Annotated in this window: 36 protein-coding genes and 1 pseudogene; 19 read left to right on the plus strand and 18 right to left on the minus strand. The window is 72.6% G+C overall.

Annotated features, from left to right (window positions below):
• Positions 1-26 precede the first annotated feature (26 nt).
• The 3 genes from RBH18_RS21190 to RBH18_RS21200 all read left to right on the plus strand — a co-directional run bounded on the left by RBH18_RS21190 (position 27) and on the right by RBH18_RS21200 (position 5,892).
• Complete coding sequence (locus tag RBH18_RS21190) at positions 27-5,003, plus strand: HEAT repeat domain-containing protein (protein WP_306210414.1); 4,977 nt, start codon at positions 27-29, stop codon at positions 5,001-5,003.
• Between the two features lie 344 nt (positions 5,004-5,347).
• Entirely contained in the window at positions 5,348-5,716 is a 369-nt protein-coding gene (locus RBH18_RS21195) for a hypothetical protein (protein WP_306210416.1), read from the plus strand.
• Complete coding sequence (locus RBH18_RS21200) at positions 5,680-5,892, plus strand: hypothetical protein (RefSeq protein WP_306210419.1); 213 nt, start codon at positions 5,680-5,682, stop codon at positions 5,890-5,892. Before RBH18_RS21195 ends, RBH18_RS21200 begins: the two co-directional genes overlap by 37 nt.
• Here RBH18_RS21200 and ligD read toward each other — a convergent pair whose 3' ends face one another.
• The 6 genes from ligD to yiaA form a co-directional block, all read right to left on the minus strand.
• Positions 5,893-7,092, minus strand: coding sequence for a non-homologous end-joining DNA ligase (ligD, locus tag RBH18_RS21205; protein ID WP_306210421.1), 1,200 nt, complete (start codon positions 7,090-7,092; stop codon positions 5,893-5,895).
• A gap of 59 nt (positions 7,093-7,151) precedes the next feature.
• Positions 7,152-8,351 (minus strand): GAF domain-containing sensor histidine kinase, encoded by a 1,200-nt coding sequence (locus RBH18_RS21210; protein WP_306210424.1) that lies wholly within the window; start codon positions 8,349-8,351, stop codon positions 7,152-7,154.
• A 122-nt stretch (positions 8,352-8,473) separates the two neighbouring features.
• Complete coding sequence (locus tag RBH18_RS21215; protein WP_306210426.1) at positions 8,474-9,079, minus strand: thymidine kinase; 606 nt, start codon at positions 9,077-9,079, stop codon at positions 8,474-8,476.
• Positions 9,080-9,118: 39 nt separating this feature from the next.
• Positions 9,119-9,775, minus strand: coding sequence for a COG1361 family protein (locus RBH18_RS21220; protein WP_306210428.1), 657 nt, complete (start codon positions 9,773-9,775; stop codon positions 9,119-9,121).
• On the minus strand, positions 9,772-10,272 hold the full coding sequence (locus tag RBH18_RS21225) for a SigE family RNA polymerase sigma factor (protein ID WP_306210429.1): 501 nt from the start codon (positions 10,270-10,272) through the stop codon (positions 9,772-9,774). Before RBH18_RS21225 ends, RBH18_RS21220 begins: the two co-directional genes overlap by 4 nt.
• A 120-nt stretch (positions 10,273-10,392) precedes the next feature.
• On the minus strand, positions 10,393-10,848 hold the full coding sequence (gene yiaA / locus RBH18_RS21230) for an inner membrane protein YiaA (RefSeq protein WP_306210432.1): 456 nt from the start codon (positions 10,846-10,848) through the stop codon (positions 10,393-10,395).
• A 121-nt stretch (positions 10,849-10,969) separates the two neighbouring features.
• Here yiaA and RBH18_RS21235 point away from each other — a divergent pair, with 121 nt between their 5' ends.
• Positions 10,970-11,968 (plus strand): nitronate monooxygenase, encoded by a 999-nt coding sequence (locus RBH18_RS21235; protein ID WP_306210434.1) that lies wholly within the window; start codon positions 10,970-10,972, stop codon positions 11,966-11,968.
• Positions 11,969-12,093: 125 nt separating this feature from the next.
• Here the strand turns inward: RBH18_RS21235 and RBH18_RS21240 are convergent, their stop codons facing one another.
• Entirely contained in the window at positions 12,094-12,786 is a 693-nt protein-coding gene (locus RBH18_RS21240; protein WP_306210436.1) for a DUF6193 family natural product biosynthesis protein, read from the minus strand.
• Positions 12,787-13,133: 347 nt separating this feature from the next.
• On the opposite strand from RBH18_RS21240, the gene RBH18_RS21245 reads away from it, so the two are divergent.
• Together RBH18_RS21245 and RBH18_RS21250 are read left to right on the plus strand one after the other, a co-directional pair.
• Positions 13,134-14,615, plus strand: coding sequence for a hypothetical protein (locus RBH18_RS21245; RefSeq protein ID WP_306210438.1), 1,482 nt, complete (start codon positions 13,134-13,136; stop codon positions 14,613-14,615).
• A 46-nt stretch (positions 14,616-14,661) separates the two neighbouring features.
• Positions 14,662-14,958, plus strand: a complete 297-nt coding sequence (locus RBH18_RS21250) for a hypothetical protein (protein ID WP_306210440.1) — start codon at positions 14,662-14,664, stop codon at positions 14,956-14,958.
• 5 nt (positions 14,959-14,963) lie between these two features.
• Here the strand turns inward: RBH18_RS21250 and RBH18_RS21255 are convergent, their stop codons facing one another.
• From RBH18_RS21255 to RBH18_RS21265, 3 genes are all read right to left on the minus strand, one after another.
• Positions 14,964-16,553, minus strand: coding sequence for a methyl-accepting chemotaxis protein (locus RBH18_RS21255; RefSeq protein WP_306210442.1), 1,590 nt, complete (start codon positions 16,551-16,553; stop codon positions 14,964-14,966).
• A gap of 71 nt (positions 16,554-16,624) precedes the next feature.
• Positions 16,625-16,804, minus strand: a complete 180-nt coding sequence (locus tag RBH18_RS21260; RefSeq protein WP_306210445.1) for a hypothetical protein — start codon at positions 16,802-16,804, stop codon at positions 16,625-16,627.
• A 77-nt stretch (positions 16,805-16,881) separates the two neighbouring features.
• The gene (locus RBH18_RS21265; protein ID WP_306210447.1) at positions 16,882-17,328 is read right to left on the minus strand and encodes a DUF4396 domain-containing protein; all 447 of its coding nucleotides are present in this window, start codon (positions 17,326-17,328) and stop codon (positions 16,882-16,884) included.
• A gap of 105 nt (positions 17,329-17,433) precedes the next feature.
• Here RBH18_RS21265 and RBH18_RS21270 point away from each other — a divergent pair.
• Positions 17,434-17,541: pseudogene (locus RBH18_RS21270) on the plus strand (VOC family protein); the annotation flags it as partial.
• Positions 17,542-17,545: 4 nt separating this feature from the next.
• Here RBH18_RS21270 and RBH18_RS21275 read toward each other — a convergent pair.
• The 4 genes from RBH18_RS21275 to RBH18_RS21290 form a co-directional block, all read right to left on the minus strand.
• Positions 17,546-18,400: an NAD(P)-dependent oxidoreductase gene (locus RBH18_RS21275; protein WP_306210449.1), complete on the minus strand. Its 855-nt coding sequence runs from the start codon at positions 18,398-18,400 to the stop codon at positions 17,546-17,548.
• Positions 18,401-18,405: 5 nt separating this feature from the next.
• The gene (locus RBH18_RS21280) at positions 18,406-24,129 is read right to left on the minus strand and encodes an Ig-like domain-containing protein (protein WP_306210451.1); all 5,724 of its coding nucleotides are present in this window, start codon (positions 24,127-24,129) and stop codon (positions 18,406-18,408) included.
• A gap of 267 nt (positions 24,130-24,396) precedes the next feature.
• Entirely contained in the window at positions 24,397-24,858 is a 462-nt protein-coding gene (locus tag RBH18_RS21285) for an Asp23/Gls24 family envelope stress response protein (protein ID WP_306210452.1), read from the minus strand.
• Positions 24,859-24,960: 102 nt separating this feature from the next.
• Positions 24,961-26,451, minus strand: a complete 1,491-nt coding sequence (locus tag RBH18_RS21290) for an MFS transporter (RefSeq protein ID WP_306210455.1) — start codon at positions 26,449-26,451, stop codon at positions 24,961-24,963.
• 101 nt (positions 26,452-26,552) lie between these two features.
• Here RBH18_RS21290 and RBH18_RS21295 point away from each other — a divergent pair, with 101 nt between their 5' ends.
• The 4 genes from RBH18_RS21295 (at position 26,553) to RBH18_RS21310 (ending at position 30,534) form a co-directional block, all read left to right on the plus strand.
• Positions 26,553-27,236: a TetR/AcrR family transcriptional regulator gene (locus RBH18_RS21295; protein WP_306210456.1), complete on the plus strand. Its 684-nt coding sequence runs from the start codon at positions 26,553-26,555 to the stop codon at positions 27,234-27,236.
• A 19-nt stretch (positions 27,237-27,255) separates the two neighbouring features.
• Complete coding sequence (locus RBH18_RS21300; RefSeq protein WP_306210458.1) at positions 27,256-27,435, plus strand: hypothetical protein; 180 nt, start codon at positions 27,256-27,258, stop codon at positions 27,433-27,435.
• A gap of 94 nt (positions 27,436-27,529) precedes the next feature.
• Complete coding sequence (locus RBH18_RS21305) at positions 27,530-29,848, plus strand: glycoside hydrolase family 95 protein (protein WP_306210460.1); 2,319 nt, start codon at positions 27,530-27,532, stop codon at positions 29,846-29,848.
• On the plus strand, positions 29,845-30,534 hold the full coding sequence (locus tag RBH18_RS21310; protein WP_306210462.1) for a GH12 family glycosyl hydrolase domain-containing protein: 690 nt from the start codon (positions 29,845-29,847) through the stop codon (positions 30,532-30,534). The genes RBH18_RS21305 and RBH18_RS21310 overlap by 4 nt, the downstream gene beginning before the upstream one ends.
• Before the next feature lie 131 nt (positions 30,535-30,665).
• On the opposite strand, the gene RBH18_RS21315 is transcribed toward RBH18_RS21310, so the two are convergent.
• A complete protein-coding gene (locus RBH18_RS21315; protein ID WP_306210464.1) occupies positions 30,666-31,031 on the minus strand; it encodes an STAS domain-containing protein in 366 nt (121 codons plus the stop codon).
• Positions 31,028-32,257 (minus strand): PP2C family protein-serine/threonine phosphatase, encoded by a 1,230-nt coding sequence (locus tag RBH18_RS21320; RefSeq protein ID WP_306210466.1) that lies wholly within the window; start codon positions 32,255-32,257, stop codon positions 31,028-31,030. Before RBH18_RS21320 ends, RBH18_RS21315 begins: the two co-directional genes overlap by 4 nt.
• Positions 32,258-32,407: 150 nt before the next feature.
• On the opposite strand from RBH18_RS21320, the gene RBH18_RS21325 reads away from it, so the two are divergent.
• The 5 genes from RBH18_RS21325 to gap all read left to right on the plus strand — a co-directional run bounded on the left by RBH18_RS21325 (position 32,408) and on the right by gap (position 38,920).
• On the plus strand, positions 32,408-33,715 hold the full coding sequence (locus RBH18_RS21325; protein WP_306210468.1) for a pectate lyase family protein: 1,308 nt from the start codon (positions 32,408-32,410) through the stop codon (positions 33,713-33,715).
• Between the two features lie 73 nt (positions 33,716-33,788).
• Positions 33,789-35,099, plus strand: a complete 1,311-nt coding sequence (locus RBH18_RS21330; RefSeq protein WP_306210470.1) for a neutral zinc metallopeptidase — start codon at positions 33,789-33,791, stop codon at positions 35,097-35,099.
• Positions 35,100-35,214: 115 nt separating this feature from the next.
• Positions 35,215-36,732 carry a subtype B tannase gene (locus RBH18_RS21335; protein WP_306210472.1) on the plus strand — a complete coding sequence of 506 codons (1,518 nt, stop codon included), beginning with the start codon at positions 35,215-35,217 and terminating at the stop codon, positions 36,730-36,732.
• A gap of 175 nt (positions 36,733-36,907) precedes the next feature.
• Positions 36,908-37,861, plus strand: a complete 954-nt coding sequence (locus tag RBH18_RS21340; RefSeq protein WP_306210474.1) for a GlxA family transcriptional regulator — start codon at positions 36,908-36,910, stop codon at positions 37,859-37,861.
• Positions 37,862-37,924: 63 nt separating this feature from the next.
• Positions 37,925-38,920, plus strand: coding sequence for a type I glyceraldehyde-3-phosphate dehydrogenase (gene gap, locus RBH18_RS21345; RefSeq protein WP_306210476.1), 996 nt, complete (start codon positions 37,925-37,927; stop codon positions 38,918-38,920).
• Between the two features lie 85 nt (positions 38,921-39,005).
• On the opposite strand, the gene RBH18_RS21350 is transcribed toward gap, so the two are convergent.
• Positions 39,006-39,926, minus strand: a complete 921-nt coding sequence (locus RBH18_RS21350; RefSeq protein ID WP_306210478.1) for an SDR family oxidoreductase — start codon at positions 39,924-39,926, stop codon at positions 39,006-39,008.
• Between the two features lie 78 nt (positions 39,927-40,004).
• On the opposite strand from RBH18_RS21350, the gene RBH18_RS21355 reads away from it, so the two are divergent.
• Both RBH18_RS21355 and RBH18_RS21360 read left to right on the plus strand, forming a co-directional pair.
• Positions 40,005-40,571, plus strand: coding sequence for a TetR/AcrR family transcriptional regulator (locus RBH18_RS21355; RefSeq protein WP_306210480.1), 567 nt, complete (start codon positions 40,005-40,007; stop codon positions 40,569-40,571).
• A 63-nt stretch (positions 40,572-40,634) separates the two neighbouring features.
• On the plus strand, positions 40,635-40,787 hold the full coding sequence (locus RBH18_RS21360; protein WP_306210482.1) for a hypothetical protein: 153 nt from the start codon (positions 40,635-40,637) through the stop codon (positions 40,785-40,787).
• Between the two features lie 33 nt (positions 40,788-40,820).
• Here RBH18_RS21360 and RBH18_RS21365 read toward each other — a convergent pair whose 3' ends face one another.
• The gene (locus RBH18_RS21365; RefSeq protein ID WP_306210484.1) at positions 40,821-43,913 is read right to left on the minus strand and encodes a S8 family serine peptidase; all 3,093 of its coding nucleotides are present in this window, start codon (positions 43,911-43,913) and stop codon (positions 40,821-40,823) included.
• 202 nt (positions 43,914-44,115) lie between these two features.
• Here RBH18_RS21365 and RBH18_RS21370 point away from each other — a divergent pair.
• Positions 44,116-44,710: hypothetical protein (locus RBH18_RS21370; RefSeq protein ID WP_306210486.1), on the plus strand; the 595-nt coding region annotated here is incomplete at its 3' end.

The following is a 44,710-nucleotide window of genomic DNA, read 5'->3' on the forward strand; positions in this document are numbered from 1 at the left end:
TTGAGCACCGGTGGGCACACCGGCTGGTGCACGCGACCCGCCGCTATGCCGGCGTCCGGGTGTTCGGCATCGAAATGGACCAAGAGGTCTACCTCGAGCCACTGACACTCGACGCCGAGATCGCTGCCTATTGGCTCGATCCCGGACGAGCCGTCCGGGAATTGCTCGCAGCGCTCGCCCGGCACTATCCGCTCGACCCCTCGGTGCAGCCGGTGGACGAGTCCGTGGTCCGCGCCGAGGCCGCATACCGCAATCTGTTGCTGAACGCGTGCAACATCATTCCTCTGACCAGCCTGCCCCCGGATCGGCGGCTCGCCACTCGCCAGCTGACGCTGCGGACGCTGTACGCACCGCTCAAGGTCAGCGTGGAGCGGGAGGCCGGAGATGCCGCCGATACGGACCTGCTGGATTCCATCGAGCGACGAAGATTCCACTCAAGCGGCGCCCTGCCGCGAGGCGAGACCGGCGAGCACGTCCTATCCAAGTCCGCACCTGTGGGCGACCATCATCGACGGACTGTCACCGTCGAGCCCGGTGTGCGCTTGCAGACGTCCCGGAGAATGGTCATCCTCGGCGATCCTGGGGCGGGCAAGTCCACGTTGCTGCGCTGGATGGCCACCGCATACCTTCTGCGGCTGCGGGGGGATCCGGACTGGTCACAGCTGCCGGCGGTGGACACGTTGCCCGAGGAGGACCTCCTTCCGGTTCTCCTTCGCTGCCGGGATCTCGGTGGCGAGCAACTCAGCGGGTCATTGGTGGACATGCTGGCCCACGTCTTGCGCCGGGCGGAGCTGCCCGACGACCAGGTCGAAGCATTGCAGTCCAGCCTGCAGCGGCGTTTGACGGAGGGCACAGCGCTATTGCTCGTCGACGGCCTCGACGAGATCGCCGACGCTCCCACCCGCGCTCGCGTCTGTGAACAGTTCGAACGTGTTCATCTCGCGTATCCGGCAGCGCCGATAATCGTGACCAGCAGAATCGTCGGGTACCGCGAGATGGGCTATCGGATCGGTCACGGCTTCGAGCACGTCACGCTCGCCGAACTCGACCGGACGGACAAGGACGATTTCATCCGCCGCTGGTGCGCCGTGACCGTGCCGCCGAGCCAGCAGCTCGAGGTGGCAGACGAGATCATCAAAGACATCCACGGCACCGAACGCATCGAACGCCTTACCGGAAATCCCATGCTGCTGACCACGATGGCGTTGGTCAAGCGCACTGTGGGAAAGCTGCCCGAGCACCGTGCCGACCTCTACCGCGCGGCGATCGGAGTGCTGCTGAACTGGCGACCCGAAGTGAACAGCCCGGTGGAGTACCGGGAGGCGGTCCCCCAACTCGGGTACATGGCCTGCGACATGTCGCTCCGCGGGGTCCAGCAGATCGGGGACGACGATCTGATCACCCTGCTGAAGAGCATGCGTGTCGAATACGGTGGCCGCCTCCATGCGATCATGCGCCACACACCGGAGGAATTCGTCCGGCTCATGGAGAACCGCACGGGTCTGCTCAACGAGGCCGGCCGGGTCGACGACGTTCCCGTCTACGAATTTCGCCACCTCACGTTCCAGGAGTACCTGACCGCGCTGGCTCTCGTCGAACGCCGATTTCCCGGGCGGCATCCCCACCGCGCGCTGGCCGACGACATCGCCCGCCTTGCGGCCCGGTTGGACACTCCTGTGGCCACCGACACGTCCGCCGACAGATCCTGGCAGGAGGCGGTCCGGCTCGTCGTGACCATGTGTGGTGATGACGATGTGGACCCCGTCTTGCAGGCAATACTCGGTCCGGGCGATCGAGACCCGCAGGTGGCGACCCCACGCACAGTACTCGCCGCCCGGTGCCTCCAGGACGAGCCGCACGCGGGACCGACCCTGGTGCGGACCCTTCTTCAGCGTCTTGTTCAGGCTCTCCCCGCAGAGGGTCTCGACTTGGACATCCACGACGCAGTACGGTCGCTCGCCGAATCCAGGTGGTCGAGCGCCCTCATCTCCCAGCTGCTGGCCGAGCTCGAAGCTCGGGGCGCGAACGCCTCTCCCGACCTCGTCGCGCTCCTCGGCGATGTCATCAGCCGCTCCGCCCCCACGAAAGCCGCCGAACGGGAGCCGTGGGAGAAGGCACGTGTCGACGATCTGGCAGCCGAAGACCGGGGAACCGTACTTAAAGCAGTGCTGGTGGTCGGGCACGGCGGGTTCGGAGACGATCGAGCCGCAAAGCGACTGCTCCGCCTGCTGAGACACCCCGACGACATGGTCGCCGGCGCGGCCGCGTGGGCTCTGGGCAGGTTGGGAGAAGAGGACGAGACTTGCGCCTGGCGGCTCACCGACGATCAGGCCGATGCCGTTCGCCGGACGGTGGACCCGGCGGTCGCGCCTCCGCCGAGGCTGGTGCAGCTCGCTCAGGTTCTCCCTCCGCAGCGCTGGCCCGAGGCAATCGAGCCTCTCACGCGGGCCACACGCGACTCCAGCCCATCGGTACGCGGGGCTGCCGTTCGTCATCTGGGCACCACTCGACGGCTTTCGGTGATCCCCGCCGTCGCGGCCCGGCTCCAGGACGAAGTCCCCTCGGTCCGCGTTGCTGCGGCGCATGCCCTCGGAACACTGCGCTTCGACGGCGCAGTGCCACTGCTGCTGAGCAGCCTGAGCGACGAGTCACCAGACATGCGGCGTGCAGCGGCCGCAGCTCTCGGTCGCATCGGTGACTCGCGGGCTGTGCCCGCTTTGATCACGGCCCTTCGTGACGACGCCGGAAAGACTGGCGATCATTACGCCGTAGCGCTGGGCAATCTCGGCGACGAGCGAGCAACCGTTCCCGTCCTCGACCGGTTGAAGGCACCTGCCCAGGACCCGACGTGGCAATCGCTCATCGCCCTGGGCCGTCTTGGAGCAGCCGACGCCCTGAGCTATCTGGTCGACCGTCTGGTCAATGACCCACAAAAGCTCGACTTCTGGCTGGGCTGGGCGCTGCGCGAGATCGGCGACACACGCTTCTACGAGCAGATCTCCACCTCGGGCTCCACCAAGATACTGCCCACGCTCGGTCGGCTCGGTGGGAGTCTACCGTGGGACCAAGTTCAGACTGCGCTCCGCGACAGTGACCCCGAGCGCCGCGAGGACGCGCTCCTCGCGCTCGAACAGATCGGCGGTGACCCGGCCGCCCAGGCCATCGCTGATGCAGCCTCGGACGAGGTCGCGTCCGTCCGGCGCGTTGCCGCCAAGGCGCTTGACGGTATTGATGACCGCCGACTGCTTACGCCGTTGCTCGCGCTGCTCGAAGACCCCGACGTATCTGTCCGGCTCGCCGCGATCGCAGCGCTCGGAGCGTTTCCGGACCATACCGTCTTCGCGTTCCTCGCCCCTCTTGCACAGGAGCAGGATGCGCGCTTACGAATCGCGGTCGCTCGAGCCTTCAACAGCCACTTCGACCCCCGCCCCGTGAAGCTGCTGGTGGAGGCGCTGTCCGATCCGGTCGCCGAAGTACGTGAGCAAGCGGCTCGTTCTCTCGGAAGCCAGGGGAATCGAGGGCCGATCAAGCGGCTCCATGCCTCGCTCGACGATCCCGACCCCGACGTCCGGTCGACGGCTGCGGGAGCACTCGGCCAGCTCGGTGCCCGCTCATCGGCTCACCGCATCGTCGGCATGTTGTCATCGGACCACGCCGGGGAGCGGGTGTGGGCCGCGTACTCTCTCGGCGAACTGAGCGCCGCGGCAGCAGCTCCAGCCCTCATTGCAGCCCTCACGGATCCTTTCGCCCGGGTACGCGAGTGGGCCGCATCCGCACTCGGCTACATCGGCGGTGAATCGGTGATCGATGCGCTGCTCGGCCGGCTCGACGACACCAACACAGACGCCCGCATCGCCGTCTATTCAGCACTGGCCCGGCTGAATGATCCGCGGGCCGGCGAGCCAGTCCTGGCAGGCCTGACCGATCCTCATCCTCGGGTGCGCGAAGCCGCCGCCGACGCGATCGGGCGGCTCGGCCTGACGGCGAATGCTGTCGACATTCAGCCCTACCTGGAGGATCGGCACTGGCGGGTACGCAGCGCGGTCTGCTGGTCGCTGGGCATGCTGGACGCCGCTGACGCGTTTCCTTCCTTACTGACCGGCATCACGGATCCGCATCCGTCCGTGCAGAGGGCCGCAATCTGGGCCTTGGGCCTGCTGGGCAACAGCGTCGCTCTCGACCCGCTCGAACCTCTGGCCTCCCATCCGATCGCCCAAGTCCGCGCCAACGCCCTGGCGGCCCTGGCCCGGATAGCACCGGACTCCACCCGAACGCTGGTGCTGGCTGGGCTCCGCAATGATCCTCATCCGTCAGTCCGACGGGCGGCCGCGTGGGCACTTCGACTTCACCCGGACGCCGACTATGTCTCCACCCTGATCGAGCGGCTGGATGACGTGCACCAAGACGTACGTGGCGCTGCGGCTCTCGCCCTCGGCGGCTCGGGCGACGCCACAGCGGCCGCCAAGCTTCGTCAGAGTCTTGACGACCCTTCGTTGTGGGTCCGTGGCCGCGTTGTCAACGCCCTCGCACAACTGCATGACCGCTCGGCCGCGGAACCGATCGGTCAACTAGCGACGCACCTCGATCCATGGCTGTCCGCTCGTGCCTGCTGGGCGCTGGGCAAATTAGGGAACCCTCGACCACTCCTGGCACTACGCACGCGCATGACCACTGTTGCGGGCAGTGATCGCCGCGACGTCGTGGCCGTGCTGGGACACTACGGCGACGCCTATGCTCGCCGGCTGATCCGCGAAGGTCTTCGTCACTCGGCCGCCGTGCGCCGTCGCTCGTGGCTCGACTCAGTCGCATGGACGTGCTCTGATCTCGTGGACAGGGCTCTGCTTACCCGAGATGGTGACGGTGACCTGCCGTTCATCGATCCCGCCGTACCCATCGATGAGCGACGTGTTGCTCTGCTGGCCCGACGGTTGCACCGGTCCGTGGAGGAAGTCAGCAGCAGGTACGGCGTGCTCGCCCGCGAGATCCCCCTGCGTCTGTCGTGACCCGCGGGGCGACAGCATCGTGTCGTCCACAGGCTGCGCCGAGGCGCGCTTCGGCACCACGCTGTGCGGCTGGTCAGGCAGCGCCGGGGCGGCGGGCGGGCGATGGCTCGGCGAGGACGACCATGTCAATCCCGGCGTATTTCCGAAGGCGCTCGACCCCGGCGACGGCCAGACCGTCCATGGCGTTGTCGGCGCGGCTGTCCGCCCGGACGTTGCTCGGGCCGTAGCCGTTCGGCCGCCGGCACTTCTTACGAAACCGTAAGATAGAACGTTCTGTATTGACCGCCGGGTGCGGGCCCTTCGACGATGGTCGGGCACGGATGATCACTCCACGAAGGGCCACCATGACGCTGCAACGCCTCTACTTCATCCGCTTCGGCTTCGCGCTCGGCTGGGCGGCCCTGATCACCACGGTCGGCTCGGAGGACATCGACGCCCTCACCGTCGCGCTGCTGGTGATCTATCCGGCGTTCGACGTGGCCGCGGCGATCGTCGACGCGCGGACCGCCCGGAGCACCACCCGGGCCGGCCTCGTCACCAACATCGCCGTGAGTACGCTGGCCGCCGCCGGGCTGGCCGTCGCGAGCGCGCGTCCGGCGTTCCCGCGGTCCTGCGGGTCTGGGGAGTCTGGGGAGTCTGGGCCATCGTCGCCGGTCTCATCCAGCTCGCCGTCGCCGTGCTCCGCTACAAGCTGGGCGGGCAGTGGCCGCTGATCCTCAGCGGCGGACTCTCCGTCTTCGTCGGCTCACGGTTCATCATGCAGGCCGCGGACTCACCCCTGAACCGGCCCGCCGGCTACGCCCTGGCCGGCGGCGTCTTCTTCCTCGTCTCCGCCGTGCGCCTCACCCTCAGGAGGCGCAAGGCCGCGGAAGCCGCCGCCGGCCGCTGATCAGGCGGCGCCGTGGCGCAGGGAGGAGGGCTCGGCGAGGTCGGCCATGTCGATGCCGGCCTGGTGCAGGAGGCGCTCGACCGTGGCGATGGCCAGGCCGTCGATGGTGTTGTCGCCGTGGATCAGCCGGTAGAAGCGGTCGCGCCCGCGCCGGACGGCTTCGACGCGCCAGCGGCCGTCCGGGGTTTCCAGGGCGCCCTCGACGGTGCCCTGGGACGGCGGCGGGACGGGGGCGGGGGTGCGGCTGGCGGCGCGGGCGGGCTGGTCGGTGCGCAGGCCGCGCCAGACGGGGTGGCGCAGGCGGCCTTCGGGGGTCCAGGTGCGGAAGGCGACCTCGCCGATGAGGACCGGTTCGACCCAGTGGGCGCGGCGGGCGTGCTCGCGCGGGACGCCGGGGATCGGCGGGGTGGTGCGGGCCAGGGGTTCCAGGCGGTTGTGCAGGGCGCGCAGGTCGGCGTCGCTGAAGCCGGTGCCGACGTGGCCGGCGAAGGCTAGCCGGTCGGTCTCGTCGAAGACGCCGAGGAGCAGGGAGCCGATGGTCCCGGCGCGTCGCCCGGCGCCGGCTTTCCAGCCCACGACCAGCACTTCCTGGGTACGCACGAGCGGCGTCTTGGTCCAGTCCGCCGACCGCTTCCCGGGCCGGTAGGGGGCGTCGCGCCGCTTGGCGACGACGCCCTCCATGCCCGCCAGTTCCGCCACTTCGAGCACCCGGTCACCGGTCAGCGGCCGGGTGGTCCGCACGGCCGTCCCGTACAGGCCCAGCCCCTCGAGGATCGCCCGCCGCTCGGACCACGGCGACGCGAGGACCGGGGAGCCGTCGAGGTGCAGCACGTCGAACACGTAGTAGACGACCGGGACCGACTCCACCAGCGCCGGCGCGGGCAGGGCGACGTGCATGCGCTGCTGCAGACGGGAGAAGCTGGGCCGCTCGCCGGGCTCGAGCGCGACGATCTCCCCGTCGAGCACGGCGGGCCGGCCGCCGAGCAGCGTGGCGAGCTCGGCCAGCTCGGGGTACGTACCCGTGACGGTGTTGTTGTTGCGCGACAGCACCCGCACGCCGGCGCCGCCCAGGTAGCTGATCGCGCGGACGCCGTCGTACTTGAACTCGTACGCCCAGCCGTCCCCGGCGGGCACCGGGCCGCCGGCGGCGAGCATCGGCGGGATCAGCTCGGGCACCTCCACCCTCCCAGTGACCCTCACCGAGGGCACCGGGTCAACCGGAACGACGAAGATCACCAAACCACACCGGTGTGATTCGATCAGGCGGCCGGCAGGGTCACCGTCACCGTGGTGCCCTCGCCCGGGGCGCTGCGCACGGCCACGGTGCCGCCGTGCTGCTCGACGATCTCGCGGACGATGCTCAGGCCGAGGCCGGCGCCCTGGATCTCCGTACGCTCGGCCTCGCTGCCCCGGCGGAACGGCTGGAACATGCGCGCCGCCTCGCCGGGCGCGAGGCCGATGCCGGTGTCGGCCACCTCGACGACCGTGTCCGCGCCCGCCGCCCGGACCCGTACCGTGATGGTGCCCTGCGGGGTGAACTTGACGGCGTTGAGCATCAGCCGGTCCAGGGCCTGGCGCAGGCGGCGGCCGTCGGCGTACGCGTAGAGCGGCGCGCCCGCGTCCACGACGACGCGCAGGCCCTGGGCCTCCGCCAGCACCCGGTTGCCGGCCGCCACCTCGCGGGCCAGCGTGCCCAGGTCCGTGGCGCAGCGGTCCAGGCGGACCGAGCGGGCGCCCAGCTCGGCGGCGAGCAGCATGTCGTCGACCAGGCTGGTGAGCCGGTCGGAGTTGCGCCGGATCCGGTCCAGGAACGTCGCCGCGGTGGCCGGCGGCAGCCCGTCCTCCAGCGCCTCCAGGTAGCCGTTGATCGAGGTCAGGGGCGTGCGCAGCTCGTGGTTGACCCGGGCGATGAACTCGTCCTTGACCCGGTCGGCGGCGCGCAGCCGGTCGTTGGCCGCGTCGACGCCGCGGGCGTACTGGCGCAGCTCGAGCTGGCCCACGACGTGCCGGGCGAGGGTGCGCAGGCCCTGGCTCTGCGCGGGGGTGAGCAGGCGCGGCTGCCGGTCGATCACGCACAGGCTGCCCAGCGGCTGCCCACCGGGCGACACCAGCGGCGCCCCGGCGTAGAACCGGACATGCGGCGCGCCGAGCACCAGCGGGCTCGTGGCGAAGCGCGGGTCGGCGAGCGCGTCGGGGACCTGCATGACGTCGTCGCCGCGCATCGCGTACGTGCAGAAGGAGCCCTCGCGGGAGGTCTCGCACACGTCGAGCCCGACCCGGGCCTTGAACCACTGCCGGTCGCTGTCGACCAGGCTCACCAGCGCGATCGGGGCGTCGCACAGTTGCGCCGCGAGCTCGGCGATGTCGTCGAAGTCCGCCTCGCGGGGCGTGTCGAGCACGTCGTACGCGTGCAGGGCCGCGAGGCGCTCGGGCTCCCGGCGTTCCAAGACTTCCAGCATCAGCGGCGATCCTTCGCAGGCTTGCGGCGCAATCCGTTGCACCTGGCTTCCCGATCAGCACCCTCTTCGGCGCCGCCGCCCGGGCGCTGAACGCCAATCAGGTGCGAAGGAGGTGCAGCCGATCAGGCCGCCACGGCCACTCGCGGGGCGTACGGCTGGCCCGCGCGGTGGTGGCGGCGGCACAGCACGACGTAGCCGACGTCCGCGTCCGTGTCGCCCACGACGACCGTGTCGCCGTCGCGGACCATCTCGCCGCCGCTGACCCGGGCGTTCATCCGGGCCTGCTGGCCGCACCAGCACATGGGGTAGACCTGCAGCGACTCCACCACGTCCGCGAGCACCACCAGGCGGGCGGAGCCGTCGAACTGGCAGCCGCGGAAGTCCGACAGCAGGCCGAAGGTGAAGACGTCGATGTCGTGGTCGTCGACCAGGGTGGCCAGCTGGTCGACCTGCGCGACCGAGAGGAACTGGGCCTCGTCGACGATGACGTGGTCGACGCGCGGGCCCGGGGTGGTCAGCACCACGTCCGCGAGGTCGGTGGTCGCGCCGAACTCGAGCGCGTCCGCGGCCAGGCCGATGCGCGACGACACTATGCCGGCGCCGGCCCGGTCGAGGCGGGTCATCAGCAGGCCCGTCCGGCCGCAGGCGGCGTACGTGTGCCGGTACTGCAGCACCATCGTGCTCTTGCCGCTGTTCATCGCCGCGTACCGGAAGTGCAGTTGAGCCACGCGTCTTGCCTCCCCGAAATGGTGCCCGGAGGATCCTATCTATTCAAAATCGTCGCTCACCTCCAGGTCCGTGCCGCCCGAGGTCGTGACCTGCACCTCGTACGTGTCGCCGGTCGCGTCCCGCCCGCCGGCGGCGGTCCGGTAGCGGGCGCTGAAGGTGTACGTGCCCGGCGGGACCGAGTCCGCGGGCGACATCACGAACCGGTACACCAGGGCGTCGTCCCGCTCGGTGACCGTGGTCGTGACGCTGGCCCCGGGCACCCGGTGGCTGCCGCTGCGGGCGGTCAGCCCCGCGGTGCGCCTGAGCCGGACGGTGACCACGAGCGCGTCCAGCCGCGCGGAGGTCTTGACGGTGATGACGCTGGAGCCCTTGACCACCGATCCGTCCGTCCACAGGGGGCGGGTCTGTGAGGGTTCCGGTGTCGCCGGGGTCGTCACGACGGGCGGCAGGACGGGCTCGAGGTCGGTCTCCTGGTTGCCCGCGAAGGACCACTGTGCCAGCCCGCCCCCGCCGAGCAGGGCCGTCACGGCCACCGCGGCCCCGGCCGCCCGCATCCGGGCGGAGGAGCGCCGCAGCACCGGCTCGTCGCGCAGGGCCGTACGGGTGAAGCGGTCGAGCATCGCCTCCCGGTCGGGCACGTGCGCCGCCGCCAGGGCCCGCAACGCGCGGCGCACCTCGTCCTCGGCCAGTCTCACCGGGCCGCCTCCCAGCCGTCGAGCTCGACGCCGCCGCCGAGCAGGTCGGCCAGCTGCTTCGCCCCGCGCGAGGTCGCGCTCTTCACGGCGCCGACGGAGATGCCGAGGATGCCCGCCACCTCCTTCTCGGAGAGGTCGAACGCGTACCGCAGCACCACGCAGGCCCGCCGCCGGTGCGGAAGGCGCCGCAGCGCGCTGCGCACGTCGAGCACCGCGGGCACGTCGGACTCGGGCGCACGCCGGAACGGCTCCAGCATCCACAGCCGCTCGCGGCTCTGCCGCCGGACCCACTGCCGGGCGAGATTCATCACGATCCCCCGGCCGTACGCCCCCGGGCTGCCGGCCGCCGCAACCCGGTCCCAGTGCCGCCACACCTCGGCGAGCGCGTCCGCGGCGAGGTCGTCGGCGGCCGAGGCGTCCCCGGTCATCAGGTACGCCAGCCGGGAGAACGCGGCATGGTGGCGCTCGAAGTAGGCCGCGAACGCGTCGTCGCGCATCGGCACCCCTTCGCTCGGGACCTCCGTCGGGGCAGCGGCGACCCTGCGCGTCTGTGTGGCGTTCACAGCCCCTTAGTGGTCCGCCACCACCCGAAGGTTGTCTCAATGACCGAAGTCACACTAGGCGCTGATCCCATTGCCCGCCGAATAGCGCTCCGCGGCGTACGCCTCGGGCAGCACCTTGGGCCCCTCCCGGTGCAGCAGCGCGTCGCGCACGTTCTTCTGCACGGCGACCGCGGCGAAGAGCGTCAGGGCGAACGACAGCCCGTAGAACCCCTTCTCGCTGAGCGTCATGCCGCTGTTGACCAGCCCGACCGCGAGCATGACCAGCGACAGCGCCACCACGCCCCACGACAGGCCCTGATAGAGCGCCGAGACGGGCAGGCCCTCGGCCCGGTCCCGCACCGACTTCTGCAACGACACCGCCGAGTACGCCCCGAGCACCAGCACCGCGGCGTAGAAGCCCTTCTCGCTCGCGGTCATCCCGGCGTTCCAGAGTCCGACGACGAACGTGACGACCCCGAGCAGCAGGGCCGCCCAGGACGCGCCGACGAAGGCGGGGGTGGGCTTGCTCATGACGCTGCTCCTTCGTTGGCGCCACTCTTTCCCGGCGCGACCTGGTGGGGTGCGACCAGCCTCGCCGACCGCTGCCCGCCGCTCCTGAGTAGCAGTACTCAACCGGGGTAGCGTCGTAGCCGTGCGTGACCTGCTCCCCGCCCTCGTCGTCGCCCCGATGGCCGGCGGCCCCTCCACCCCGGCCCTGGTCACCGCCGCCGCCCGGGCCGGAGCGCTGGGCTTCCTGGCCGCCGGCTACCGGACACCCGAGGCCGTCGAGTCGTCGCTGCGGGCCGTCGGCGGCATCCCGTACGGGCTCAACATCTTCGCTCCCACGCCGCCGGCCGCCCCCGGGCCGATCGAGCGCTACCGCGAGGTGCTGCGGCCCGAGGCCCAGCGGTACGACATCGACCTCCCGCCGCTGCGCCTGTCCGACGACGATCACTATGCGGCGAAGATCGACCTGGCGGCGGCGTACGGGGTGCCCGTGGTCAGCTTCACCTTCGGCGTCCCGGACCGGGCGGTCGTCGCCCGGCTGCGCTCGGTGGGCTGCCGGATCCTGATCACCGTGACCTCGGCTGCCGAGGCCGCCCGGGCCGTCGCCGTGGAACCGGACGGCCTGATCGCCCAGGGCGGCACGGCCGGCGGTCATGCGGCAACCTTCGACGCGGCCGGCTACCGCGGGGAGACGACGGCGGCGTCGGTGCTGGCGGCCGTACGCAAGGTGACTGATCTCCCCGTCATCGCCGCCGGCGGAACGGGTACCGCCGCCGACGTGGCAGCCCTGCTCGACGCCGGCGCGTTCGCGGTGCAGGCGGGAACGGCGTTCCTGCTGGCCGACGAGGCGGGCACCCGCCCGGCCCACCGCGCCGCCATGCTCGCCGGCGCCACCCAAGAGACCGTGATCACACGCGCCTTCACCGGCCGGCCCGCCCGAGCCCTGCGCAACCGCTTCACGGAAACCTATTCAGCGCTCGCCCCCGTCGGCTACCCCGCCGTCCACCACCTGACCGCCCCCATCCGAGCCGCCGCAGCCGCCCGCAACGACCCCGGCGCCCTCAACCTCTGGGCAGGCACCGGCTTCCCCACGGCCCGACCCGAACCACTCGCCGACGTGGTCGCCCGCCTCCGCCTGGAGTAGTCGCTCCAGGCAACGCAGCGCCACAACCCGTAACGCCCCCTTGGCGGGCCGCCCCACCAGTGCGCCACCCGGCACCGGCTACCGCAAGCCGGCGGCATCCCGCACCTGGCGAGCGCAGGCACCGGTCAGTCCGGGACTTCGGTCAGCACGAGTCGCAGTGCGCCGACCGCGTCTGTCTCGTCGCAGGTTCGGCCGGAGCCGGTGGTCACGATGTATCGGCCGGGCGTCTTCGTGGGGGCGACCGCGGGATGGGCCCCGGTGTAGGGCCAAGTGGAGGTAGTGCTGAAACGCAGTGTTCCGTGGCTGGTGTATGGCCTCAGCCGACGCAGCCGGGGTTCATGAAAGGCCAACGCAACAAAAGGTTGCAGTCGTGCCGCTACCGGATCGGCGCGGTGGTTCTCATGCAGGTGCAGCCAACTGGCCTCACGCTGATCGCCACACTCCCGCGCTTTCGCCAGGGCGACGGATCCGAGGAAAGACCAGGCTGTCGCCATCGCCGGCGGTCGTGCCCCCGACAGCCACGCCAGCGCCGCGTCGGCCGCGATTGCCAAATCCGGTGCGTGGCCGCCGAGCACGACTCTCTGCTCGGTGCGCAGACCGAGGGTGAACTTGCGTTCCCACGCGCTGAGGATCACGTACGCGCTTCGTTGGTCATTGTCGACGGTCGCCGTCCGCGGATTCGCCGGCTCCCGCGGACGAGCCTGAAACAGCGACCCGCGCCGGACAAATTCGGCCTGCCAGGCATCGTGTGCAGCACCGACGGCAACAACGTCCGGGTACCAGCGCGCTGCCGCGCCCCACGACTCCGGATCGCCCATCGCTCCATCATCCACCGGCGCGACATAACCAGCCCGCGGGCGGGCCGATCCCGTCCTGCACGCAGCCACGAGCCTACGCCCGCCGACGATCTGACCGTGACTATGCGTAGCTTGGATCGCGGCAGGTGAGTGCGCGCTCGGTGCCATTGCGGGCTGGTAGGCGCCAGTCAAATGCTCCTTGCCGGGTACGGGTGTCGCGCGGCTCCGCCGGCGCGGAGAGCCGGGCGTGCTGCCCGCCAGCACGGCCAGCACCGTGCACGCGGCCGACCAGAGTCGGTGGGGCATGGGGGTCGCGTGTCCAAACGGGCCGGGGCATCCGGCGACGCGCCGGCAGCTAGCGTGGGCACATGCTGCTGAGCCTGGATGTCTCCGGTGACGGGGCCGAGTTCCGCGACCGGCCCGGCAAGGCGGGACGGATGACCGCGCTGCGGGTGGCGGGCGCGGACCTGCCGGCGCTGGCCGATCAGCTGGATCGGCGCCTCGGCCTGGCCGGCGGCGGGCTGACCAGCGGCGGGCTGGCCAGCAGTGGGCCGGCCGGCGGCGGGTCGATCGAGGAGCGGATCACCGAGGCGGTCCGGGAGATGGCGCGGCGCGGGTACATCCGGGAGACGTACCACAGCAATCTGCACTTCGTCGAGGATGCGTGCGTGCACTCCGGCGTCGGGTACGCGGAGCGCTGGTTCGACGGGCAGCGCTGGCAGGCGGCCCGGCGGCGGATGCCGGTGTTCCGCAGCGTCGAGGCCAACGGCTTTCTGCGGACGCTGACGGCTCTCACGCACGAGCTGCGTGACCCCTCGTTCGAGCTGATCGAGGAGTTCACCGATCCCGCGGTGGCGTACCCGGAAGATTTGCACACCCGATACGGCTCCCGGCTGAGCGTGTCCATGGCGGAGCTCGGCCGGATCGCCGGGCCCTTCGCGCGGGGCGAGCACCCCGAGGGCCTGGCCGTGGCGGTGGTCGATGCGTTGGTGGCGCGCGGGGAGCTGACCCCGCAACTGGCTCCCGGCGGCTGCGTCGAGCGCTTCGCGGGGTGGTGCGCCCAGGCGGGGGTACGGCCGCGGCGCGACGGCAGGGAACGCCGGCACCGGCTGGCGCGGGCGGGTGACCTGGTGCTGGAGGTGGGCTTCGACACGCGGACGTGGTTCGAGCCGCGGGTCACCTTCACCGAGGCCTACCGCCCCGGCGGGGACTGGTACGGCGGGACGCAGTACGAGGTCAGCGCGCCGCTGGACGCCGTACCCCGGCTGGTGGAGCAGTGGGGCGGACGGCTCGGACCGGTCGACGTGCCCGGACGGGACGACGACCGGCTGATCGGGTGTTTCGAGGCGCTGGTCGCGCGCGGGGAGCTGAGCACCGCCCTGCCCCGGCAGCGCAACCGCGAGGTCGTCGCCGAGTGGATGGCCGCCGCCGGGGTCGAGCCGCGGCGCCGGGGGTTCTCGCGCACCGAGCCGCTGCTGCGGGTGAGCCGCGCGTCGACCGATTCCTCGTACGCGCTGAGTCTGTTCCTCGATCCGGGCCCCCGTGGCGGCATAGTGTTCACCGAGCGGTACGAGTACTACCCGCGCCCGGGTGATGCCGGGCGGGAGTACTCGTACTCGGTGAGCACGCCGTACTCCTCGCTGCCGGCGCTGGTCGAGCATCTGGAGCAGGCACCGGGGCAGGGCGGCCCGGAGGACCGGCTGGTCGCGTGCTTCCGCGCCCGGACCGCCGCGGGTGAGCTGCACGCCGGGATGGGCCTGCGCGAGGCCCGCGACCTGGTGCAGCGCTGGTTCGCCGGGGCGGGGGTGCCGGCCCGGGCGGACGGCTCCAGCTGGATCAACAGCGACTGAGCGGGCGCGATCGTTTGGCGGCGGGCGCTCGGGGAATCCCGTCCGCATGCAGCCCATCGACACGACGACAATCGGCCAGGTCGAGCCCGGGATGACCGTGGTGGACCCGACGGGCCTCAAGGCGGGCGCCGTCACCGCGGTGCAGCAGCCCGGCACCACCGTGCGGCCGGACACCGCGGCGGGCATCGCGGAACGGCTGATGGCCGTCGGCTACGTGCGCATCGACGGCACGGGCGAGCTGGCCCACGACACGTACGCGTCGGCGGAGCAGATCTCCGCGGTCGCGCCCGGCACCGTCTCCCTGAGGGTGAGCCGCGACGAGCTGTTCCGCGCCGAGAGCTGAATGACCTAGTGCCGGAAGCGCGCCACCACCTCGCCCAGGTCGGCTGAGGTGCGCGTGAGCTGTGCCACCGTCGCCTGCGCCTGAGCGACCCCCTCGTCCGTCTCGCGCGCCGCCGAGGCCACGCCGGTGATGTTGCGGGCCACCTCGCCGGTCCCGGTCGCCGCCTCGGTGACGCTGCGGTTCATCTCGGCGGTCGTGGCGGTCTGCTGCTCGACCGCCGAGGCGATCGTGGTCTGGAAGTCGCTGATCCGCGAGATGACGCGGGTGATCTCCTCGATCGCCCCGACGGCCTCGCCGGTGTCGGCCTGGATGGCCTGCACCCGGCGGGAGATGTCCTCGGTGGCCTTGGCGGTCTCCTGGGCCAGGTCCTTGACCTCGCCGGCGACCACCGCGAAGCCCTTGCCCATCTCCCCCGCCCGGGCCGCCTCGATCGTCGCGTTGAGGGCGAGCAGGTTGGTCTGCTCGGCGATCGAGGTGATCACCTTGATGACGTTGCCGATCTCGGCCGAGGACTCCCCCAGCTTGTTCATCGTGGTGGCCGTCGTGGTCGACAGCTGCACCGCCTCGGTCGCCACATGGGCGGCCTCGGCCGCGTTCTGGGAGATCTCGCGGATGGCGGCGCCCATCTCCTCGGCGCCGGCGGACACCGTGTCGACGCTGCGGGAGATCTCCTCGGCGGCCGACGAGACGGCCTGCGCCTGCGCGGTGGTCCGGCCCGAGGCCGCGGCGATCGCCCCGGCGACGCCGGTCATCTGCTCGGACGCGCCGGACAGGGTGGCCGCCGAGCCGCCGATCGTGGCGACGGCGTCGCGCAGCTGGTGCACGGCCCGGTCGAGCGCCTGCGCCATGCGGCCCGGCTCGTCGCGGCTGGTCAGGCCCGCCGTCCGGGTGAGGTCGCCGTCGGCCAGGCCCTCGCACACGTGCTGGACGCGTTGCAGGGACCGGATGATGCTGCGGGCGATCAGGATGCCCAGGCCGAGGGCGGCGAGCGAGCCGAGGACCAGCACGGCGATCGACGTGGTGCGCCCGGTCACGTAGTCGGTGCGGGCCGCGGCGGCCGTGCCCGCGGCGTCGGCCTCCTCGGTGGCCTTCATCCGGTCCAGGTCGCCGGCGACCTCGGCCATCAGCGGCATGACCTGCTGGTCGCGGACGCCCTCCCACGCGGTCAGGTCGTTGCGGTCACCGGCCGGGAGCAGGCTGTTCTCGACGATGGTCCGATAGGCCGCGAAGTCGTCGGCCAGCTCGGCCAGCTCGGCGTCCGGGACCGCGGGACCGCTTTGCCGGTACGCCTCCAGCGCCGCGACGAGCGCCGTCACGTCCTCGGCGAAGGCCTCCCGGAAGGGCGCCTTGCCCGCCGCGTCGCGCGAGATCATGTGGTTCGCGGTGTCGAGGCGGGCCAGGACGAGCTTCTCCCGGATCTCGCCGAGGGCGGCGACGCTGGTCACGTTGTCGCGATAGATGGCCTCGGAGGCGGCGCTCGCCCGGGCCAGCGCCACGAGGCCGATGACCCCGATGGCGATGCCCACGACGACCGCCACGCCGATGGCGGCGACGATCTTGGTCCGTACGCTGAGGTTCGCGACGCGGGAGCGCATAAAACGACGATATGACCTGGTTACGGGAAGTTCGGGGCGAATCGAGACTGCCTGCGCCATGCAGTGATCGCTCAGCGGCCCTCGAGGACCCGCCGGATCCCGGCGAACATGCGGAAGACGTCCATCCGGGCGTCGAGGAAGCCGCGCCGATAGTCGGCGCCGGTCACCGGGTGCTCGGCGCGCGCGGCGTCCCGGCTGCCCTCGAGCGCGTCCGCTCGCCCGGCCCCGTACGCCAGCAATGCATCCTCCATCAGCACCTCCCCGCGATCTTTCCCGCGCGACACCCTCGCACGCGCCGACGGATCGCAGGCACCGGCCGATCGCCTGATCAGTGGTGGTACTGGTGGACGACCGCGTGCCCCTTGCCGCGGCCGATCAGCCAGCGGTTGACCGGCGTGGTGAGCACGAAGGCGACGGCCAGCGAGCCCGCGAGCGAGGCCCAGAACAGCACGCTGGTCAGCCCGGCGTCCAGCGCGCCCGGCACCGCGAGCACGACCGTGTTGTCGATCACCTCCATGACGGCGATGGAGACGGTGTCGGCGGCGAGCGCCACGCGCAGGGCGGACCGCACGTCCACCCCCGCGCGCAGCACGCCCCGCATGGTCAGCGCATAGCCGAAGGCGAAGGCGAGGACGATCGAGAGCACGACCGTCGCGGCGTTGTGCAGGCCGGCCGAGGTGCCGATGACCATGCCCAGCACCTCGCCGATCGCACATCCCGTGAGGCAGTGCAGGGTGGCGGAGATCGCCGTCCGCCACGAGGAGTCGTGGTCCATGTCAGGAAGCATACCCCCCGGGGGTACGCAGTCCATCGAAGAGAATCCCGGTGATCTGCCCAGCCTCCCGCTGCCAGCCCTCCGTCGCCCGGCCTCGACGCCGCGGACCGGGCCGCCCTGGCGGCGGGGGCCCGGCGGCTGACCCTCGGCGACGGGCGCAGCCGGGTCTACGCCAGTCCGGCGGGCCACCCCTTCTGCCTGCGGGCGGCCTGACCCCTCAGTACGCGTGGACGACCGCGGACATGTCCTCGCCCCCGTGGCCCGCGGCCGAGGCGGCGCCCACCCGGTCGATGACGGCCTCGACGAGCGTGGTGTCGGTGCCCGCCGCGCGCATGGCGTCGGCGATCAGGCGCTGGTCCTTGCCGACCCCGTCGAGCGCGAACGCCGGCGCGAAGTCGCCCGCGATCATCGCCTTGCCCTTGGCCTGCACGTACGGGGAGTCGACCGCGCCGCCCGCGACCGCCTCGAGGAACTGGGCCGGGTCGAGGCCGAGCCCGCGGGCCATCGCGACGGACTGGGCGACGCCGTTGACGACCACGCCGATCCACGCGTTGGCGACCAGCTTGAGCTTGCTCGCGTCGCCCGGCTCCTCGCTGACCCACTGCGTGCGCGCCCCGATCGCGTCGAACACGGGCGCGACCTTGTCCCGCAGCGCCGACGGGCCGGAGGCGAGCACGACGAGCTGCCCGTTCTCCGCCGGCTGCTTGGTGCCGAGGACGGGCGCGTCGAGGAACGCCACGCCGGCGTCGGCGGCCAGCGCGGCGAGCCGGGCGGCGCCCTCGACGCCGACGGTGCTGCTCTGCACCCAGACGGCGCCCGGCTTGAGGGAAGGCAGAGCGGCCGGCACCGTGGCGGCGACCGAGTCGGCGTCGTAGAGCATGGTGATCACCACGTCGGCACCGGCGACCGCCTCCGCCACGGTCGGGGCCACCGTGGCGCCGTCCGCGGCCAGCGGCGCGGCCTTGTCGGCGGAGCGGTTCCAGACCGTGACGGGCAGGCCCGCCCGCAGCAGGCTGTGGGTCATGCCGGTGCCCATGATGCCGGTGCCGAGCACCGCGACGGAGAGAGTCATGACCGTCATGATGCCCGCCGCCGCCCGGTTCGCACCTGGCGGTGCCGTCCGATGACCTTCGCCACAGCGGGGTGCCGGCTGCCGGCCAGGCCGAGGGCGACGAGCGCCGCCCCGGCGAGGATCACGAGCAGGCCACCGCCGGCGAGGGTCAGGACGTCGGCGCCGGTCAGCGGCAGCTTCGCGGCGTCCGTGCTGTCCGGGGCGCCGGTCACCGAGATCGTGATCGTGCCGGTCGACGTGTTGCCGTCGGCGTCGACCACGGTGTAGGTGAACGAGTCCGCGCCGACGTAGTCGTCGATCGGCGTGTAGGTCACCGTGCCGTCCTTGTTGACCTTGACGGCGCCGTGGCGGGGCTTGCTGACGCCCTTGAGGGTCAGCTTGTCGCCGTCGGCGTCGGTCGCCTTCTCCAGGACGTTCACCGTCGTCTTCGTGCTGCGCGGGATCTGCACGGCGTCGTCGCCGGCCTGCGGCGCGGCGGGCACCCGCACGTCCACGCTGCCGCGGGCCTCGTTGCCGTCCTTGTCGCGCACCACGTACTCGAAGGAGTCGCGGCCGGTGAAGCCCGGCCGGGGCGTGTAGGTGACCGTCCCGTCGTCGTTGAGCACCACGGTGCCGTGCGCGGGCTGGGTGACGCTGATCAGCTCGACCGGGCGGCCACCCTGGTCCGTCGTGGGCACCTTGACGTCGACGGGCTCGCCGGGTCCGGACTTGACTGCCTTGTCCGGTACGGCCGGCGCCGGCGCGACGGTGATCGTCACCGTGGTCGTGGCGGTGCCGCCGAAGCCGTCGCTGATCGTGTAGGTGAACGTGTCCTTGCCGGAGAACCCGGCCTCCGGCGTGTACGTCAGGTCGGCGGACACGGTGCCGTGCGCGGGCTGCGTACGGGAGACGACCGTCAGCTTGTCCCCGTTGGCGTCCGTGTCGTTGCGCAGCACGTCCACGGCGACCGGCCTCAGGTAGGGCGTGCCGGCCGCATCAGGTACGGCCACGGGTACCGCGTTCGCCACGTCGACGCTCACGAGCGCGGTGGACGGCTGCCCGTCCGAGTCGACGACGGTGTAACCGAAGCTCACCGTGCCCCGGAAGCCGGCCGGCGGCGTGTAGGTGACGGTCGTTCCGTCGGTCGTCACCGTGCCTTGGGCCGCCCCGGACGCGTCGAGCGGCGGGTAGACGGTCTTGACGGTCAGCTTGTCGGCGTCGCCGTTGGGGTCGGTGTCGTTGCCGAGCACGTCGATGACCACCGGGGTGCCGGCCTGCGCGACACCCTTGTCCCCGGCGGCCTGCGGCACGTCGTTGTCCACCACGACGGTGACGACCGCGGTGGCCGTACCCCCGTGTCCGTCACTCACCGTGTAGGTGAACGTGTCCGTGCCCCGCCAGGCGCCCGGCTGGTAGGTCACGACGCCGGGCGCGGTGATCTCGGCCGTGCCGTGGGCGGGCCTGGTGACCTTGACGACCTCGAGCGTCTGCCCGCCGGCGCCCACGTTGGCGTCGGTGTCGTTGAGCAGCACCGAGATGTCCACGGCCTGCCCGGGCCTCGTGCTGTAGCCGGCATCGGCCGTGGCCACGGGCGGCGCGTTGGCGACGGTCACCGACACGGTGGCCGCGCTCGTGCCGCCGGCCGCGTCGGTGACGGTGTAGGTGAACGAGTCCGGGCCGCAGTAGCCGGTCGCCGGGGCGTACACGATGGTGCCGTCCGGGTTGACGGCGATCGAGCCGTGTGCCGGCTGCGGACCGGCCGTCACGGTGAGCGTGTCGTTCTCGGCGTCGGTGTCGTTGGCGAGCACGTCGATCGCGACCGACTGGTTCGTCGGCGTGCTGCGCGGGCCGTCGTCGGCGGCCACGGGAGCGGCGTTGACGGTGACCGTGACGGTGCCGTTGGCGGTACCGCCGTTGCCGTCGCTGACGGTGTAGACGAACGTGTCCGTCCCGTGGAAGCCCGCCGCCGAGGTGTAGACGACAGCGTCACCGTCGCCGGTCACCGTGACCGTGCCGTGCGCACCTGCGGTCACATTGATCACCACGAGCTGGTCGCGGTTCGCGTCCGTGTCGTTGGCCAGCACGGTGACGCGCGTCGCGGTCCGCGGCTGCGCCCGCACGGCATCCGGTACGGCCACCGGCGGCGCGTTGAGCACGGTGATGCTGATGACCGCGGAGTCGTACCCGCCACGCCCGTCCGTGACCGTGTACGCGGCCGTGTCCGTCCCGTGGAACCCGGCGTCCGGCGTGTAGGTGACCGTGAGCCCGTCGGTCGACACGACGCCGTGCGCGCCCCCGGTGACGGCCGTGACCGTCAGCGGGTCGTTGCCGGCGTCGCTGTCGTTGAGCAGCACGGGGATGTCCACGGCGGTGTCGGTGGGCGTGGTCGCGGCGTCCGCCCCGGCGGCCGGCGGCGTGTTCTGCACGGTGATCGTGACGGTGGCGAGCGCGGTGCCGCCGTGCCCGTCACTGACCGTGTAGGTGAACGTGTCCACGCCCAGGAACGTGGGCGCCGGCGTGTAGACGAGCTGTGTCCCCGACCGCGTGACCGTGCCGCCCTGCGCGGCGGCCGCGTCGAAGGAGAGCACGGACAGGACGTCGTCCGGGTTCTCGTCGGTGTCGTTGAGCAGCACGGGGACGGTCACCGAGTGGCCGGCCTCGATCGTGCGGGCGTCACCGGCGGCCACGGGCACGGCGTTGCCGACCGTCACGGTGATCGACGACGTGGCCGTGCCGCCGTGGCCGTCGCCCACCGTGTAGGCGACCGTGTCCGTACCGGAGAAGCCCTGGTCCGGCGCGTAGCGCAGGGTGCCGTCGGGCTGCAGTGTGACCACCCCGTGCCCGGCGGGACCGGCCGAGGTGACGGTGAGGGTGTCGTTGTTCGGGTCGGTGTCGTTGGCCCGGGCATCAATGATCACGGCCTGGTGGTACGGCGTGGTCGCGGTGTCCGCCACGGCGGTCGGCGGCGCGTTCGCGACCGTCACGGTCAGGGTCGCCGTCGAGCTGCCGCCCTTGCCGTCGCTGATCGTGTAGGACAGCGTGACCACCCCGGAGAAGGTCGCCGGGGGCACATAGGTGACCGTCGAGCCGTCGGTGCTCGCGGTGCCGCGCTGGGTGCCGCCGCTGTCCCGGGGCACGCTGATGCCCGTGATCGACAGCGGGTCGTTGTTCGGGTCGGTGTCGTTGGCACGCACCGCGACGGTCACATTGGTCAGATACGGCGTGGTCGCGTTGTCGTTGACGGCCGTGGGAGCCTGGTTCGCCACGGTCACCGTGACGGTGCCGACGGAGGTGCCCCCGTCACCGTCGCTGATCGTGTACGTGAACGAGGCGCTGCCCCCGAACGAGCTCGACGGCGTGAAGGTCACCGTGCCGTCGTTGTTGTTGACGACCGCGCCCGTGGCGGCGCCCCCGGACGGCTGGGTGATCGACGTGACGGACAGCGTGTCGCCGTTGGGGTCGGTGTCGTTGGCGAGGACATTGATCGTGGCGGCGGTGCGGGCGGCCGTACCCGTGCTGTCCGCGACGGCCGTGGGGCCCGCATTGGCGACCGTGACGGTGAGCGTGCCCGTCGCCGTCCCTCCCCGCGGGTCCGCGACCGTGTAGGTGATCGTCTCGACACCCTTGAAACCGAGGTTCGGCGTGTACGTGATCGTGTTGTCACCGTTCACGACGGCGCCGCCGTGCGCCGGGGTGTTCACCGACTGCACGTGCAGCGCATCGCCGTCCGGGTCGGAGTCGTTGCTCAGCACCGTACGCGTGACAGCGGCACCGTTCGTGGTGCTGCCCGTGTCGGCGCCCGCCACCGGGGCGCGGTTGACCGCGAGGGCGATGGCGGCCGTGTTGTTGGCCGTGGCCGAGTCGGCGTACTTGCCGGAGACCGTGGCCGTGGCGGTCGCCGGGTCCGTGGCGGAGTTGCCCGCGACGGCGTCGATGTGGGTGGTGACCGTGGCGCCCGTGGCGATGGTGCCCAGGGCACAGGTGGCGACCTGGCCGGACACGGCACACGCACCGCCGGATGACGGTGTCACCCCGGCCGGCAGGGTCAGCGTGAGCACGGAGTTGAGCTGCGCGTCCGGGCCGTTGTTGATGACGGTCAGGTCGTAGCCGACCGGGTCCGGCGTGCCGTCCTTCTGCACGCGGGCCGGGGTGACCGTGCCGGTGACCGCCAGGTCGGTGGCCGCCGCCGTGACGGTGACCGTGCTGACGTTGCTCGCCTGGTTGACCGTCAGCGGCGGGTTGGAGCTCGCGCCCTTGGCGGACATGTTGGCGACGTTCGTGATGACGTAGCCGCCCGGCGTGTCCGGGTCGACGCGCACCTGGTACTTGATGACCGTCGAGGAGCCGATCGCCAGCGCGCCGCCGGCGGACGCGGTCGCCCCGGATCCCAGCCGGAAGGTCGCCGTGCCGGCCGAGAGATCGGCCTGGTCGTCGCCGGTGGCGTCGGTACGGGACGCGCCGTCGACCTGCAGCGAGCCGGGCACGTAGACCGTGCCGGCCGGGATCGCGTCGCTGACCAGCAGGTCCGTGGCGCCGTCGTTGCCCTCGTTCTTGACCGTGACCGTGTACTCGATCACGTCGCCGGGCTTCACCGAGCCGCCGTTGAGGTCGGTGGGCGTGACGACGGCGTCGATGTCGGGTGCGAACAGGTCGGTCGCCATCGTCACCACGCCCGGGTAGAACGTGTCCTGCGACGTCGACAGGTTCAGCGTGGCGCTGGTCTTGCCGTTGCCCAGGGCGGTCGTGGTCGTCACCTGGTCGATGTCGACGGCCATGAGGTTGGCGAAGCTCGGGTTGCGCGCGGTGTCGCGCACGCCGTCGTCGCTCACGCTGGAGTTGAAATAGTTGTTGGCCGGGTTCGACGCGTCGGACAGCGTGGTGCCGTCCAGCTTGAGGGCGTCGCCGGTGATGCCCAGGTCACCCTCGTAGGCGACCGTGCCGATCTTCGACTTGACCGTGCCCGTCGGCGGCGTCTGGAAGCCGCTCACCGTGATGTCGACGCTCGGCGTGGCGGGCGTGCCCGAGCTGTTGATGTAGCCGAAGCCGTCGAAGATCGTCAGGTTGCGGACCGGCTCCGCCGGGTTCCGGTACGCGATGACCAGCGCCCAGCCGGCGTAGCGCGAGTCGTTCTGGGTCGCCTGCACGTTCGCGACCGTGTAGACGCCGCTGCCCGCCCCGGCGACCCGGGACGTCACGTCGGCGAAGCCCTGGTAGAACTCGCGGCCCGTGATGGTCGCGCTGTCGACGCGGCTCGCGGTGATGTCGGCGTACGCGCCGCCGGGGACCTTGAACTTGACCTTGTCCTTGTCCGCCACGCTCGGCGTGGCGATCGGCACGGCCCCGCTGTTGGTGTTGGTGGCCGACTCGGTGTCGCCGCTCCAGTAGAGCCCGGCCCACAGCACGCTGCTCCCGGACGCCAGCGTCAGCGTGCTGCTGCTGGAGTTGAAGGTGCCCGAGTCGCCGTCGATGTCGACGTAGCGCATCTCGAAGTTGTCGTTGTTCGTGGTGGTCCCGTTGGACCCGTTCTGCGCGGCCGTGCATCCACTGGCCGTGGTGTCACACGTCAGCAGCGTGTTGCCGCGCAGCAGGATGCCGCCGTTGGTGTTCGTGCCGAACCGCATGCCGAACGCCGTCGTCACGTCCGCCTTCGCGTCCGGGCTGAACACCAGGGCCGTCCCGGCCAGGAGCAGCACAATGACGTACAGGGCGAGTTCCCGGTCCGCAGACCGGCGTGTCCGTCGTCGCTGCATCGTGTGTCCTGGCCCCAGCCGCTCGCATCCACCTCAGGGCAGATGGATCCCTGAGTTCTCCGAGTCTGGGGACCGTCGGGTGCGATCCGGGTGCAGGACGACTGCACCCGGGTCGCAACCCGCAACCTGCCGCCCTCCGCCGTGGTAACGCCGCGTCCCGCCCAGCGCCCACGCCGAGCTGGACCGCCTCGAGCAGTCCGCCGCGGCTTCTTCCTCAGCGGCGCAGGAGAGCCGCCGCCTGGGCGGTGGCATGAGCGGGGCGGGAGGTCAGACGGCGTCGTCCATGCGGATGTCGTCGACCTTGACGTCGACGCCGGCGACGTGGAGGCCGTAGTTCTCGACCTCTTCGATGATGCGGATGCGGACCAGCGATGTCACGTCGCTGACGACCTCGCCGGCGGCGATGACCAGGACGACCGTGATGAAGACGTCGGTGCCCTGGACCTTGGCCGACACGCCGCGGCGGGCGTCGCCGACCTCGTCGAGGCCGACCTTGTCGAGGACGGCGTTGACGAAGCGGGCCACGTCGCCGCCGAGCTCGGCCACGCCGGGGACCGAGCGGGCGGCCGCGGCGGCGATCTTCTCGACGACCTCGGGGTGGACCTTGGTGGCGCCGCGGAAGGGGGCGGCCTCGACGACCAGGGCGCCGCCCTCGGCCGGGGGCACGCCCGGGACCACGGCGGGCAGGAACAGCTCCTGGGTCTGGTCGGCCCGGAATTCCTCGGTCATGCCCGCCCCCCTGTCATGGTCCACTTCGGCCACGCGGCAGCCTATCGAACGGCGGAACCCGGCCGCGCATCGCGACCGGGTTCCTGTTCGTGCCGGGTGAGCTCAGTGGGCCATCGCCGGCGGCGCGTCCGGGTCCACGTCGAGCGGGCCGGTGCGGAAGAGCACCGCCGCCACGATCGCGGCCAGCAGGAAGAAGCCGGCCGACCACCAGAACACGGTGTGGTAGCTGGCGAGCTGCGCCTCCATGGCGAGCGTCGGGGTCGGCGTTTTGCCCTCGGCGAAGTCGGTGGCCGCGCTCGCCGCGAAGGAGCTGAGCAGCGCGGTGCCGATCGAGCCGCCGACCTGCTGCACGGTGTTGATCATCGCCGAGGCCACGCCCGCGTCCCGGTGTTCGACGCCCGAGGTGGCGGCGTTCTGGGTGGGCGCGAACACCAGGCCGAGCCCGAGACCGACCACGATCAACCCCGGCAGGACCCCCGACGCGTACGTGGAATCGAGGTCCAGCCGCGTCAGCCACACCATGCCGGCGGCGCCGAGCAGCGCGCCCAGCGGGACCAGCGGCCGCGGGCCGATCTTCGGGGTGAGGATCGAGCCGGCCGTGGTGGCCGTGAGCATGATGCCGCCGAGCATCGGCAGGAACGCCAGCCCCGTCTTGACGGGGGTGAACCCGAGCACGGCGGTCAGGTAGTACGTCAGGAACAGGAAGATGCCGAACATGCCGGCGCCCGAGATCGCGATGGACGCGTACGAGCCGCCGCGGTTGCGGTCGAGCACCACGCGCAGGGGCAGCAGCGGGTTGGCGACGCGCCGCTCCACGACGACGAAGGCGACCAGGACCAGCGCACCCACGATGATCGGGCCGAGCGTCCAGCCCGCGGTCCAGCCGTCGGTCTCGGCGTTGGCCAGGCCGTAGACCAGCGCGACGAGACCGACGACGGCGGTCACCGTGCCCGCGAGGTCGAGCCTGGCGTGCTTCTGCACCGGCTCGCTGTGCAGCTTGAGGGTGGCGCCCACCACGGCGATCGCGGCGATCACCAGGTTGACGTAGAGGCACCAGCGCCAGGACACGTACTCGGTGAGCACGCCGCCGAGCAGCAGACCGATGCCGCCGCCCGCGCCGGAGATGGCGCCGAAGATGCCGAAGGCCTTGCCGCGCTCGGCGGGCTCGGTGAACGTGGTCGAGAGCAGCGACAGCGCGGCCGGGGCGAGCGCCGCGCCGAAGGCACCCTGCAGGGCCCGGGCGACGATCAGCAGCTCGAGGTTCTGCGCGGCGCCGCCGAGCGCCGAGGCCAGGGCGAAGCCGATGAGCCCGATGAGGAACATCCGCTTGCGCCCGACGAAGTCGGACAGGCGCCCGCCGAGCAGCAGGAGGCTGCCGAAGGCCAGGGCGTACGCCGTGACGACCCACTGCCGGTCGGCGTCCGAGAAGGCCAGGTCGGCCTGGGCCGTGGGCAGCGCGATGTTCACGATCGTGGCGTCGAGCACCACCATGAGCTGGGCGAGGGCCAGCACGACCAGGGCCCACCACCGGCCGTTGTCCGCCGCCGGATGCTTGGGTGGCGCCGATTCGTGCCGATCCAGTGCTGTTGTCATCTGTTACGCGCTCCCCGCGAAAGTTGAGGTTCGTCCTCCACTTCGGCAGCCTAGCCGGTCAAGTTGAGGAATCATCTCCACTTGGATGTAGTCTTCGTTACATGACAGGCAGCACGGTCCCGGTCACAGCGGCGGAGGAGGCGCGGCCGCTGCGGCGCGACGCGCAGCGCAACCGCGAGCGGATCATCGCCGCCGCGCACGAGGTCTTCGCGACGCGCGGGTTCGCGGCCACCCTCGACGACGTGGCGCACCACGCCGGGGTGGGCGTGGGCACGGTCTACCGGCGCTTCCCGACCAAGGAGGACCTGGTCGCGGCCGCCTTCGCCGACCGCATGCAGGATGTCGTCGCGCTGGCCGAGCGGGCCCTCGCGGCCGACTCCGCGTGGGACGGGCTGGTCCTGCTGCTCACCGAGTCGGTCCGCATGCAGGCGCGCGACCGCGGCCTGCGCGACATGCTGCTCACCGTCGACAAGCGGACCCTGCCGGCGCTCAAGGGCCGGGTGCCCGAGCTGGCCACGGCGGTCATCGAGCGGGCCCGGGCCGAGGGCACGCTGCGCCCCGACTTCGAGCCGACCGACCTGCCGATCATCTTCGCCATGCTCAGCGAGGTGGCCCGCACCTGCGCGGACAGCCGCCCCGACGCGTACGAGCGCTATCTCGCCCTCATCATCGACGGCCTGCGCGCGGGCGCGGCCCGGGGCGACCTCGGCGCGCCCTTGACCGTCACCTGCGTGCAGGACGCGCTGACCAAATGCGTCCCGCCCCTGGAGCCCCGGCGCAGGTGAGACTGGAGCCCCGGCGCAGGTGAGAGAGGCCGGAGGCGGCAGCGCGGCTGTCGCGCCGACCGCCGACGGCCCCTTCGGCCGCGACGGTGAACAGCACGTCGACGCGGCCGCGCTGCGCCTGGACGTCACCGACCAGGCCTGGCACGTCAAGGCGGGGCTGTCCGGCGGCCCGCGGGCCCTGCACCCCGGGGCCGCGTGAGCGAAAGTCGCGGGTAAGCGCTTGCCCGGACGCCGCACCCGGCCGTACCGTCGAGAGCCGTACGCATCGAAGCGCTTCGATTGGTGGCGAGGGCATGGACCGGCGGACGGTGTTGGCGGGGTCGGGTGCGGCCGTCGTGGCCTCGGGCCTCCCCCTCGGGGCGGGAGCCGCGGCGGCACAGCGACCGGCCGGCGAGCTCACGCTCTGGTACGACGAGCCGGGCACCGACTGGGAGAGCCAGGCCCTGCCGATCGGCAACGGCATCCTCGGCGCCTCGATCCTGGGCGACCCGGCCGCCGACGCGATCGTGCTCAACGAGAAGACGCTGTGGACCGGCGGCCCCGGCTCCCCCGGGTACGACTCCGGGAACTGGCGCACGCCGCGGCCCGGCGCCGTCGCGCAGGTCCAGCGCGCCGTCGACGAGCGGGAGCGGGTGCCGCCCGAGGAGGTCGCCGCCGTCCTCGGGCAGGCCCGGATCGGGTACGGCAGCTACCAGTCGCTGGGCACGCTGACGCTGACCACCACACCCGGCGCCGTGTCCGGGTACCGCCGCGAGCTCGATCTGACCACCGCCGTCGCCCGGACCCGGTACGTCGCGGACGGCGTCCGTGTCACCCGGGAGTACTTCGTCAGCCACCCCGACCAGGTGCTCGTGGTGCGCCTCGGCGCCGACCGCCCGGGCGCGATCGACGTCGGCGTGTCCCTGACCGTGCCGGAGGGACGCACGGCGGCGACGACGGTGTCCCGGGGCCGGCTGACGGTGTCCGGGGCGCTCGCCGACAACGGGCTCCGCCACGAGACGCAGGTGCAGGTCGTCACGCGCGGCGGCACCCGGACGGACGAGGCGGCGGGCGTGCGGGTCAGCGGCGCGGACTCCGTACTCGTGATCGTGGCAGCGGGCACGGACTACAGCGACCGGTATCCCACCTATCGCGGGCCGGATCCGCATCCGCGCGTGACCCGGATCCTCGATCGGGCGCTGCACCGGCGGGATCGGCTGCGCGACGCGCACGTGCGGGACCACCGGGCCCTGTTCGACCGGGTGCGGCTCGACCTCGGGCGCCGGCTCGCGGACCGGCCGACCGACGAGCTGCTCGCCGCCTACCAGGGCGACGACCCCGCGCTCGAGACCCTCTTCTTCCAGTACGGCCGCTATCTGCTCATCGCGTCGTCCCGCGCCGGCACGCCGCTGCCCGCGAACCTGCAGGGCGTCTGGAACCCGTACGCCGCCGCGCCGTGGAGCGCCGACTACCACGTCAACATCAACCTGCAGATGAACTACTGGCCGGCGCACGTGACGAATCTGAGCGAAACGACAGCGCCGCTGCACGATTTCGTCGACGCGTTGCGCGCCCCCGGGGCGGTGACCGCCCGGTCGATGTTCGGCGCGGGCGGCTGGGTGGTGCACAACGAGACCAACCCGTACGGCTTCACCGGCGTGCACGACTGGCCGACGGCGTTCTGGTTCCCCGAGGCCGCCGCGTGGCTCGCCCGGCACCTGTACGAGCACTACCTGTTCACCCTCGATCAGGCGTTCCTGCGCGAACGTGCGTACCCGGTGCTGCGCGACGTGGCCCGGTTCTGGCTCGACGAGCTGCACACCGACCCGCGTGACGGCCGGCTGGTCGTCTCGCCGAGCTACTCCCCCGAGCACGGCGACTTCTCGGCCGGCGCCTCCATGTCGCAGCAGATCGTGTGGGACCTGTTCACGTCGGTGTCCGAAGCCGCGCGGATCGTCGGCGACACCCGGCTGGGCGCCGAGGTGCGGGCGGCGCTGCGCCGGCTCGACCCGGGCACGCGGATCGGCTCGTGGGGTCAGCTGCAGGAGTGGAAGGGCGACTGGGACGACCCGGCCGACGACCACCGGCACGTGTCCCATCTGTTCGGGCTGCATCCCGGCCGGCAGATCACGCCGCAGGGCACGCCCGAGCTGGCCGGCGCGGCGGAGATCTCGCTGCGCGCCCGGGGCGACGGCGGCACCGGCTGGAGCAAGGCATGGAAGATTAACTTCTGGGCACGGCTGCACGACGGCGACCACGCGCACCTGATGCTCGCCGAGCAGCTGCGCACGAGCACGCTGAGCAACCTCTGGGACACCCACCCGCCGTTCCAGATCGACGGCAACTTCGGCGCCACGGCCGGGATCGCCGAGATGCTGCTCCAGAGCCACGCCGGGGAGCTGCACGTCCTGCCCGCGCTGCCCGCGGCCTGGCCCGCCGGCCGCGTCTCCGGCCTGCGGGCCCGGGGCGACCTCACCGTGGACATCACCTGGTCGGACGGCGCCGCCACCGGGCTCACCGTCCGGGCCGGGCGCGGCGGCCCGCTCACCGTCCGCAGCTCGCTCGTTCCCGGCGGGCTGCACACCTTCACCGCCCGCGCCGGCGGGACCTACCAGTGGGAAGGAACAGCATGAAGATCGTCCTCCGGGCCGTCGCGGCCCTGGCCGCCACGGTGGCCCTGCTGCTGACCGCCGCCCCCGCGCACGCCGTCGTGTGGTCGTCCACCGATCGGTGGGGCACCTGGTCGAGCAACGGCTACACGCTCTACAACAACGTCTGGGGCTCCGGGTACGGCCCGCAGACGATCTGGGCCAACTCGGCGTCGAACTGGGGCGTGTGGGCCGACCATCCCAACACCGGCGGCATCAAGAGCTATCCGAACGCCACGAAGTACCTCGGCAAGAAGGTCAGCGCGCTGGGCACGACCACGAGCAGCTTCAATGTGACGGTGCCGACGAGCGGGGTCGCCTTCACCACCGCGTACGACATCTGGAGCTCGGACAACGCCCACGAGATCATGCTGTGGATGAACAAGTACGGCGCCGTCGGGCCGCTGGGCACGTTGCAGACCACCGCCTCGGTCGGCGGGCACACGTGGCAGATCTACCGGGGATCCAACGGGGCGAACCAGGTGTACTCGTTCGTGCGTACGGCGAACACCAGCAGCGGCACCGTGGACATCCGCGCGATCGCGCAGTGGATCCGCACGCAGGGCTGGTTCGGCGACGTGACCATCGGCAACGTGCAGCTGGGCTACGAGATCACGTCGGCGGCCGGCGGCAAGGACTTCGTGACGAACTCCTTCTCCGTGACCGGCTGACCTGCGGAGAAAGCGCTGAGCCGCGAGGAAGCGCTGACCCGCGGAGGAAGCGCTGAGCCGCGGGCGACGCGCTGACCTGCCGAGGCGCTGACCTGTAGGGAAGGCGCTGGCCTGGAGAGACGCGCCGGGGGTCACTCCCCGGCGCGGACCGCCCGCATGGCCGCCTCGAGCGTGGGATCCAGATGCAGCAGGCGGTCCAGGTTGCTGATCTGCAGGGCGGTCAGGACGATGCCCTGCGCGCACGCCACCCGCAGCACGCCCCCGGTCGCGGCGGTGCGGCGGTGCAGGCCGACGACGAAGCTCAGCCCGCTGGAGTCGCAGAACGTCACCCGGCCCACGTCGAGGACGACCCGGTCGCGCCCCCGCCCGAGCGCCTCGTCGGCCGCGACCGTCAGGAACTTGACGCTGTCCCGGTCGAGCTCGCCGGAGGCGGTCAGCACGACGATCCGCGCCTCCACGTCCTCGGTGCGCACCACCAGAATCTCGTCGTCGTTCACTCGTCGTTCCCCCTGTCCGCCACCGGTACGGTCCGCGCCGCCGCCGCTTCCGACCACTGCACCAGCATCAACGTCGCATCGTCCGCGAGGGCGCTGCCCTGGTGCCCGGCGATCGCGTGCGCCAGTCGCCGCACCGTCTCGGGCGCCGGCAGCCCCGCGTCCGCGTGCCGTTCGACCAGGTCGACCAGGCGCGCCACGCCGAACCGGTCGCCGCCGGCCGTCCGCGCCTCGGTCACGCCGTCGGTGTGCAGCAACAGCCGGTCCCCCGGTTGCAGCAACTCCTCGGCCACCTCCAAGGAAGCGGAGGGCGCCGCGGGGATCGCGGCCTCGGCGATGCCCAGCGGCAGCCGGACGCCGCCGGTCAGCTCCCGCACCGACCGGCCGTCGCGCAGCACCAGCGGCCGGGGATGTCCCGCGTTCAGGTAGCGCAGGCGCCCGCTCTCCACGTCCAGCTCGGCCAGCACGCCGGTCACGAAGCGGACGTCGGCGAACTGCTCGGCCAGGGCGGTGTCCGCGGCCCGGGCCTGCGCGGCCAGGTCACCCCCGGCGCGGCGGGTGGCCCGGATGGCGGCCAGGGCGACCGCGCAGGCCAGCCCGGCGCTCAGGCCCCGGCCGACGGCGTCGAGGATGACCAGGGCGGCCCGCGAGCCGTCCAGCACGTAGTCGAAGCCGTCGCCGCCGATGTCGTAGCAGGGCCGCACGACCGCGCTGATCACCAGGGCGTCGCTGCTGGAGGTCAGCGGGGGCAGCAGCCGCCACAGCAGCTCGGAGGCGGGCGACATGGGCTGCGACCGGCGGGCGACGTCCAGGTGGTCGCTGCGCGGCGTGGTCGTCGCGATCAGGTGGCCGATCAGGCCCGCGACCAGCTCGCACCGCTCGACGTCGCCCTCACTTAGCGAGCCGGTGAACTCGACGACGCCGAGCCGGTCGGTGGCGTCGATCATCGGGACGTACCAGCGGCCGTCGCCGCCGGGCAGGCTCCGCACCCGGGCGAAGGCGCGGCCCGCGAGCGACGAGTCGATCGGCAGCGGGTCCGCGGCCGGCAGGGCCGGGTCCGGCAGCGCGCGCAGGGTCACCTGCTCGTAGTCGGTGAGCCAGATCCGGGTGCCGAGCCCCACCGGCCGCAACGCCGCGGAGACCGTGGCGGCCAGTTGCTCCGGGCGCCACAGATGCGCGGCCGCGAGGATCTCCCGCAACGCCGCGAACCAGCGCAAGTCACCGTCCATGGGTCCCAACCTAGAGCCCCGGGATCCGCCTGACCCGCCGGGGCCACTGCCACTGCAAATTTCCTGCACGTGCCGAGCCGTTGACCCGGCTCCCGGGGCGTGTGACGGTGGCTCGGTAAGCGCTTTCCCCTGCTCCCGGAGGCGTCCGCCGTGTCCTTCGCCGTGCCCCTCGCCCTGGCCGCCGTGCTGGCCCTGCCCGGCTCCGCCGCCACGCCCGCCGCCCCTGCCGTCCCCGCCGTGGCCCGCCAGGTCCTGCCGCCGGGCGACGGCTGGGCGGCCGCGGGCGCGGGCACCACCGGCGGAGCGGCCGCGGACGACGCCCACGTCAGCGTCGTGCGGACCCGGGCGGAGCTGCTGGCCGCGCTCGGCGACGGCACCGATCCCACCCCGCGGATCGTGATCGTGGCGGGCCGCATCGACATGAGCACCGACGCGTCGGGGCGGCCGCTGGACTGCGGCGCGTACGCCGATCCGGCGTACGACCTGGACGCGTTCCTCGCCGCGTACGACCCGGCGGTCTGGGGCCGGACCGCCAAGCCCAGCGGTCCGCTCGAGGACGCCCGGGTCCGCTCGACGCGGATCCAGGGCGCCCAGATCCGCATCCCCGTGGGCAGCAACACGACCCTGATCGGTGCCCCGGGCGCGCGCATCGACCACGGCAGCCTGACCCTGACCAACGTCGGCAACGTGATCGTGCGCGGCATCGAGTTCACCGACGCGGCCGACTGCTTCCCCGCCTGGGATCCCACCGACGGCGCCGAGGGCAACTGGAACTCCCTCTACGACCTCGTCTCGCTCAGCGGCGCCACCAACGTCTGGCTCGACCACAACACGTTCAGTGACGGCAACAACCACGACGCCGCGCAGCCGCTCCACTTCGGCCGGCCCTACCAGGTGCACGACGGCGCGACCGACATCATCCGCGGCTCGGACCTGGTCACAGTGTCCTGGAACGACTACTACGACCACGACAAGACGATGCTGATCGGCTCGACCGACACCCCGGGCGTCGACGTCGGCAAGCTGCGGGTCACGGTGCACCACAACCGCTTCGGCAACGTGATCCAGCGGGCGCCGCGGGTGCGCTTCGGCCAGGTGGACGTCTACGACAACCTCTACACGGCCACCGACGAGGAGTACCAGTACTCGTTCGGGGTGGGCGTGCAGTCGCAGATCTACGCGGAGAACAACTACTTCGTCCGCAGCGCCGACCTCCCGCTCGCCGACATCGTCAAGGACTGGAAGGGCACGCGCATCACGGCCAGGGGCACCCTCGTGCGGACCGGCAGCAACCCCGCCGTCCCGGTCGACCTGGTCGCCGTCCACAATGCGGCCTACGACCCGGATCTGGATCCCGACGCCGGCTGGGTGCCGGAGCTGCGTACCAGGGTGGATCCCACCGCCGCGGTGCCGGCCGTGGTCGCCGCGGGGGCGGGATCCCGGCGCCTGCCGAGGTGAATAACCTTCCGCACCCGGGGGTACGCACGCTGCGGCGCGCCCGCACCCGCCGGCGCGCCGGGAGGGAAGACTCGTGCGTGCGTACCGGATCATGGCCTCCGCCCTGCTCCTGGCCCTGACCAGCGGTTGCGTGGTGGTCTGGGGCGAGGGCGGGGACGAGGCGCCGCAGCAGGGGCCGGCGCGGACCAGCGGCAAGGACGTGGTCACCCCGGCGCTGAAGGACGTCGAGCGCTTCTGGCAGGGCAAGTTCCCGTCGCTGGCCGGCGGCAAGCAGTTCCAGCCGGTCCGGGGCGGCTTCCACCCGTACACCAGGCAGGATCCGCCACCCGCCTGCGGGGACCAGCCGGGCGAGTACCAGCCCAACGCGTTCTACTGCCCGGCCGGGGACTTCATCGCGTGGGACGCCCAGGTGCTGATCCCGCAGCTGCAGAGCCAGTTCGGCGACCTGCTCGCCGGCGTGGTCATGGCCCACGAGTACGGGCACGCGATCCAGACCCGGCTCGGCCGCACCGACGACCCGACCGTGGTGCTGGAACAGCAGGCCGACTGCTACGCCGGGGCCTGGACGGCCGACGTGCTGGCCGGCAACTCGACGGCGTTCAAGGACGTCACGCCGGAGCAGCTCGACAACACCGTCGCCGGGCTGCTGCTCCTGCGCGACCAGCCGGGCACCTCGGCGGCGGCGGAGGGCGCGCACGGCAACGCCTTCGACCGGGTCCGCGCCTTCCAGGACGGCGTGGAGGACGGCGTCGCGACGTGCGCGGGCTACAACGCGGACAACCTGCCGGTCACCGAGGTCCCGTTCCGGACCCGCGACGACGCGGCCAGCGGCGGCGACCTGGAGTACGCCAACGCCGTCAACTCGCTCGCGCAGGACGCGCAGACGTACTGGACCAGCACCTACCCGGACCTCGCCGGCCAGCCGTGGCAGCAGCTGCGGGTGACGGCCTTCGAGGGCGACGCGCCCGCGTGCCAGTCCCCGGACCAGGCGGCCCGGGACCGGGCGTTCTACTGCCCGGAGGGCGACTTCGCGGCCTTCGACAACGCCGAGCTCGGCCCGCAGCTCTACCAGCAGATCGGCGACAACGCGATCGGCATGCTGATCGGCGACCTGTTCGCCCGGGCCGTCCAGGACCGCCGCGGGGTCTCGACCCGCGACCGCGCCGGGCAGCTGGCCGTGGACTGCCTGGCCGGCTCGTGGACGTCGAGCATCCTGGCCCGCGACCCGTCGGACGGGCTGACGCTCTCCCCCGGCGACCTGGACGAGGCCGTCACGGCGCTGCTGGCCTTCGGACGGGCGGGCGACGGGTCCGGGACGACGGCCTTCGACCGCATCGCCGCCTACCGCGACGGCGTGCTGGAGGGCCTGACCGCCTGCCAGTGACCGGGTCACTGTAGGCCGCGCGGCGGCGGAGGGGGCGATTATCGGTGAAGCCCCGGCCGCCGCCGGGCCGGAGGAGTAGACCGGTTCCCGGACACCCACGGGGATCGGAGTGAGCGTGAAACGCAGGACTGTGCTGACCGGGCTCGCCGCGGCGGCCGGAGCGGCGGCGGGGCTCGGCCTCCCGGCGACGGCCCGGGCGGCCGGCCCGGCACCCTTCGACCTGGACGCGTACGAGGTCCTGGAGACGACGATCGCGACCGCGTCCGGGGACCGGGTGGTGCGCTACCACTTCTGGCGGGCGGTGCCCTACGTGGCCGCGCCGGTGGACGTGCGGTACCAGAGCCTCAACATCAGCGTGCCGGTCAAGATCGACGGCCGGGCCGTGGACGCCCGGCAGGCGCCGATCCTCTTCGCCACCGCCGTCGCCGGCTACCTGCCCTCCTCGGTCGCCGACGCCACCGGCATCGGCGGCGGCGCCACGAGCAGCCCGCCGCCCGGCACCGACGACCCCGGCGAGACCCCCGAGCCCGCGCCGGAGCAGCCGCGCGAGGTGAGCACCGCGGAGCTCGCCCTCGCCGCCGGCTACGTCGTCGTGGAGCCGGGCGCCCGCGGCCGGACCCTCGTGGACGAGGCCGGTGTCCACCACGGCACCGCGCCGGCCGCGATCGTCGACCTCAAGGCCGCCGTCCGCTACCTGCGCGCCAACAAGGGGCGGGTACCCGGCGACCCGGACAGGATCGTCGCCACCGGGGCCGGCGCCGGCGGGGGCCTGTCCGCGCTGCTCGGGGCCTCCGGCGACAGCCCGCTCTACGAGCCGTACCTGCGCCGCCTGGGCGCCGCGGCGGCGAGTGACGCGGTGTTCGCCGCGGCCGCCCACTCGCCGGTCACCGATCTGGAGCACGCCGACCTGGCGTACGAGTGGTGCTGGGGCGACCTGCCCACCGAGACCGGCGAGACGGTGGACCCCGACGTCACCCAGGACCTGCGGATGGGCTTCGCCGACCATCTGGCGGAGCTGGACCTGACGGGCCGGGACGGCTTCGGGCCGCTGACCGCCGCGACCTACGACGACTACCTGCTGCGTGCCTATCTGCGCCCGGCCGCGGCGGCGTACGTGAACGGCCTGCCCGAGGGCGACCGGCCGGCCGCCCTGGACGCGAGCCCGGTGCTCGCCGATCCCGCCTTCACCTGGTCCGCGTTCCAGCAGCACGTGGGCTCGCGCCGCAAGGGCGCGCCCGCCTTCGACGCGCTCGACCTGTCGGCGCCCGAGAACAACGAGTTCGGCACCGGCACCATCCCCGCGCGCCACTTCACGACCTACAGCCTGCGCCGGGCCTCCGGCAACGAGTACGCCCGCCTGGACGCCGACCTGGACGCCAAGCTCACCCTCATGAACCCGATGCCCTTCCTCACCGCCCGCCACGCCGGCCGCGCCCGCCACTGGTGGCTGCGCACCGGCACCCGCGACACGGAGACCTCCCTCACCACGATGACCAACCTGGCCACCGCCGCCGAGAACGCCGGCGACGACGTGGACGCGAGGATGTACTGGGATGCGGGCCACGGCGCCGACGAGGACGCCCCGGCCTTCCTGACCTGGCTGGCCGGCGTCACCGGCTATCCCCAGCGCTAGCGCTGTCCTCCTCCCGGCGGGCGCGCTCGTGGTGGCGCCGGGCCTTGAGCTTGTAGCCGCTAGTGGGTGGGGTGCGAGGTGACGCCGGTGAGCAGGGGCGAGCCGCGGGCGGCGGATCTGCACCGGGCGTGGACCTTCGGCGCCCGGGTGCTGCGGCTGACCTTACGCTGAGGCGGTGCCGCCCGACCGCCTGCATCGTGTCGCCGTCCTCGTGCTGGAGGGGGCGAAGCCGCTGGACGTCGGCATCCCGGCGCAGGTGTTCACGACGCGGGCCAGCATGCCCTACGAGGTGCGCGTCTGCGGGGCCGCGCCGGGGCCGGTGACCGGCGGCGACGGGCTGTCCTACCACGTGGCGCACGGGCTGGAGGCGCTCGGCTGGGCCGACATCGTGTTCCTGCCCGGCTACCGGTTCCCCGACCGGGAGGATCCGCCGCCGGCCGTGGTGGACGCGCTGCGGGCGGCGCACGACCGCGGCACCCGGCTGGCGGCGATCTCCACGGGCGCCTTCGCGCTCGCGGCGACGGGGCTGCTCGACGGGCGGCGCGCCACGACGCACTGGCACTACACGCGGGCGCTGCAGGCGAGGCATCCGCTCGTCCGGGTGGACGAGAACGTGCTGTTCGTCGACGAGGGCCGGGTGCTCACGTCGGCGGGCGCCGCCTCGGGCATCGACCTGTGCCTGCACATCCTGCGCGGCGACCTGGGCGTGGCGGCCTCCAACCACGCGGCGCGGCGGCTCGTCGCGGCCCCGTACCGCAGCGGCGGCCAGGCCCAGTACGTGCCGCGCAGCGTTCCGGAGCCGCTGGGCGAGCGCTTCGCCGCGACCCGCGAGTGGGCGCTGCACCGGCTCGGCAAGCCGCTGACCCTGGAGATGCTGGCCGAGCACGCGGCGGTCTCCCCGCGCACGTTCTCACGGCGCTTCGCCGAGGACACCGGTCACACCCCGATGCAGTGGATCCTGCGCGCCCGCGTCGACCTGGCCCGCGAGCTGCTGGAGCGCTCCGAGCGCAGCATCGAGCAGATCGCCGCCGACGTCGGGCTGGGCACCGGCGCCAACCTGCGGCTGCATTTCCAGCGGGTGCTGGGGACCACGCCGAGCCAGTACCGCCGCACCTTCAAGCTGGCGTGATCCTTGCGAACCGTGGCGCTCGCGCCGCTGTTTCGCACCCCGGGGATTCAGCAGGCTGAAGGCATGACTCGCATAGCCGTCAACGGATTCGGCCGGATCGGGCGCAACGTCCTGCGGGCCCTGCTCGAGCGGGACAGCAAGCTCGAGCTGGTCGCCGTCAACGATCTCACGGACCCGGCCGCCCTCGCCCGCCTGCTCGCCTTCGACTCCACCGCGGGCCGCCTCGGCCGCCCGGTCTCGGTCGACGGGGACACCCTCGTGGTGGACGGGCGCCGCATCAAGGTTCTCGCCGGGCGCGACCCCGCCGGCCTGCCCTGGGCCGAGCTGGGCGTCGACATCGTCCTCGAGGCCACCGGCCGCTTCACCGCCGCCGCGGCCGCGCGCGCCCACCTCACCGCCGGCGCCCGCAAGGTGCTGGTCGGCGCCCCGTCCGACGGCGCCGACGTCACCATCGCGCCCGGCATCAACACCGACGCCTACGATCCTGCCGCCCACACCATCGTCTCCAACGCCTCCTGTACGACGAACGCGCTCGCCCCGCTCGCCAAGGTCCTCGACGACCTCGCCGGCATCGAGCACGCCTTCATGACCACGGTGCACGCCTACACCCAGGAGCAGAACCTGCAGGACGGCCCGCACCGCGATCCCCGCCGCGCCCGGGCCGCCGGCCTCAACATCGCCCCGACCACCACGGGCGCCGCCAAGGCCATCGGCCTCGTCCTGCCGGCCCTGCACGGCAAGCTGTCCGGCGACTCGATCCGCGTCCCGGTCCCGGTCGGCTCGCTGGTCGAGCTCAACGCCACCGTGGCCCGCGACGTGTCCCGCGACGACGTCCTGGCCGCCTACCGGGCCGCCGCCGACGGCCCCCTGGCCGGCATCCTCGAGTACTCCGAGGACCCCCTGGTCTCCTCGGACATCACCGGCAACCCGCACTCGTCGATCTTCGACTCCCTGCTGACCCGCGTCGACGGCCGGCACGTGAAGGTGGTCGCCTGGTACGACAACGAGTGGGGCTTCTCCCACCGCGTCATCGACACGCTGGAGCTCCTCGCCGCCTGATCCGCTCGAACGGCGATGCCCCGCCGGGGCCCGCGCATGCTGCAGGCCGCCGGCCGGGCCCGCGCGCCGGGGCCTGGCGCCGGGGTCAGGTGCTGCGCCGCGTGCCGAGGGCGGCGGCCATGGCCTGCTCGTAGGTGAGCGGGGGCCGGGCGAGCAGCGGCCGGATCGGGGTCGCGTCGCCGACCAGGTCGGCGTCGGAGCCGGGGCCGACGAAGCCGGCGACGGCGCCCCGGGGCATGCCGGTCGCGCGCTCGAGCACGGGGGCGAGGGCGGCAATCGCGCGGCGGGGCAGGTGGAGCTTGCGGGGCGGGCGGCGGCCCAGGTGGGCGGCCGCGCGGTCGATCATCTGGCCGGTGGTGAGGACGTCGTCGGAGCCGACGTCGAAGTGCCGCCCGTACGAGCGGGGGTCGTCCAGCAGCTGCACCAGCGTGCCCGCCAGGTCGTCGACGGCGACGGTGCGGAAGCGGGTGTGGCGGCCGGCCAGCAGCACGGCGACCCGGCTGCGGGCGCCGCGTTCGATCATGGCGAAGCCGTCGCCGCCGTGGCCGACGATCATGCCGGGGCGCAGGACGGTGACGTCGAGGCCGCTGGAGAAGAGCATCTGCTCGGCGCGGGCGCGGCCGCGGCCCCAGCTGCTGGGCGCGTCCGGGGCGGTGCCGATCGCGGTCAGGTAGAGCAGGCGGCGGACCCCGTGGCGGCGGGCGGCGTCGACGACGTTGCGCAGGCCGGCCTGCTCGACGTCCATGAAGTCCACGTCGCGGCGGGCCTGCCGGGACAGCGTGTGCACCAGGAAGCAGACCGCTCGCGCCGACGCCGCCGCCCGGTCCACCGCGGCCGCGTCGAGCATGTCGCCCCGGACCAGCTCGACGCGGTCGCCGGCCAGGTCCTGCGCGCGCTGCGGGTCGCGGACCAGGCAGCGCACCCGGTGACCGGCCGCCAGCAGCGCGGCGACCAGCCGCCGGCCGACGAAGCCGGTCGCCCCCAGCACCAGCACGGGTTGTTCCATGGGGTCCCCCAGACTTGATGACATTGCGTGTCGTCACTCTGCCTGATGACATGGCGTGTCGTCAACTAGACTGGGCGCATGAGCCGATGGGAGCCCGGAGCGGCGGAGCGATTGCAGGCCGCGGCGCTGGAGCTGTTCGTCGAGCACGGCTTCGCCGACGTGACGGTGCCGCAGATCACCGCGCGGGCCGGCCTGACCACCCGCACGTTCTTCCGGCACTTCGCCGACAAGCGCGAGGTGCTGTTCGCCGGCGAGGAGGCCGTGCCCCCGGTGATCACGCGGTTCTTCGCCGAGGCGCCGGCCGGGCTGAGCACGATGCGGCTGATCGAGCAGGGCCTGTGCGAGGTGGTCGCGCCGCGCTTCGCGGGCCTGCGCGACCATCTGCGCGTACGCCGGGAGGTGATCCGCTCCGACGAGGGCCTGCGCGAGCGCGAGCTGCGCAAGGGCGCGCTGATCGCCGAGGCCGGCGCCGCCGGGTTCCGGGCGCGGGGGCTGAGCGAGCTGGAGGCAGTCATGGCCGCGCAGCTGGCGGCCACGATCATCGGCACGGCCGTCGGACGCTGGCTCGACGAGCCGCAGGAGCGGCCGCTCACCGACATCGTGCGCGAGACGATGACCGCGGTGACGACCGTGGTGCAACAGTGACGCCCCGGGCGCCGTCCAAGAGGTATGGGCGACGAACAGCACGACGTCGGTGAAGCACTGCGGATGAGGGTGCCGGCGCCGGTCGCGCCGAGCCGGGGCCAGCTGGAGCACTTCGTCGCCGCCGGGCGCCGGCGGGTGCGGCGGCGCCGGGCGTGGTTCGCGCTGCTGGTCACGGCGGCGGCCCTGGGCGGGCTGCTGCTGGGACTGTCGGGGTGAGGAGGGGGCCCGGAAGACCCCCTCCTCAGGGGATCACTTGATCGGGATCAGCTGGGCCTCGTCCGTGCTGCGGTTGTCCCGCGTGACGACCATCCAGCCCCGGGCGGGGCTCTTGGCCAGCTCGGCCTTGTTCACCGTCACCGCCGAGGTGACCCGGCGCCCCGGGGCGACCGTGACCGTCGCCCCGGTGCTGACGGCCGGCGCGAAGGCGTTGAAGGACGCCGTCCCGGCGCTCTCGTCGGTCTCGCCGTCGATGATGCCGTAGGTCGCGGCGTGGTAGGTGAACCGCGGGCTCGTGCCCGACAGGCACGGCGAGCCCGGCTGGCACAGCTGCGAGACGAGCACCGGCAGGGTGACGGTGCTCCCGTCGTACGGGGCGTCGGCGTAGAACTCCAGCGACACCTCGTCGGTGCGCAGGTCGACCACGGCCGTCACCAGCCGGCCGTTGATGTCGCCGGTGGTCAGCAGGCCGTAGTCGATGCCGACGACGTCGTAGTCGTCGACCTTGTCGCCGTCGACGTCGACGTAGACGTCCCACTCGGTGCGCGCCGCGTTGCCGAAGCGCTGGTGCGTGTTGAGGGCGAAGGCGAGCGTGTCGTCCGGCAGGCTCTGCACCCCCACGGCGCGCAGGTCGGCGGCGGCACCGGCGTCCTTGCCGTCGCTGAGGCCCCACGCGAACCAGTCGGCCGTCCCGGCGATGGCGCCCTTGGCATTGGTCAGGGTGGCCGTGGTGCCGCGCTTGTCCAGCGAGGTGCTCACCTTGGCGACGGACTGCGGCACCAGATAGTACGGAACCCGCAACGCCACACCCTTGTTGCTGCCCGCCACCGGAGTCAGCTTGATCAGGCCCGCCGCGTCGTGGAAGGCGCTCGCGTCCCCGGCCGTCGCCGCCGGCACCACGAGGGTGACGTCGACCGCGACCGTCTTCTTCGCCGGAACGGTGATCTTCTTGGCCGACAGCTTGACGCTGTGCGGGCTGCCGGCCGGCTTCTCGACGCCGACGGTGAAGGTGGCGGCCTTGCTGCCGAGGTTCTTCACCTTGACGGTCTTGCGCTTGCTGTAGTCCTTCTCCAGCTCGGTGAAGCCGTAGTTCAGCGTCGCGGTCCCGCTGTCGCCGAGCGCGACGACCTGGGTGTCGACCGCGCCGGGCGCCTGGATGAGGCCGGCGCCGTTGACCCGGGTGGTGTAGCCGGTGACCTTGGCCGGGTCGGAGGTGTTGACCATGGCGGCCTTCAGGTACGCCACCTCGGACCAGCCCTGGTGGGCCTGCTTGACGAGCGCGGCCTGCCCGGCGGTCATCGGCGCGGCCATCGAGGTGCCGGACATGGCGACCGGGGCGGTGCCCGTGCCGACGGCGGCGGAGAAGATGCTGACGCCCGGGGCGGTGACGTCCGGCTTGAGCCAGCTGTCGCCGGTGCGCGGGCCGCCCGAGGAGAAGCTGGCCGTACCCAGGTAGTTGGGGTTGGTCAGGGTCTTGTTCGTCAGCGTGACCGTCGAGCCGTCCGCCGCCAGCCAGGTCGCCGCCGCGGTGTTCGGGGTGCCCAGGAACGGGATCGTGACGTTCGCGGGCGCGCCGGTGTCGGGGTTGCTGGTGATCGGGCCCTCGTAGGGCGGGTAGTTGGCGTCGGTGTTGACCTGCAGCACCGCGGCGGCGCCGGCCTCCTGGCCGTAGATCGCCTTGGCGACCCGGCCGCAGGTGCCGCGGGCGACGACGGCGAGCTTGCCCTGCACGCCGGCCGCCTGGAACTCGGCGGTGCTGCAGCCCAGGGCGATGCCCCCGGCGCCGTTGCCGACCACCTTGATCGGCAGCGTCGTACCGTCGCTGAAGGTCGCGCCGTTGGCGTTGATGGCGTCGAGCGTGGCACCCGTGCCCAGCGCGAGCGACGCGCCCGGGAAGGCGGCCGTCGGGTCGCTGGCGGCGACGCTGATCGTGCTGGTCGCGGTGGAGGGACTGCCCACCAGGTACGGGGCCGGCCCCGAGTTGCCCGCCGAGGCGACCACGATCGTGCCGTCCTTCGACGCGTTGTCGGCGGCCACCGACTCGGGCGCGTCCTTGGTGCCGAACGGCGAGCCCAGCGACATGTTGATGACGTCCATGTCGTGCTCGACGGCCCAGTCGATGGCGTCGACGGTCATGTCCGTCGAGCCCTCGCAGCCGAAGACGCGCACCGCGTACAGGTCGGCCTTCGGCGCCACGCCGGGGCCGACGAGCCACTTGGTGCCGCCGATGGTCTTGGTGTCGTACGCCCCGGTGTAGGTCTTGCCCTCGGCGGTGACGCCGTAGCCGGCCGTGGTGCCGGCGACGTGCGTGCCGTGGCCGCCGCAGTCCAGCGGGTTGACGTCCGGGTGCGGCACGGGCTGGTAGTCCGCGCTGGACGGATCGGCGTTGTAGCTGTCGCCGACCAGGTCGATGCCGCCCTTGACCTTGAGCGCCTTCGGGCCGAACAGCTTCGGGTCGGCCGCCGTGGTCTCCGCGGCGTGCGCCTTCTCGTACGCCGCCGTGGTGCCCGGCCCGCCGAAGTCCGCGTGCGTGTAGTCGATGCCGGTGTCGATGACGGCGACCTTGACACCCTCGCCGTGCAGCTTGTCCGAGCCGCCCCACACCGCGGGGGCACCGATGAGCGGCACGCCGTTGGTGTTGTCGGGCTCGATCGCGCGGACCGGGTGCACCGCGACGACGGCGGGCTGCGCGGCGAGCGTGTCCACCTGGCTGCGCTTGATCCGCACCTTGATGCCGTTGTAGGCATGCTGATAGGAGCCGAGCACCGTGCCGCCGAGCTGCCGGGCCCGCTGCTCGACCGGCGCCTGCGCCCGGTCCAGGGTCGCGGCGGCCTGCTTCTTCTGGGTGCTGGTCAGCGGGGTCGCCGCGGCGACGTCGGCCACCGCGACCGGGTCGCCGCCGAGCTCCAGCATCACGGTCACGGGCTCGTCCGCCATGCTGGGCGGCAGGGTGGTGGCCTGGGACCCGGCCGGGACCGGCGTGAAGCCGTGGCCCGCGCCCGCCGGGGCGGCCGCGGCCGCGGAGGGGACGGCGACCGCGCCCAGCGCGGTCAGCAGGATGCCGATGCCGGCTGCCCGGGTCAGCCGTGTGCGGCTGCCCCCGGTCCGGCCCATGGTGTCGCCCACGAGGGCTGCCTCCTTGTTGTCACAGTGCCGCGAACCCGCGCCGGGCCGCCACTGTGGAGGCGGCGCGCACCCATCGTCGGCGGCCGATCAAGAAGGGATCTTGCAGCCTCCATGTTTCCGGCACCATCCCCTACGGGCATCAATCTCCGCTCCTGAACACATGCATTTATGTGCATGACCTGCGAAGGCTAAGATCATCGGCGTGAGAGCGCGGCTGGCCGCCGAGTCGGCCGCCCAGGTGCTGCTGCTGGCCGCCACCTGGCTGGTCGTCGACACCGCGCTGCGCGGGGCGAGCAGCGGGCTGGTGTCCGCCGGGCGCACGGCGTTCACCGTGCTGGGACTGCTCGTGCTGACGCGCCTTTCCCGCCCGGGGACGGCCGGCGCCGGCTACCGGTGGTGGCAGATCGCGCTGCTCGCGGGGACGGGCGTCACGGCGTACACGATGCTGTCGACAGTGGCCATCGCCCAGGCCGGACCGGCGCTGCCCAGCCTGGTGCTCGCGCTCGCCCCGGCCGTGGTCCTGGCCGCCGAAAGCGCGCTGGGCCGCACCCGCCCGCCACCCGCCACCGTCGCCGGCACCGCCGTGGCGATCACCGGCGCCGTCCTGTACGTCCTCCCCCGTCTCGCCGGCTCCCTCGGCGCCGGCGTGGCCCTCGGCACGGTGTGCGCGGTCGCCGCGATGCTCTCCATGGCCTGCTACGGGATCGCGTTCGCCCGCGTGAACCGGGGCTACCACGGGCCGGCGGCGCCCCGGATCCTGCCCGTCTTCGCCTGCGGCACGGTGCCGCTCGCGCTCT

The organism is Actinoplanes oryzae, assembly GCF_030757795.1.
GTDB lineage: Bacteria > Actinomycetota > Actinomycetes > Mycobacteriales > Micromonosporaceae > Actinoplanes.

Excerpts from the sequence above, each read along its gene's own strand:
- RBH18_RS21195 (WP_306210416.1), top strand. The coding sequence starts at position 5,348 with ATGACGCTGCAACGCCTCTACTTCATCCGCTTCGGCTTCGCGCTCGGC.
- RBH18_RS21210 (WP_306210424.1), bottom strand. The coding sequence starts at position 8,351 with ATGCTGGAAGTCTTGGAACGCCGGGAGCCCGAGCGCCTCGCGGCCCTG.
- RBH18_RS21225 (WP_306210429.1), bottom strand. The coding sequence starts at position 10,272 with ATGCGCGACGACGCGTTCGCGGCCTACTTCGAGCGCCACCATGCCGCG.
- yiaA (WP_306210432.1), bottom strand. The coding sequence starts at position 10,848 with ATGAGCAAGCCCACCCCCGCCTTCGTCGGCGCGTCCTGGGCGGCCCTG.
- RBH18_RS21240 (WP_306210436.1), bottom strand. The coding sequence starts at position 12,786 with ATGGGCGATCCGGAGTCGTGGGGCGCGGCAGCGCGCTGGTACCCGGAC.
- RBH18_RS21245 (WP_306210438.1), top strand. The coding sequence starts at position 13,134 with ATGCTGCTGAGCCTGGATGTCTCCGGTGACGGGGCCGAGTTCCGCGAC.
- RBH18_RS21250 (WP_306210440.1), top strand. The coding sequence starts at position 14,662 with ATGCAGCCCATCGACACGACGACAATCGGCCAGGTCGAGCCCGGGATG.
- RBH18_RS21255 (WP_306210442.1), bottom strand. The coding sequence starts at position 16,553 with ATGCGCTCCCGCGTCGCGAACCTCAGCGTACGGACCAAGATCGTCGCC.
- RBH18_RS21260 (WP_306210445.1), bottom strand. The coding sequence starts at position 16,804 with ATGGAGGATGCATTGCTGGCGTACGGGGCCGGGCGAGCGGACGCGCTC.
- RBH18_RS21265 (WP_306210447.1), bottom strand. The coding sequence starts at position 17,328 with ATGGACCACGACTCCTCGTGGCGGACGGCGATCTCCGCCACCCTGCAC.
- RBH18_RS21275 (WP_306210449.1), bottom strand. The coding sequence starts at position 18,400 with ATGACTCTCTCCGTCGCGGTGCTCGGCACCGGCATCATGGGCACCGGC.
- RBH18_RS21280 (WP_306210451.1), bottom strand. The coding sequence starts at position 24,129 with ATGCAGCGACGACGGACACGCCGGTCTGCGGACCGGGAACTCGCCCTG.
- RBH18_RS21285 (WP_306210452.1), bottom strand. The coding sequence starts at position 24,858 with ATGACCGAGGAATTCCGGGCCGACCAGACCCAGGAGCTGTTCCTGCCC.
- RBH18_RS21290 (WP_306210455.1), bottom strand. The coding sequence starts at position 26,451 with ATGACAACAGCACTGGATCGGCACGAATCGGCGCCACCCAAGCATCCG.
- RBH18_RS21295 (WP_306210456.1), top strand. The coding sequence starts at position 26,553 with ATGACAGGCAGCACGGTCCCGGTCACAGCGGCGGAGGAGGCGCGGCCG.
- RBH18_RS21305 (WP_306210460.1), top strand. The coding sequence starts at position 27,530 with ATGGACCGGCGGACGGTGTTGGCGGGGTCGGGTGCGGCCGTCGTGGCC.
- RBH18_RS21310 (WP_306210462.1), top strand. The coding sequence starts at position 29,845 with ATGAAGATCGTCCTCCGGGCCGTCGCGGCCCTGGCCGCCACGGTGGCC.
- RBH18_RS21320 (WP_306210466.1), bottom strand. The coding sequence starts at position 32,257 with ATGGACGGTGACTTGCGCTGGTTCGCGGCGTTGCGGGAGATCCTCGCG.
- gap (WP_306210476.1), top strand. The coding sequence starts at position 37,925 with ATGACTCGCATAGCCGTCAACGGATTCGGCCGGATCGGGCGCAACGTC.
- RBH18_RS21350 (WP_306210478.1), bottom strand. The coding sequence starts at position 39,926 with ATGGAACAACCCGTGCTGGTGCTGGGGGCGACCGGCTTCGTCGGCCGG.
- RBH18_RS21355 (WP_306210480.1), top strand. The coding sequence starts at position 40,005 with ATGAGCCGATGGGAGCCCGGAGCGGCGGAGCGATTGCAGGCCGCGGCG.
- RBH18_RS21360 (WP_306210482.1), top strand. The coding sequence starts at position 40,635 with ATGAGGGTGCCGGCGCCGGTCGCGCCGAGCCGGGGCCAGCTGGAGCAC.